Source organism: Microcoleus sp. w1-18aA5 (assembly GCF_036701705.1).
In the GTDB taxonomy this organism is placed as follows: Bacteria; Cyanobacteriota; Cyanobacteriia; order Cyanobacteriales; family Microcoleaceae; genus Microcoleus.
Genome location: NZ_JAUPTE010000026.1, coordinates 1 through 57,671, shown reverse-complemented (window position 1 = coordinate 57,671; position 57,671 = coordinate 1). Strand labels below are relative to the sequence as shown.

Genomic DNA, 57,671 nt, shown 5'->3' with positions numbered 1-57,671 from the left:
CAGAATCAAAGAACCAGTATTAATTCCCACCCCAATCTCAACTGGCACATAACCCAGAGAAGCACGATCTCGATTGTATTCAGCAAGAGTATGCAGCATTGCAATTCCCGCTTTCAAAGCATCATCCGCCCCCTCGCTAAACAACGCCATAATTGCATCACCAATATACTTATCAATAAACCCCTGATTTTCCACAATCAGCGGTTCCATTCGACTCAGATAAGAATTGATAAATTTGAAATTCTCTTCCGGTGTCATCTTTTCCGAGAGAGTAGTGAAATCGCGGATGTCAGAAAACAAAACTGACATTTCCAACTCCACCGCTTCTCCCAATTTAATATCAACAATACTATCACATCCCAAAAAAGCTAAAAACTCATTGGGTACAAAGCGACTTGTCGCCTCCGCAATTTCTAATTCTGCCTCCAGTGAAATTTCCAAATTGCAATTGACTTCAAAGAGATCCTCAATAAACTTTTTGCGTTCTGCCTCAGCTTCTTTACGTTCCGTAATATCTTGAAGAGTGTTGATAGCATAAACAATATTTCCTTGTTGATCGTAGATGGGAGTAGCGAATATCTCTAAGGGAATAATCTTGGCGTCTTGATGAACTTCTGCATCGTCAGCCGTAGCACTTTCCCCCTTCAACGCGCGCACGATGGGCAAATTCTCCGTAGGGTATTTTTGATTTGTACCTGCTTGATAGAGTTGATAAACCTCTGACAATTGCTTGGAACTGGTATCCGGCACAACTCCTTTACCAAATATCTCTTTTGCTTTCCGATTGATGTAGTAAGGTTGGCCGTCCGCATCCAATACACCCACACCAATCGGCATTGCTTCCAAAAACTGTGTCAACCGATTTTCGTTGTCGTGTAGTTTAGCAATGAGTACGGTTTGCTGGCTGTTTAACTCGGCAAACTCCTGATTTATTTGCTGGAGTTGGGCATTTTGTTGTGCCAGTTGTTTATCTTGAATATAACTATTTAGCGCTTCTCTAATGGTCAATTTCAAGTCTTCAGCTTGCCAAGGTTTGGTAATATAACGATATAAGTTTGCAGAGTTGATAGCATTGGCGATCGCCCCAATATCTGCTTGTCCTGTCAGCATAATTTTTATAGTTTTAGGCGAAATTATATGAGCCTGTTTCAACAGCTCATCTCCCTTCATATCAGGCATAATGTGGTCGGAAATAATTAAAGGAATTTCATCCCCATCCTCTAGCAATTCTTCAATTAACTCTAATGCCTCTTGCCCACCTTCAGCAATTTCGATTATATAATCATTGCCAACAGCCTCTTGCAGTTCTGCTTTGAGGCTCCTGAGTACAGTTTTCTCATCATCAACACAGATAATTACCTGTTGGCTCATAGTTTAGATAAACCAGATTTAATAGTTTCTAGCAAATCGGATTCCAACCAAGGTTTAGATAAGCAACAATGAAGGTTAGCCATTTTTTTTGCTCTTTCTATTGCTACTTCATCCGCTTGACCAGTCAGCAGAATCTTAATAACATGCGGGTATTCCTTGTGGATGCGAATTAGTAGCTCATCTCCCTTAATACCGGGCATTAACCAATCCGAAATAATCAGAATAACGTGGGTTTGTTCGTCAGAAAATTCGCTAATTACATCTAAAGCCTCCTCAGCATCTTCTGCTCCTTCGTAAGTGTAGGCATTGCCAAATTCTGCTGCTAGCTGCGTCCTGAGACTGTCTAATACCATTCTCTCATCGTCAACGCACAAAATAACTGGTTTAGACATCTATTTTTTCCCTTTTAAATTGTTATTAGTAGCAAAAGTAGCAAAAGTAGGAAACTGTATTAGTAGACCCCATCTTATCTTAAGATGTCACAAGTCAACGGCTCGCCAAATCCTCTTGCTCTCCCCAGTAGCCGCAACCAAGAAAATTATCTGCGTAGCAGCTTAGCTGAGCATAACGCATCGTACTGCTGTTTTACATCTGTTTCCTGTTGAATCGGAGTTAGGGGACTCAAAACACTTTAACTCTTAAAATCCTCCCAGTTGGGTAGATTGCAGGTTGGGTGTAACTGAGATCTTGCACCATTCTCAAGAACAGGCTTTCCGGCCTGTTCCACAAGAGATAAATTTTTGTGTGGAACAGGTCGGAAAGCCTGTTCATAAAAGGTTTATTGACAATGGTGCAAGATGTGAGGTGTAACCAAGTAAAACCCGACCTACTTACTGCTTTACATCGTTGGCGAGATCCTTCACCTGCTTATACACTGCTCATTGGCAGGAAAACATTAAATGTAGTTTTGCCCGGAATTGATTCCACTTCAATTTTTCCCTGATGTTTGTCAACAATCTTCTTGACAATATCTAGTCCTAATCCGCTGCCTTCTCCTGCGGGCTTAGTAGTAAAAAACGGGTCAAATATTTTCCCTTTTATCTCTTCTGGTATCCCTTTGCCGCTGTCACTAATGGTAATCTTAGCCTGGTCATCTTGAGCCGTTAACTCAATTGTTAACGTGCCTCGATAATCCATGGCTTGCAAAGCATTGTGAATTAAATTCGTCCAAACTTGATTTAGCTCGTCGGGATAGCACAGTATCGGCGGGATGTCGGCATAGTTTTTGATGACCTCAACTCCCTGTTTGAGTAGATTTTGATACAAGGTTAAGATTGTTTCAATACCTTCTATAATACTTGCTACTATTTTTTCGCCTGACTGTTCGTAGCGGGCATAAGTTTTTAATGCAAAAACTACTTTTGATGCTCTATCTGTAGCTGTGCTGATAGTAGCAATACCTCTTTTTAATTCAGAAATTTTGTAGGCGATTTCTAGGAGATGTAAACTATCCGATCTTTGGAACAAAGGGACAAAGGTATCAATTTCATTATAAACCCCCATGATCACTAGGCGATCGGCTACGGTATCAGCACTATAAATCTCTAATTCTTCGAGTTGGCTTCTCAAAGCTCTCTTCAATTTGCGTTCTTCTTTGGTTGATAAGCTTGCTTCTTGTTGGAGGGAACGCTGAAGTAAACTCAAGAAATTCTGTGCTTCTTCTGGGGATAGAGATTGAAAAAGTGCGGGCAACTGTTCTAAAGTTTGATTTAAGAACTTAGAAACATTTCCTGCCGACGAGCGAATTGCACCCAGGGGAGTGTTAACTTCGTGGGCAACTCCGGCCACAAGTTGTCCTAAAGCTGCCATTTTTTCTGATTGAATCAATCCTTCTTGGGTGGCTTCGAGATTGCTTAAAGCTTGTGATAATTCTTGAGTGCGTTCTTCTACTTTTGCTTCTAAGCTGGCATACAGTTGGGCATTTTCTATGGAGATGGCGGCTTGCGAGGATAAAAGTTTTAATACTGCCAATCTGTCGGGAGTAAATGCACCTGTCGCTAGGTTATTTTCTAGGTAGAAGATGCCGATCGCTTTTCCTTGATGTTGGATAGGGAGACACAATACTGATTTGGGTTGATGGTTAATGATGTAGGGATCGTTGAGATTTTGGATGGGAGATTTCGGGTTTTTGATTTCATTATGCAAGTCGTTAAAAATGACATACTCTTGAGTTCTGGCAACATAGTTAATGATGCTGTGAGGTAAGTCATTGCTGGTTTCCAGAGAAATTGATTGCAGCACAATTGTTTCTGAGATACCACTAATTGCAGTGGCTTCAATTATTAAACTGCCTGCTTTTTTCAAAATCAGAGCGCATTTTTCTGCTCCGAGATTTTCCATCACTACTTGCATTAAGGTTGAGAGCAATTTATCAAGCTGAATTTCTCCTGAAAGTGCTTGAGATGCTTTCATTACTGTTCCAAAGTCCAGTGCTTCTGAAATACTAGAACTGGTGGAAGTGATGGTAGCAGCGGTGATGCGAGCAATTGTCTGGCTTGTAGTAATGGTATTTTTCTGGTTGAGAATTGGGGTGAGCAATTGAGGGTAGCGTTTTTCTAAATCCGCAACTTTGGCTAATGCTCCCCAACGAGCGTAAGCGTAATAGGCATCTGTTAAATAGACTGTGGCAATTTTTTCTTTACCCCATTCAATATAAAACTTAGCTGCGAGTTCGTGGGCTAGTGCTTCTTCGTTTAGATATTCGTTTTCTTGGGTCAGGACAATCGCGCGATCGTACATTCCTATTGCTTCAATATGTTCGCCCGCAATCCGATGTCGCTCAGCCTCGACTAAATAGAATTTGTGCATAAAATTCATGGGTGCATGATGCGCCCATTGCTTTAGCTTTATTTGATTTGCAGCTACTTTTTTAAGAATTTGTTCTTGTTCCGATTTTGTAGCGTCGGGATATTTGGAAAGCAGAGTTAAAGAACCATAGAAATTTTGCAGGGGGAAAAATAGCGTTCCGGTTACTCCGTCTAGATTTTTTTCTGAGTTGGCCGTGCATTCAACAGCGCGATCGAATTCTTCAAACAAGTAACAGAGAACGAGTTTATGAAAATACAATACAAACAGAAAAGTTTTATTTCCCTGTTCTTGATACAGTATTAGTGTTTCTTCTTCATTATAGTTTTCGCCAACTAAACGATAGGGATTTTCGGCAGCACCACTCAAATTTATTACAACCTGATGGAGCAATTGATTTATGGGAAGGAATTTTTCTTGATTAATATGAACCAGTGCTTCATTATAAGAGTTAATTTCTCGTCTCAGCTCGCTCAATTCTCTACCCATTAAAAATGAATACAAGCTGTAATCCATCAAAGATAAAGCAGCATATTCTAAATCTCCCGTTTCTAGTCCGCTAGAGTAAGCTTCTAGCAAAGGTTTTAAAGTTTCTTTGGCGTGTTGATTCCAGTACGCAATATGAAAATAAACAATCGTATAAATCTTGGCTTTTAATTTTTTGGCATTAACACGTTCTAATAGACTTAAAGCTAGTTGTCCAAATCGATAGCCAGTGTCGATATCTTCTCCAATAACACACAGCAGTAAACCACAGTTAGCATAGGCAAACGCAGACAAAGCAGTATTCCCATATTCAAGCGATAAATCAACTTGTTTAAATACAATCAGCGGTAACAGTATGGGAACAGTATTGTAAGCAGCAGAAAAAATGCTGTTGGCAATTTGCATAGCTGCTAACTTATTTAAATCAGTCATTTCTGGCAGATCGATTAAATCTTCGATCGCTCTTTGTGCCAACTGCGATCGCAAGGTTTCCAGAGCAAGCTGGATATCCGAATGGCAAGGAGACTCTGGAAAAGTAATTCCTAATTGCTGCAACAGTTCCAAACCAATATTTATTGCTTCTAATAGTTTATTTTGAGCGATGTTGTTTTGAATTTTTACCAGATAGACTTTCACTTTGTCTAGCAGTGTTTTAGCCTGTTTCAATACAACCTCTATCGCATATTCCATCTCCTCAACATCCCCTTTGAGATGTGCTGCTTCTGCGGCTTTTGAGTACAATGCTAAGCTTAAAGCGTACTGCTGCTGCCAGCTATTTGTTGCTAGAAGTCTCCTCCCTGCACTTAAATATTTGACCGCAGCAGCATAAGCTGTGGAAGTTTTAGCTTTACCTCCAGCAATTAGATTTAACTCAGCAAGTTCATCCCGTTCTGTTTGACTCTGAATTAACTCAGCCCCCATATTCAATTGATTGACAATATCAAAAATATTCTCTTCCCTTTCCGCAGCCGTAGGGGCGGTGCCCCCCTGCCCGCCCTTGTGCAGCAGCAATCTGCCGATCTTCAGGTGGGTTGACTGTTTCTGGTTTTCTGGAATTAGGAAATACGCTGCTTGTTGTACGCGATCGTGTAAAAACCTGTAAGCAACTAATAACTCCTGAGAGTTTTCCACTTCCAGCGTTTCAGATTCCTGAAAAAATTTGTAAACTTCGCCGATCGGCATAATTAGCCCGTCTTGTAACGACTTCCACAAGTCAGTAGCTGTTTGGGCATGGGATTTTTCATTGACAATTGCCAGTGTTTTTAAATCAAATTCGTTGCCGATACAAGCAGCTAATTGCAATACATTTTGAGTATTTACTGGAAGTTTTTGCAACTGGGATGCCATAAACTCGATAACATCATCGCTGACAGAAATTTCTCGGATTTTAGCAATCTCGCACTGCCAATAACCGCTTTCTAAATCAAATGTGATTAATCTATCTTCCTGTAGGGATTTAAGAAATTGATTGCTAAAAAATGGGTTGCCTTTAGTTTTATGAAATATTATTTCTGTTAAAGGGAGTGCTCTTTCTGACGGGCAACTTAATGTATCGGCAATCAGTTTGTTTAAGTTAGATTGATCGAGAGGAGAGAGTGTGATTTGATTGACTGTTGCTTCGGCCTTCCGAATCTCCTCTAAAGTCAGCATCAGCGGATGTGCGGGAAAAACTTCATTATCCCGATATGCACCCAGCAGCAATAAATAGCGAGTCTCCCTATTGCCTAAGATCAATTGCATTAATTTTATAGAAGCCAAATCCGCCCACTGCAAGTCATCTAGGAAAATTACCAAGGGATGTTCGACGGTTGCGAACACTCGAATAAACTTTTCAAATACCCGATTGAATCTATTTTGCGCGCCACTTCCTTCTAAGTCTGGAACTGGTGATTGCTTGCCAATCAAGAGTTCTAATTCTGGAATTACATCAATAATTACTTGTCCATTTTCGCCTAAAGCTTCTAAGATTGTGGTGCGCCATTTTTTTATTTCTGCAACACTTTCTGTCAGCACTTGTCGCATTAAATTTTGGAAAGCTTGCACCCAAGCCCAGAAGGGAATGTCACGCTTGAATTGGTCGAATTTTCCTTTGATGAAGTAGCCGCGCTGGCGGACGATCGGCTTGTGAATTTCATTAATTACAACTGTTTTGCCAATCCCAGAAAAACCAGCTACTAACATCATTTCGCTGTTACCTTGACTTGCTCGATCGAATGCTGCTAGCAAAGTGGCTACTTCTGTTTCTCTGCCGTAGAGTTTTTCTGGAATAATGAAGCGATTTGAAATATCTCTTGCTGCTAATTCAAAGGGCGCAATAGTGCCATTAGCTGAATATTCTTCTAAACACTTTTCCAAGTCGTGTTTGATGCCGAAAACTGTCTGATAGCGGTCTTCGGCATTTTTTGCCATCAGCTTGATGGCGATATCACTTAACATCTTCGGGAGGGTCGGAGCGAGTTCTATCGGAGGCTTGGGCTTCCTCGCAATGTGGCCGTGAATTAATTCCATCGGATCGCTACTTGGAAATGGCAATTGTCCCGTTAGCAACTCGTATAAAGTTACTCCCAAAGAATAAAAGTCGGTGCGGTAGTCAATTCCCCGATTCATTCGTCCGGTTTGCTCGGGAGAGATGTAGGCTAAAGTGCCTTCTAAAATATTGAGGTTTTGAATTTCTTGGTTCTCTCTGACTAACAGGGAAGAAATACTGAAGTCAATGATTTTTATCTGTTTAGAAACCGGGTTGATTAGAATATTTTCTGGCTTAATATCTTTATGAATGATCTGGCGTGAATGCAGTTCGTGTAATATGTTGACAATTTCGATCGCGATTTTGAGAAACTCGCCGATGTTAAGAAATGTACTTTGGGCTTCCTTGCCAGCTAGTGTCTTGTTGGTTTCAGAATATGTTCTCAGAGAAACGCCACCGAAATCTTCCATTACCAGGACAAATCGATTGCGGTATGTTTCTAATTTGTAGGGTTTGACAATTCCTGGGAGATCAAGATTTTGAACTATATTATACTGATGTCGAAACTGAACCAATTCGGAGACGGTGGGGCATTCGCTGTTAAGAATTTTGAGGACAACGGGTGTGCCATCGGATTCTTGCAGACCTCGATATACTGAGGTTCGAGAGCCAGCGTAGATTTGCTGGGCGATTTGATAACCTGGAAGGGCGATTGGGGCATCAGTCATCTGTCTTTCCCGCCTAGTTGTACTTTTTTATATATTATCGTATAGTCAAAAATTAGCTGGCGAGTATATTTTTTATCCCGTTTGGAGGGTGCTGATGTCTGTTCGACTCGATAAGAATGGGATGAAGCTAGTAAATATTGGAGCCTGTGTCTTGGCTTCTGGGGGCGGAGGCTCTTATCTTGTCTCTAACAAAATCATTGATGATGGCGTTCTAGATGACACCGTTGTTGAAGTATTAGAGGTAAAAGAGATTCCAGGCGATCAATGGATTGCCGTGTCTGCAAACATGGGTTCGCCCGATGCGTTATTCAAAACAGCCAATCCTCATGCCCCCACAAATGCTTTTCTAGCTTTACAACAATGGTGCCAGCGTACAGGAAAATCTTTCTACCGTGGTTATGAGAATTTCGATCGCTTTAATTTTGTCCTGCCTATAGAAATCGGGGCAATTAATGCTGCTTCTCCTCTAACTGTAGCAGCTCAATTACAAATTCCGATTATTAATGCCGACGGTGCGGGTCGTTCTATCCCCACCCTACCGCTAACAACTTTCGCTGGCTCAATTCCGCTGTTTCCTAACTATGTAGCTAGCGAAGCTCCTCCCGACAGTAAATTTAATACAGGGCAAGTTAATGTTCCAGATGAAAATAGTTTAGAGCAAGCAATTATTGGTTTAGTTATGACTGAACCGTTTGGCGGAATTGCTGGACTCGCGATCTATGCAATGAACGGTCAAACTTTGAATGACAACCCGCCTGTTTCTGGCACCCTAATTGATGCTTTAAGAATTGGCTATATTTACCAGTCTACTGAGGGTAAAGAACGTGCGTATAGTATCGTTGAATATCTGAATGAAGGTGCTGCCCAACCGAGAAAGGCAAAGCCGATTTTTCACGGATATATTACGCAAATGGTTGAAGCAGAAGGAGGGACGGATATTGGTCAAATTGTGGTTAGCGCAGCGGATCAATCGGGAACAGACTTGTGGATATATAACCAAAATGAAAACATCTTTGCTAGTCTGAATACTCAAGGCGAACCATATATTATGGGACCAGACTCGATTTGCTATGTTCCGGCATCAGGCGATATGTTTGATAATTCCGATTTGTGGAATATGTATCAACAACCTGGTTACGAGCCTATCGAAGTTTATATTGTCGGGATAGATGCTCCTGATGTTGTCAAAGGTAATGCTAAACTTATGGCTAACTGGCAGGCAGTGCGGAGTCAATTTGGATACTCAGGGCCATACACCCAAAATTGGTTATAAATGATATCTTGCACCCTTCTCAATAAGCCTTTTAGGGGCGGGCAAGATGCCCAACCCCTACATCCCACAATAAATAAAATTAAATTTTTGTGAAACAGGCATATTGTCTGTTCTTGAGAATGGTGCAAGATGAAGTTTAACCGGAGTTGTATTATTCCATACAACTAACTATTTTTGACAAGGACTAAAAGATTGTCGGTGAAAGACAGATACACCGCAGCGTTCCAAAGCCAATTTATGTTTAGCAGTACCGTATCCCTTGTTATTTGTCAAGTCATATTCAGGATACTTAACAGCCAAACGTACTATTAATTCATCGCGCCAAACTTTCGCCACAATACTAGCAGCAGCAATCTGAATCGATCGCGCATCACCCTTGATCATCGTCTCTTGCTCGATCGCCAAATTGGGAATCCTTTGATTCCCATCAACCAAACACAAATCCGGCGTTACCTTCAACTTCAAAATCGCCCGCTTCATCGCCAACAAAGAAGCCTGCAAAATATTGAGGCGATCGATCTCCCGCACCGAAGCCGCACCAATTTGACAGTCAACCGCCACAGCCCGGATCTTCACAGCTAACCGACTCCGGGCTGCGGCACTCAACTGCTTGCTATCTCGCACCCCGCAACTTGCTAATTCATCGAGAACTTCGTCGGGCAAAATGCAGGCAGCAGCCACCACCGGCCCGAACAAAGCTCCTCGTCCGACTTCATCCACACCCGCAATTACCAGAGCGTTCGAGGGAGAGGGGGAAAGGGGAAGATGGAAAGATGGGAAGAGAGTAAAAATTTCTACTTCTTCCTTCTTCCCTCTTCCCTCTGACTCCTTCCTTCTTCCCTCTGACTTCATATCACTCATCCACAACGGCTGACGAGCGGCGGCGGCGGCGGCGGTTGATAGCAGGCTCCTCGGGTTCGCTGGGTTCGCTGGGTTGGCTGGGTTCGATCGGCTCATTAGATTCGATCAGCTCATTAGATTCGATCGGCTCATTAGATTCGATCGGTTCATAGGATTCGATCGGTTCATAGGATTCGATCGGTTCATAGGATTCGATCGGCTCATAGGATTCGCCCATCACATCGCTGGGTTCCTCAATCCGATCAAAATCATCAGTTTCGTCGATCGAACTCTCGCCGTAAAGTTGGGCCTCATCATCCTCAGAAAAAACAGGCTCAACTACCGACCTTTCTGGATAATAATCCCGTTCCTGTGCATTCTGTGCAGGCGCCGTCGGTTCAAATTCAAATTCGAGCTGCTCGAAAGGCGGCTTGTTCGGCGCCGCTCCGGGGAGAGTCACCGAAACGATCGCATTCTTAGGATTTTTCACGCTGCGATCAGTAAGCACCAAAGGAGAAACCCCCATCAGAGCATAAACATCCTGCTCCTCCGCCGTCATTTCCACCGAAATCACCTCTGGAGGCTCAACCATCGGCTTCATCAACTCAGACTTAGCCGGCCGCACGCGATCGAAATCCTCGCGCCTGCCAACAGTCGCCATATTCACCAGCCCGAAGCCCTCCGAAGCGGCCCGGATGCCGGGGGGGGCCAGATACTCAGAGCGCGTATCCGCGACGGGCGCGCTCGAAGTATTCGGCAGCCGCAACTTGCTACGTACCGGTTCCTCCTCCGCCGGGAGAGCAAAAGGCTCTTCGCCAATCCGGCGGCGGCGGCGGCGTCTAGTTCCGTTCCCCAAATCCTGATAGCTGGGATGGTTGAGCAAGTCCAAAGGCGATGCGTTGCTGCCGGTCTCAAAATCCAAACTTTCGCTTTGAGGTTCCCAAGCAGCCCTAGCAGGTTCGGGGGGGCGTTCTTCCCGCACCGGGGCAGGAGTTGCAGCCGCCACAGGCGTCAAGCTGCGACGTTCCAATCCTTCTGGCAAATTCAACAAAACGCGGTTCGATGTAGCAACAGTACGATCGCCCGATTCCCGCACCGCTGCGGCGAAGTCTTCTTCCCCAGGCAAGTGCACCAGATGACCCAACCCGCTGCAAGTAGGGCAACTGTGGCCGAACAACTCGTAAATATTTTGACCTTGGCGCTTGCGAGTCAGTTCTACCAGTCCCAATTCCGACAGTTGAGCGATTTGCGGTCGAGCTTTGTCAGCTTTGAGAGCTTTATTGAAATGTTCCAGCACCTGCAACTGATCGCGGCGGGATTCCATGTCAATAAAGTCAACAATAATCACCCCGGCAATATTGCGTAACCGCAGTTGTCTAGCAATTTCCGTGGCTGCTTCGCAATTTGTCCAGAGTACCGTTTCCCGAGCCGTCGCCGATCGAGTAAACGAGCCAGAGTTGACATCAATCACCGTCAGCGCCTCAGTCGGCTCAATAATCACATAACCACCCGAAGGCAAATCAACCCTTGGTCTGAGGGCTTCTCGAATCGCAGCATTAACCCGGAAAAATTCTAAAATCGAGGCGCGCTCTCGGTGGTGGTCGATCAAAACTCCCGCAGGAAGTTTACCACCGTTCCAGCTCATCAACTGCTGCTTCACCCGCTTAATTCCATTTTGCGAGTCCACCACAATCCGATTCACGTCACCGCTGAACATATCTCGCAGCACCCGCTGGATAAAATCGTCATCCCGGTTGAGCAGTGCCGGCGCTCGCGAAGTACCGCCTTCGAGTTGAACGGCTTCCCATTGTTTTTGGAGGACTTCCAAATCTTCCATGATGGCTTCTTCAGTCATCCCTTCAGCCTCAGTGCGTACCAGCAGCCCCATCCCGGCCGGTTTCACCAAAATAGCCAGGGCTCTGAGGCGGTTGCGTTCGGCTTCCGACTTGATCCGCCGCGAGAGATTGACTCCCCTGCCGTAGGGCATCAGTACCAAATAGCGGCCCGGCAGGGTAATGTTGCCTGTCAGCCGGGGGCCTTTGCTGCCCGTCGGTTCTTTCATTACCTGTACCACCACTTTCTGCTGGGGGGTCAGGAGTTCTGTAATTGCTCCTGCCGAGCGTTTAAGGCGCAGCGGGCCGAGGTCTGTGACGTGCATAAACCCGTTACGTTCTGGGTCGCCAATATTAACGAAGGCCGCATCTATCCCAGGGAGTACATTTTCAACAATTCCCAAGTAAATGTCACTGACTTGGTGGCTGCCTGTGGCTACCACAAGTTCTTGGATTTGATCTTCTGAAAAGACGGCAGCAATGCGATGCTGCTCTGCTATAACTATCTGCTTTGTCATTCAATTTCCTCAAAAAACTGGCAGCAAGTTAGAGACACTTACGCACTCATAGTGCCTCTGACTTAGACTGTAATTAGTAGTAGCTTGAAGAGTTATTAGCTGTGAGTTGGTGCAGGGTGGAAGGAAAGTTATCTGTGACAGTTAACTGTTAACTGTTACAGATAAAGTAGTTAAACCCGCCCGTACAGAGTTATGAGTTATGCTCAGCAGATAAATCTGAGAGATAGAAATAAGGAGGCTTTTATCGAGTTAGCAATATTGAGATTTGAGTTGACAATTGCGAAATCAATACTCAAAATTCAACACTTACAACTCTTCCTTTGAACGAGCGCGAATAAATTCATTGACACCGTACCAATTTCTTAACACACAACTTAACACTACGAACTGATAACTCCGCTTGCGTGGTGGTTGAGGGCTGGTTTTGAGGGAAAGTAGGTAGGAGTGAAAGCGCCTACACTTTTGTTGAATTCTTGTGCGATCGCACTCAACACACACCAGCTTGGCATTCGACTGCAACCTCTGCCCCTGCGAACCCTAAAACCTCGTCAGTCGATTTTAGATTTTAAATTTTAGATTTTAGATTTACTCCACAGATGAATCTAGGAGATTGAAATTTAGTCTAAAATCTAAAATTTTGGTTTTCCACGAATTAAGTCGGGGGCTTATTTCTGTTTTTTGACGGGTCAGTCGATTTTAGATTTTAAATTTTAGATTTTAGGTTTTAGATTTACTCCACAGATGAATCTGGGAGATTGAACTAAAGTATAAAATCTAAAATTTTTGGTTCTTCACGACTTAAGTCGGGGGCTTATCTCCGTTTTTTGACGGGTCAGTCGATTTTAGATTTTAGGTTTTAGATTTTAGATTTACTCCAAAGATGAATCTGGGAGCTGGAACTTTAATCTAAAATCTAAAATTTTTGGTTCTCCACGACTTAAGTCGGGGGCTTATCTCCGTTTTTTGACCCGCCAAAAACATCTATTGTTGAATACCCGTTCTGCGGTTTGAACCGTGAGATTTTTGAATAAGCCGACCACCGACAACCAGTCGATCGATCGAAATTAATCGCTAAATTTGGTTCAGACCCCGCTCCTGCAGGTTTGGCGCTAGATTTAGCCCGTGAATGTACAACAAAAAGGCTTGAAGTCTTGAACAGAAGCAATTTGCACCCAGCCCGCGTTGCTGGTTGACGAGGGCGGCGAGCGACTAAAGCGCTCGAGCCGCCGCGGCTTCCATAACAAGCGATTATAGCGTGAAACGACACATCCCGATCGAGAGCCAAAGGTGAAATATTCCACCACGGCTTCCCTATCTTAACCATAACCCAGGATTAGCTGACTACGCTGAACCTGTAGAAGCTGAATTTCCTGCTGGCTGACTTGTTCGAGCATGAACACAATATGTTCTGGCTTTAGCAAGTTGCCATCGCTGCGACAACTGCCGGTAAAGCGCAAGACGGCTCTACCTTCGGATGTAGCACTCTTAGCAGAGGTGCTGTCTGGTTTCTGCTCTACAAGTTCTAGTTTGTGGAGCCGATCGCGCAAATTGACATCCTTCGTCTTTCCCGACTTAGTAGTATGCACCCGCCAAAAAGCCTCGGTTTCGGCGATCGTCTTAACCCAAGCTTCCCAATTGGCATCAGGAGCCACGGAGACAGGAGCAGCATTTTCCAGGTCTAATTCGCCATTTTCTGTCAGCGAACCCCCTACAGCGACAGTAATTACGTACTCCGCTGCTTCTAACAACTGGTTAGCAGAAGGAGCCTTGAGATCGATCGACTCAACCTTGTAAATCGGAATATTTTCCGGCAGCTTAGCGGCCAACTTTTCCCGAAAACTCTCAATATCGATCGACTCAGTGAGCTCAAAGTCGGCAATTTCCCCAGTGCTGGTAACACCCAGAGGCAGAGCATTTGCCAGAGAAATCCGAGGATTCGGGTGAAACCCGCCGGTAAACGAAATCGGCAAATCGGCTCTGCGGACCACTCGATCGAACAATCGGATCAAATCCAAATGACCAACCAAAGCCATATCGCCCACCTTCCCGAACCAAACCCGAAAACGCTGTTTCCGCTCCGTATTCGGGACAAACTCCCCAGCAAACTCAGGAATTGGCAGCGCATCCACAACCACATTGTGTCCGAAATCAGTGCCACAAACCCCGCAGCGCGAACACCCCTCAAAGGAACAGTCGGGAACCGTCGCTGCTTCTAAAGCCTTTTGCAAGTCAATTTTAAGCCAGTTTTTGTCGATCCCCGTATCTAAATGATCCCAAGGCAGGGCCTGATCGAGAGAGAGGGGGAGAGAGGGGGAGGGGGAGAGGGGGAGATCCGAAGAATTGGGAAAATCTTCCTTGATTTCTCTTCCTTCTTCCTTCTTCCTTCTTCCGACGGACATCGAACTGACATCCGTTACATCCGTTACATCCGTTACATCCGTTACAGAATCCGTTGCCGAACTTCCTTCTTCCTTCTCCTCTTCCTTCTCAAAAAGATTCCACTCGCCGCTTTCGACTTGGCGGTATTTCCAGGTAAGGCCCGACTCATCGATCGCCTGAGTCCAAGCTTTATATGCCTTATCCAAGCTTTCCCACCACGCATCCATACCCGCGCCAAGTTCCCAAGCGCGGCGGACTACAGCAGCCAAACGTCGATCGCCCCGTCCGACAAAATCCTCCATTGCCGAAATCCGCACATCAGTGTAATTCACCTTGACGCCCCGCATTCCCCGAAACTCTTCCTTCAGGAGTTTTTGCTTGCGGGAAAACTCAGCAGTAGAAACCGAGTGCCACTGAAAAGGAGTGTGAGGCTTAGGCGTAAAATTAGAAATTGTCAAGTTAAAAGTGAGTCCTCGCCTGCCATCGATCCTGCATTCCCTGTGCAGCCAGCGGACTGTTTCGGCGATGCCGAGAACATCAAAATCTGTTTCTCCGGGCAAACCGATCATAAAATACAGCTTGATTTTATCCCAGCCGCGATCGACCGCAGTTTTGACACCCCGAAGCAATTCTTCGTTGGTCAAACCTTTGTTAACGATGTCGCGCATTCGCTGAGTACCAGCTTCTGGGGCAAAAGTCAAACCGCCTTGTCGCGTACCGCCGAGAATGTCGGCAATATTATCGTCAAATCTGTCAACCCGCTGGCTGGGTAGAGACAGAGAAATATTTTTATCTTTCAGGCGATTTTTGATTTCCATCCCAACTGCTGGGAGTGCCAGATAATCGGAACAACTCAGGGAAAGCAGGGAAAACTCGCTGTGCCCGGTGGCTTGCATCCCCTGTTCGATCGCCTCTACGACTTGCTGCGGTTCGACATCGCGCGCGGGGCGAGTCAGCATTCCCGGCTGACAGAAGCGACAGCCGCGGGTGCATCCCCGGCGGATTTCTACTGTCAATCTGTCGTGTACTGTCTGGACGTAGGGAACCAGGCCGATCGAATAAGCTGGTATCGGAGTCGCCACGCGGCGCAGAATTCGTTCTGGAACTTGCGGGCGGTTGGGATGAACAGAACCGTCGGCCGCCATATCGTAGAATTGCGGGACGTAGACGCCTGGAATTTGCGCTAAATCCAGCAGCAATGCTTCTCGGCTCAAATTATTTGTTTTGCCTTCTGCCAAAATCAAGCCAATTTCTGGCAGCAACTCTTCTCCATCACCCAAAGCGATGAAGTCAAAAAAGTCTGCGTAGGGTTCTGGGTTGGAAGTTGCCGTTTGCCCGCCAGCAAAAATCAGCGGTATTTGACCGTTTTGGGGATTTGTTGCTCTTTCTTGCCAAGTTAGGGGAATGCCGGCTAAATCGAGCATTTCCAGAATGTTTGTGGCTCCGAGTTCGTAGCTGAGGCTGAAGCCCAGAATATCAAATTCTGTGAGAGATCGCCTCGATTCTACGGCAAACAGCGGAGTTTTGGTCGATCGCAGTTTTGCTGCCAAATCTGGTGCGGGCAAATAAGCTCGATCGCACAACTGTCTCGGCCCTGCGTTCAAAATGTTGTAAAGGATGATGTGCCCCAGATTGGAAGCACCAACTTCATAAACTTCTGGGTAAGTGAGAACCCAGCGCACCAACGCCCCGTCCCAAGGCTTGTGCGTAGCCCCCAATTCATTTCCCAGATAACGAGCAGGCTGATTAATGTCTGCTGTAAGTAATTCTTCGACTTTTACTGCCACGGCTCGACTCGCTAAATATTTGCGACTCTTAAGCAGCCTACCTTAAAATCTGCCAACACGCCAACGACAGTAGTCTGTCTTTTCGGGCATTTAACCGAATTTGCTGTGTTTTTTTGCCTGTTCTCGTCGTTCAGGAGGCTTTATCAGTGTTGTTTTACGCAGGAGTTTTCGGCTTCAAAGCTATCGACATTTTCAAATATCTCAAAAACTCGATCGAGTTGGCTGAGTTCCAGAATCATCTTAATCCCGGGGGATACTGAGCAAAGACTAAACCTGCGCCCCATTTTTTTCGCCTGCTTCAGGCCCGAAACCAATGCCATCAAACCGGCACTGTCAATAAATTTTACTGCGCCCAAATCTACGAGTACCGCTACAACCCCGGGGGCTGCAATTGCTGTCATGAGTTGCCGTCCGAATTCTCCGCAGGTGGCTGCATTCAGGTGGTCTAGGGGTCGAATCACCGTAATTGGTTTATGGGCAAGAAGTGTCTGCATATGTCAAACCTATGGTTGCTACGTACTTTCAACTACTGTGCTGGACAGATGTAAGCCTAAACCTACTTGATTACTCTGAGCCTAACTTGCTCTGAGCGAAATCGACCAGTTGTTTTCAGTAATTTTACTGAATCTTTATTTATTGACTCTTTTTTATAAAATTTTGTGCAAGATTTGCGAAGGAAACGTAAGCTACTATACTATTTTTTATTTATGCGGGCAGGTTTAGTCTTGAGAATTCTAAAAAATGCGATCGACTGTCCCCTGGCTGTTAGATAAAAGTGAATAATGTAATTGAAATCACTTGTTAGTTCTGATTTAGATCACGCGCGCGATCGGCTGTTCAGATAATAATTAAATTGTACGGAGTTCTCTGAGCTACTATGCAAGCAACCTATGCTATTCGTAATCTTGTAGAAAAAGCCCTCTACATTAAGCAGTTAACGCCTGACATTGAAAACGAAATCAACTACGAGCTCACCCGTTTGGGCTACATCTCCGATATTGATTATGAGGCTTTAGAGTTATTAATGGATGAAATGGATGCCGGTCGGGTGCAACTGGTATCTAGTCGATAGTTGAAACCAGGGCCCAGAAAAATCCAAGAGCGACACAAAATCCTTGTAGGGCGCGAAATAGAGGAGTGCGAGAAGCATTGACCCCGACATGGCATTTTTCAATTGAAGCACGTATTTACTGAACTTGATATTTGAGGAGATACAGTTAAGGACGATCGTCCCTGCAACTCATACAGTTTTAGATTTTAGATTTTAGATTTTAGATTTTAGATTTTAGAAGTCGGACTACTGATGATGATCAGGGTTGGGAACTTTTCTACAGTTGCATTCGTTTTAGAAACTGCTATCAGTATCAAAAATTACCAACTTTGAGGCTAATTAAATTTATAACTGTTGGGGCTTGACAAGTTAGATAGAGTTCTGATTCCTACTAAGAAAAACGTTGTTCTGCCGAATTTTCCGATCGCTCGAATGCAAGAAAAATGATGTGTAGTTACGACATCCGTCATCGCGGAGTCAATCTAAAATCTAAAATCTAAAATCTTTGAGCGCGCCGCCAAACTTGCCACCACCGCCACCAACTCAGCAGGCTCGATCGGCTTGGGCACGTAAATTTGAAAACCTTGCTGCAGTGCCCGTATCCGTTCCTCTACCCTACCAACCGCCGTGAACGCCAACGCCGGAATTTCCCTGTCCACCATCCGCGATCGCACTTGCCGCAGCAGAGCCTCTCCGTCAAGGGCCTGTATCCCGATATCGATCGCCAACACATCCGGATTCAGCCTTTCAATCACCTCCATGGCAGCCATTCCAGAGTTAGCAGTCTCCACCTGGGCCCCGCAATCTTCGAGCACTGTACACGCAAAATCCAGGGAATCCGCGTCGATATCGACCACCAAGACTCGCACTCCAGAAAGATTGCTGCTGACAAAAGAGTCCTTTACAGGGGCTCGCGCCCTGCTTTGAGGAATCGCTAACTCCACAAGTCCAGCAACAGACAATCCAGCGTCGCAATGAAGCTGTTGAATTGGCAATCTCACTAAAAACCTCGACCCTTTTCCCTTCCCGGCCGATTCGGCTTGCACCGTCCCCCCGTGCATTTCCACAAAATGCCGCACTAGGGCCAAACCCAAACCCAATCCGTTGTACGAGCGCCTTGTAGAGCTGTCAGCTTGGCTGAACCGCTCGAAAACGTGCGGCAAAAACTCTTCTGAAATCCCTTGTCCCGTGTCACTAACCTCAATTTCGACACTAGCGGGCGACAAATTTTTACAGCAAGCGGATTCCTCACGGGCCAAAGTCCTCTCCATCTTTCGCACCGCCACCCTCACCTGCCCGCCATCTGGAGTAAACTTAATCGCATTCGACAGCAAATTCCACGCTACCTGCTGCAAGCGACCGGAATCGGCAAAAATCCGTCCTGCCGTTGGGTCGAAATCCGTCACAATTTCAATATTTTTGGCCGCAATCGCGGGCGCGAGAGTATCGATCGCAGCCTCAACAGTCGAAATCACATCCACCCAACGCAAATTCAGCGACAGTTTCCCGGTAATAATCTGTGACACATCCAGTAAATCCTCGATCAGAGTTGCCAGCGCTCGTGTATTGCGGTCGATCGTTTCCAGAGCCCGAACAGTCGTTTTTTCGTCAAACTTGCGGTTTCGCAGCAGTTGTGCCCATCCCAGCATCGCATTCAGCGGCGTCCGCAATTCGTGGGACAAAGTTCCTAGAAACTCGTCTTTAATCCGGTTCGCCCGCGCCAATTCCTCGGCTCGATCTTGCAGTTCTCTTTCCAACTGCTTGCCAACCGTTAAATCGAGAATAAAACCCACAGATTCTTGCCGCTTTTGCGCCAGCAAAACATATCCGATCAACACCGGAATCCGGCTACCGTCTCTCCTCCAGAATTCCTTTTCGTAGGGAGTGCAAGCCCCCGTTGCTTGTGCCTCTGCCATCCCCTTCTTGTCGAGAGACTGGTACTCCGGCGGCGTGATGTCAATCGAGTTTAATTCACCGCGCTGCAACTGTTCCCGCGTGTAACCAACTATCCGCAAAAATTCATCATTGGCCTCGATGATACCGCCGTCAACATCCCCGAAGATAATTCCTATCAAGTTAGCTTCGGCTAACATTCTCAGCTTTTCTTCGCTAGCCTGGAGTGCAGCTTCTGTTTGCTTGCGATCGGTAACGTCTTGGATGTAACCCGACAAACCAGAATCAGAAGGATAAAAACGCATCTTCAACCACTTATTCCATAACGGTACGAATTCTTCATACTCGATCGTTACCTTTTCTGCTAATGCTTTGGTCGCCATTTTATAAAACTGTAAATCCACAGCCCAGGGAAATATATCCCACATTTTTTTACCAATCAGTTCTGCTTGTGGTCTGCCTAACAGCTCAATAGCTTGGTGGTTGAGATAGGTATAGTTCCAATTTAAATCAACAGCGATAAAAGCATCAGTAATGCTTTCGAGAATGTTAGTAATTTTATCGTTTGCCGATTGCAGCGCTTTAGCTGTTTCTTCTGCTTGCAACCTCGCTGCTTGTTCGCGGGACAAAGCGGCAGCGCGTTCTTGTTCTGCCTGTTTTCGATCGCTAATATCGATGTAAGAACCGATGTAACCTGCAAAAGTGCGATCGGGTCTGTACCGGGGTACGCCTGTACCCAAAACCCAGCGGTATTCACCGTCATAGCGTCTCAGCCGGCATTCGAGCCGGTACTCGCTGCCAGCGTGGAAGGCTTTTTGGTAAATATCCAGACATTCTGGCAAGTCATCAGGGTGCAAGTTTTCCATCCAACCCGTGCCCATTTCTTGCGCTAAAGTTCTACCGGTAAACTCCAGCCAAACTTTGTTAAAGTAATCGCCAAGTTGGTCAGTGTCCGACATCCAAATCATTACCGGCGCGGTATCCGCCATGATCCGAAATCGAGCTTCGCTCTCCTGCTGCTGTGCTTCGGCTTGCTTGCGCTCGTTCCGTTCTTGAACTTCCCGCAGGGCCCGCTCAATCGACGGCACCAGCCGTATCAAACGGCGTTTGAGAACATAATCAGTAGCGCCGCTTTTCAAAGTTTCTATCGCTACTTCCTCACCCAAAGTAGCCGAAACAAAAATAAACGGCACTCCCGGACAAGTAGTGTGGGCAATTTCCAGCGCAGCTATACCGTTAAAACAAGGCAGCATATAATCTGCCAAAATAATGTCAAAGCGTTGTTTTTCCAGCGCCGTGGCAAAGTCTTCTCGATTTTCCACACACACCAGAGAAAATTGGAGCCCGCCATCCATTAGATATGCCTCAATCAGTTCGGCATCTAGGGGACTGTCTTCTACTAAGAGGATATTGAGCGTTTTCACAAAAATTCCTTTTACTTAAATATTAATTATCTGATACAAAATTTGATCTGGCTGCGGCTTTAAGTGAAGCCCACAAAAGTCTTGCGTTTTTAATGGCATAAAAAAATGTAAAAATCAATTGGTTTCATGAGTTGAGCATTCATATCTCAATCCTAGCTTCTAATCAAGTCTATTGCTGCTTGCAGCGGGGTAAATCCCCGCTCTGACTTGAGCGGCTAGTACGCTTGTTTTTCCTTAACTTCCGTCGGCTTCCAAGAAATCGGCATCGCTGGAGTCTTGCTTCTATGTAGCAGTTTAGCTATACCCTGTTAAACAAATAGTTTTGCGCTTCTGGCTAGAAACAACTAGCTATGTAGTAATTTATCTCGCTTGCTACTAACTACTGCTACCTCGTTTGGCAGATTATTTTTTTGTAGTGATGCCCAAGTTAATTCTATATTGCTTTGTCGCTCCTCTCAAGCTCGAATTCGGTTGAATTATGCCCTTATTTCCTGAATATCGATCAATCCTGTCAAAAAAGTCAAAGTTGCTGGTCTGTATGCTTTACTTTTTGCCGGATTTGCCTACCATGCAACAGTTGCATGGTAGGTAACTGTTGTTTTGTTTATCGCTGTCGCCCATCAAAAATCACCGCTTTCATACTAAGATATAGTTATACTGCATCTATCCAAAGATATATTTTGGCAGAGACTCTGTAGTCAACCTGCAGAGGTTCCCCTGAATTCGGTACAACGAAGTGCCACCCAGCCGAAAATCTGAGAAAGCTCGATCGACCAATTAATTTCCTATGCAAATCACAGAAAATTTGATCTGGACTCGCTACACTGCGACTCCCCGGCTGTCTCTGACCGATCGGCTTATTGATTGAACCGACCCAAAATGTCTTAAAATATACAATACGGTGAGCTGGTGCACAGCCCGCATATATTAAAACTAAGCGCCAACTTGCAATAATTCTTTAAAATAAAGGTACAGCACCGGCGATCCCTAACTCTTCCCCCTCAGAAAGGGTAGGGTTTAGCAGAATTGAAGACGATTGTCTATGGTGACATCCAGTAAAGCCCGTGCAGTTGCTTTAGTCTCAGGTTTATTCAGGTTATTGGCAACCAGTTACGAGGAGATTTGACCCGCCGTGCTCCAACGCATCAAACAAGACTTAAAAAACGACCTGATCGCAGGACTATTGGTAGTGATACCCTTAGCTACCACCATCTGGCTGACAATTACCGTCGCCAGTTGGGTGATCAATTTTCTCACCAAAATTCCCAAGCAGATCAACCCTTTTGACGGACTCCACCCGATTTTGGTGAATCTGCTAAATCTTTTAGTAGGGCTGGCTGTACCCCTGCTGAGCATTTTAGTCATCGGTTTAATGGCCCGCAACATTTTCGGCAAGTGGCTGCTAGACTTTGGCGAACGGGTGTTGCAGGCAATTCCCCTAGCGGGTTCGGTTTACAAAACCCTCAAACAACTGCTGGGAACCCTCCTCAACTCAAACGACAAATTTCGCCGCGTGGTGTTAGTGGAATATCCCCGGCGGGGAATCTGGACTTTAGCATTTGTGACGGGTACGATCGAGAGTAACGACATCCCGCCTCACCTTTCCGGTGAAACCCCGATCGGCATTTTCATCCCCACCACTCCCAACCCCACCACCGGATGGTACGCTATAGTCCCGGAGGCAGATTTAGTCAATTTGTCTATGTCGATCGAAGATGCCTTTAAAGTCATCATCTCCGGCGGCATCGTGAACCCCAACAACTCAATTGCAGTAACCCCCGAAAATATTAAGGGCAAAACACTCGAACCCTTGGTATCCGAATCAAGATACCAGGCTGTTCCAGTCGAAGAAGACTAAACGAAGACATCAATCTGTAGAGTCAGGTTTAGAGAGCATCTCAATGAGAGTAAAAAGCGTTTTTTAGGAGTGCGAGCGGGACGCCCGCTACATATATATATAGCGGGCGTCCCGCTCGCACTCCTGTAAAAGCAAAACTCAGATGCTCGCGGTTTAGCGGGTTTGAAACTCTAAACTTTACTTTCCCCATAACAGATAATATCTCTCCAAAACCTACCCAGAAACAATCGTGACTCAGGGCGGGTTTTTTGCGAGTTTTTCTGCTAAAGTCCAAGTCTATGCTCTGAACCAGCGCCTAGCAATCTCAAAAATTCCCAAATTCCTAAATTCTCAATTCCTATCTAAAAACTATGAAAAAAGCCCGCGAAACAGCACGCGAACTCGCCCTCCTCGGCATCAGCCAACTGCCGACGAATCCAGAAATCTTAGAAGCCAAGAAACTGCAAGATGTTCTCCTCGCCGCCATCCGTACCCTGACAGCAGAAGTTCAAGAATCCCTAGAAGCAGCAGCATCCGAAGTGCAGCGGAGTAGCGACAAACTGCTTGCCAGCGAAATCCGCGCCTCCGATATACAAAGTGCTAGAACAATGGTACGGGAAGCAGTCGAACTCACCCAAACCGCAATCAACCGTCTCGGTTCAGCAATGGAGTTTCCAGAACTAATCCAGCTAGCCAACCAGCAAGATGTCCGCACCTATGCTTTGCAAATTCTGACGAAAGTCAGCGCCAACCGTGTTCAAATTGATGAATTGCTCTCGGAATCCCTTGTAGACTGGCAAATAGAACGGTTGCCCCGGATCGATCGAGATATCATGAGAATCGCGATCGCCGAAATGCTATATCTCGGCTTACCCGAACAAGTCAGCGTCAACGAAGCCGTCCAACTGGCAAAACGCTACAGCGGCGACGAAGGACATCGCTTCATCAACGGAGTCCTTCGCCGAGTAGTCGATAAAATCAATGCAGAAGTTGTTAGTCCCTAGTCCTTAGTCATCAGTCCTCCGGGTGCTTGGTGGACACCTTACCCGGAGGGTGCGGCCGGGGCGCGAACCGTACCCAGAGTCATTAGCAATCCGCAATCCGCAATCCGCAATCCGCTCTAAACTAAGGACTAATAACTATATTCCCAATTTCCTATGGTATTTAATTGGTTTCGTCGCCAGTACAGCGAAAACAAATCTTCTGAAACAGAGGCAACACCCGAACAGCCGCAAGATGAGTCGGCAAAATCCGCACCGGTTGAGCCTCAAACAGATACAACAGAGCAAGCTTCTCCTGCTGTAGCCGAAGATTATCTTAATTGGGCAAAAGCTGCTTACAAAAATATTCAAAAACAGCAAAAACCCGAAACAGAAGTTTCCGAGACAGCAGCGCCCGATGTTCCAGCAGCCGAAGCAGAAATCGCGACAGTTGCAGAAGTTGCAGAACCGGCGATTATTGAAGCAACAGAGACGATCGAACTTGAACCAGCACCCACAGCACCAACTGTTGCAGAAGTTCCAGAAGTTGCAGCACCAGCAACAGTTGAAGCAACCGAGGTTTCGGAACTCGATGCAGCAACGCCTGCAGAAATTGCAGAAACCCTGCAACCCACAGCCGGGGCGATCGACATTGCACCGATAGCTCAACAATTAGAAGTTACAGCAGAAAATATAGAAATTGCCGAACCTGCAACCGAGGTTGTAGAAACCGAATCACTCGCATCCGACGGCGAAGCAGCCGAAGCCTTGCCCTTTTGGGCCAGAGCTCAGGCCGATCGCATGGAGCGCATCGAACGCCTCAAAGAAACTGCCATTGAAGAACCAGACGTAATTGCAGCCGCCGCCGAGAGAGCCGCAATTATCGAAGAAATTCCCGGTTTCGCCTTTGACGAAGGCTTCCTGTGGTCTTCAGAAATCTTAGCCAGTCAAGGCCGCCGACCAGACCAAGTATCTGTCGAAGAAATCACTTGGCTGCAAAAACTGCGGAAAGGCTTAGAAAGAACTCGTCGCAGCTTAATTAATCGACTAAAAGCGATCGTCGGTCAAGGGCCGCTCAATCAAGACGCAGTAGCCGAAATTGAGACTTTGCTCCTGCAAGCCGATGTCGGAGTCGCAGCCACCGACATCATTATCAGTCGCCTCCAAGAAAGACTCACACAAGAAGTGCTGCCCCCAGAACAGGCTCTCGCCTACCTGAAAACCATCCTGCGCGACATTCTGGACGCTCCCTGTGCCGAAACCGCCGCCGGTAATCCCGCCTACAGCCTGACATTTGCCCCGGAAAAAGACACTTTTAACATCTGGTTAATCGTAGGAGTCAACGGTGCGGGCAAAACTACGACGATCGGCAAACTTGCCCACATTGCCCAAAAATCCGGCTACAAAACCCTAATTGCCGCCGCCGACACTTTCCGCGCCGCCGCCGTCGAACAGGTGAAAGTTTGGGGTTCCCGCAGTGGCGTTGAAATTATCGCCAACCCAGGAAAAAATACCGATCCGGCTGCTGTCGTATTTGATGCGATCGCCGCCGCCAGCGCCCGCGGCACAGAACTGCTGATCGTAGACACCGCAGGCCGCCTGCAAAACAAAAAAAATCTGATGGACGAATTAAGTAAAATCCGTCGCATTGTAGACAAGAAAGCCCCAGGCGCTACCGTAGAATCTCTACTGGTCTTGGATGCCACACTGGGTCAAAATGGTTTGCGACAGGCAGAAGTGTTCGCAGAATCGGCCAAATTAAGTGGAGTAGTATTGACAAAACTCGACGGTTCTGCTAAAGGTGGTGTTGCCCTAGCAGTAGTGCAGCAGCTTGGTCTGCCCATCCGCTTTATTGGAGTCGGGGAAAGCATCGAAGACTTGCGCCCGTTTTCTAGTTACGAATTTGTGGAAGCCCTACTCGATTTTAGATTTTAGATTTTAGATTTTAGATTGATCAGGTATCTGTGGTCGTCCCGATTTTTGGAGGCGGGTACAGAGGTTCAAAATCTCAAATCCTTAACCTCAAACTACCATCGCAGGACTTGCGCCACCACGGGCGGCGAGTGAAAACTAAATACCTAGAAACAATACTTTCCCCTGTTCTTGCTGGTTTGGATTCAAAGTGCCAGTAGCGTGTCAAATTAAGCTCAAATTTAGTATCAGTCTGCTGTCTGATTGCACAATCTTCCCGATACCCCTGGCCCTCCAGGGCTGTTTCATTCTCTCGTAGTGGCTGCCCCCCGTGGCTGCCCCGATATCTGAAACCCCGACTCGTTTATGGGCTGGGCGGGCACAGGGGCACCGCCCTACAAAACCTTGGTTTTCCGTAGGGGCAATCCCCCCGTAGTTGCCCCGAAACAGCCCTGCCTGGCCCTCCCCTTAAGAAGGGCGACAGCAAATGGTTAAAGTCCCCCTGCTTAAGGGAAGCCGCTGCGGTCTTAGGGCCCCCCAAATAAAGCAAGCGGCGTGGATTTAGGGGTATTTAGACTCAGCTATAAACCAGATTTCTTAAGAATTTTAGACTTAAGTTTATACTCATGTCCTAGTGCCCAACTTACTCGATCAAACCAAACTACTTGCTCGAAAAAAAAACGGGTTTCTGTTCAAGTGGCCCGTAAGTCCTCAATCATTACTCCGTCTAAGATCGAAAATCACACATTTACAATGACTGCTGTGCCTTTGCCTCGCCCCTCACCTCAACCTGCTGACCGCCCTTCGGGTCGCAATTCCACCGATGCGACGCCAGTATTTGCCCTCAAAGAACTGGTGGCGCGTTTGCACCGATATCAGCACAACGTTCAAGATATGTTGGGCTCGCTGGGATTTGCCCTGCGAAGTTTTAACAATCTCAACCAATTTTTGGAGTTGGTGCCTTTGGTGGCGACTCGCGTTACGGACGCCGACGGGGGAGCTTTAGTGCTTTTCAAACCCAACGGTCAAGTCAGGTTCCAGCAGTTGCATTGTCAGGAAGGACGGCAGTGCCAAGATATGCGAAAAGCGCTGGAAATAGCCACCAGGCAAGCTACAGCAGGTGCGGGCGCTACTGCTGGAACGTTTTCGGAAACCTCTGGGCAAACTTCTAGTCTCGACCTGCAAGTCGGTCGTTATTTGGGCCCGGATGTTCATTTGTTTGGGGCGCCAATTTTGGTCAACAATTTGGAACGCGGACGGCTTTATGTTTTTAGCAGTGACCCGGAATATCTCTGGACTCCCAGCAGACAGAAATTAGTTCGGTTGGTGGCGGATCAAACCGCTGTGGCTATTTGCAAAGACGAACTTACTGTTAAGTTGGCGGAAAAAGACCGCTTAGACAGAGAGTTAGAAATCGGGGCGGAAATTCAATTGCGGCTGCAACCCCGTAGTTGTCCGAAAATTCCGGGCCTTGACGTGGCCGCCCGCTGCCAAACTGCGAGCAGAGTCGGCGGAGATTATTATGATTTTATTCCCGCTGACTATGACCCGATCGGCAAGGAAGATGAGGGGGAACACCCCCCATCCCTAATTAAAAATCTCAAGTCCAAAATCGACAAGGGCCGCTGGAGCATTGTGATCGGCGACGTGATGGGCAAAGGGGTACCGGCTGGCCTGTTGATGACGATGACACGGGGTATGCTGCGGGCGGAGGTTTTGAACCGCCACTCGCCGTCGAGAATTTTGCAACATTTAAACCGGGTTATGCACGCGGATTTGGAAAATTCCCACCGTTTTGTGACTCTGTTTTATTCGGAGTATGACCCTAAAACTCGCGTTTTGTCTTACAGCAATGCTGCTCACCACCCGCCTTTGCTGTGGCAAGCTGCAACTAATTCGATTCTTCAGCTTGATACTTTGGAGGGAATGTTAATTGGGCTGGATGCTGATTCGCATTACCAAGAAGCCCACATTCAATTGCAGCCAGGAGATACTATTATTTATTACACAGACGGATTTACCGATGCTTCTAATCAAAGGGGCGATCGGTTTGATGAGGATAACTTGACCTCGGCTTTTCAGTGGGCCTGTCAAAATTATCAGCAGTCTGAAGAAATTTTGGATTATTTGTTCGATCGCGTTCACCAGTTTATCGGCATCGGCAATCGTAACGAAGATGATATGACACTGGTTGTACTCAGGGTAACACCTTTAGCAGGAGAAAATCACCATGATAGTTAATTTAATGCCGGAAATTACTGCTGGATTAATCAACTCGATTAATTGGCACGATGCTGCTCACATGGTAGTTTTGAAATCTCATTTGAGTTCGACGGTGCTTTTGGGTCAAAGTTACGAAATTTTTACGAATTTCCAGAAAGCTTGGAACAATTTTGTTTCGACTGGTCAAATAGGAGCTTTTTTTATAGGTATTTTTGTGGGCTGGTTCTTTAAAGGGATTTTTCGTTAAACTTCTTGTCGAAGAATGTATCGGTAACAGATTTAAAAGGTTTGTCGCCCCAACTTCACTTCTTTCGGATGCAGCAAAAGTTTCACAATTTTGTAGTCCAGACTTCAGTTTTTTCTGGTAAAAAGATGTATAAAAAGTTGTTAGTCAGGACGTGAGTTTTTTCTTGGTGAATTGGGAAGGGAGGACTAAAGTCCTGACTACAAACCGGAGGAAGGACTAAAGTCTTTGCTACAAATCGGTTTTTATAGACTTCTGCAACAGAGATATAATCTAGTTTTAGCTTCAGCAATGACAACACAACAAAAAACTTGGAGTCAAAGATTTGAATCGGCGCTGCACCCGGCGATCGCCCGATTCAATGCTAGTATTGGCTTCGATATTGAATTGATTGAGTATGACTTGACTGGTTCTGTCGCTCACGCTAAAATGCTGGCCAAAACGGGGATTATTTCCGCAGCAGAAGGCGAACAGTTAGTCAATGGTTTGGAACAGATCCGCCGCGAATATCGCCAAGGACTTTTTGTTCCGGGAGTTGATGCAGAAGACGTTCACTTCGCTGTAGAGAAGCGGCTGACGGATATCGTGGGAGATGCTGGGAAAAAGTTGCACACTGCCCGATCGCGCAACGATCAAGCCGGCACTGATACTCGCTTGTATTTGCGCGATCGCATTGCAGAAATTCGCGAGCAATTGCGGGAATTTCAAGGGGTTTTGCTAGATATTGCCGATCGTAACGTGGAAACTTTAATTCCCGGTTACACTCATTTGCAGCGCGCTCAGCCGATCAGTTTGGCTCATTACTTGTTAGCTTATTTTGAAATGACCGATCGCGATTGGGAACGTCTCGGCGATATCTGCAAGCGGGTGAATGTTTCGCCTTTGGGTTGTGGCGCGCTGGCGGGGACGACTTTCCCGATCGACCGACATTATACTGCAGAACTCTTGCAATTTGACAAGGTTTATGCTAATAGCTTAGATGGAGTGAGCGATCGAGATTTTGCGATCGAATTTCTCGCTGCAGCCAGCTTGATTATGGTACACCTGAGCCGCTTGTCAGAAGAAATGATTTTGTGGTCTTCTCACGAATTTGGATTTATTACGCTCAAAGATAGCTGCGCTACTGGTTCTAGCATCATGCCCCAGAAAAAAAATCCCGACGTGCCGGAGTTGGTGCGAGGCAAAGCGGGGCGGGTGTTCGGTAACTTGCAAGCCTTGTTGGTAGTAGTGAAGGGACTTCCTTTGGCCTACAACAAAGATTTGCAAGAAGATAAAGAGGCTTTGTTTGATACCGTCAAAACGGTACAAGGTTGCTTGGAAGCAATGACCATTTTGCTGCGGGAAGGCATCGCCTTTAATGGCGATCGCCTCGCCGCTGCCGTTACAGAAGACTTTTCTAATGCTACAGACGTAGCCGACTACTTGGCCGCCAAAGGCGTTCCCTTCCGGGAAGCTTACAACCTTGTCGGCAAAGTCGTCAAAACTTGCCTTTCGGGGGGCAAACTCCTCAAAGATTTGACACTTGAGGAGTGGAAAGACTTGCACCCAGCTTTTGAGACAGACATTTACAGCGCGATCGCACCTCAGCAAGTGGTGGCGGCTCGCAATAGTTACGGGGGTACCGGGTTTGAACAAGTGAGAAAATCACTTATCGCTGCGCGCGATCGGATCGCCTAAACATCGTTGAATTATTCGACAAATTCCGGCTGGCTATCTCTCCTTAGAACGATCGTGCTTTCCACTCTGGTTCTAAGTTCGGCAGATAGCCTGACTCAATTAATCTTCAGCAGCAGCCATGTCTTTGTCTCTGCCGCCACCGCTCATGGCGCCCATGCCACCGCCGTTACCGCCGTCAAATCGTCTTCTCTTGTTGGAGAACATATCTTGATTTCTCCGCTTGCGAAACTTGCGAGCGTATGCTTGATTTCGTTGTGCCTTCTCTTTCTTGAGATTGCGGCGCTTAGCCATTCTGACCTCACTAATAAACATTGACAGTCCCCGGGCTTTCACGCCCAGGGATTCTTAAGTTTGACACTCTGTGCACTCTTGGTGACTGAGATTCTTGGTTCAGCGAAGTCACTTACTGGCGACAGGATTTCTCCAGCCAAAATATAGGTGTCTTCTCCCCAAGCGTTAATTCCGGTATGCCCTACCGTACTCGATCAGTTCTCTTTATGTAGTTAGGTTTTCTTCAAATTTAGCTTTCCTAAACCGCAACACCGTTAGGTGTGACTACGCACTCAACTAATCCAGTTAAGTTTTTACGTTGGCTAGTTATACTCAATTTTAGACCGATGACGATCATAGCACACCCGGTACAAGACCCAGAAAAAAGAACACGGGGATTCAAGTCGCTGGGAATCTGGGTTTGATCGGGACGCAATGTTGTCAATCTTCCAGAAGATTTCTATAAACTCTTGACAAATACGACCAATGACTATACAACCCGGTGACGTAGCTCCTGTCTTCAGCCTGCCCGACGCGCAAGGCAATATCGTCAGCCTTGCAGATTTTCGAGGGCGGCGAGTTGTACTTTATTTTTACCCTAGGGACAATACCCCTGGCTGTACCAAAGAAGCTTGCGGCTTTCGCGACATTTACTCAGACTACCAGTCGCGCAATATAGCAGTCCTCGGCGTCAGTACAGACGGGGCGGGGGCCCACGCCAAGTTTGCAGCTAAATATCAACTGCCTTTTCCCTTGCTGTGCGACTCAAACGCCGAAGTTGCTACCGCCTACGGCTGTTACGGACTCAAAAAATTTATGGGAAAAGAATTTATGGGAATTACTCGATCGACCTTCGCGATCGACCCTGATGGTAGGATTGAAAAGGTTTATCGGAAAGTCAAACCAGAAACTCACGCAGCCGAGATATTAGCAGACTTGCCAGACCTCTCGCCTGAATGAAAAATTAAAAATTAAGACTTTTGAGCTGCCAGCTAAGAAACCTGAAATTACTTTCCCCTAAACAAGCTTTTGAGTTTATGCGTCGATTGTGGCAAATTGTACAAACTGTGCTGGGACTGATTTTTCGACATCCCGTCACTGGTACTGCGGTGATTCCCGTATTGCCTGACGGGCGAATTGTGTTAATTCGCCGCCGCGACAACGGTCGCTGGGCACTGCCGGGAGGTATGGTGGATTGGGGAGAGGATATTCCCACAACTGTGCGCCGGGAATTAGCGGAGGAAACAGGACTCGATTTAGTTAAAATCCGTCGCTTGGTGGGTGTTTATTCGGCAGCCGATAGAGACCCTCGCTTGCACTCGATTTGTATCGTGGTGGCAGCAGAGGTAGAGGGAAAAATGCAAGTTCAGGATACGCTTGAAGTCAGCGAGGTTGAGGCTTTTTTGCCCGCATCGCTGCCGGAGGGCGCGCTCAGCCACGATAACAACCAACACTTACAGGACTATTTTCAAGGCCTGACAACTTTGGCGTAAATCGGCGAGGCATCCAAATTTGATCAAAGTCGGAAATTACCTCGCCGTCAAAAATTTTCTGTATATAAATGTGGAATTAATTTTCACTGTTTTCCTACTTTTATTCACAAACTCTGAACATTAAATTAATCATCTTTTTATTACTAAATATTTAACCGGATGTACTCACCGCTACGCAATTCTCGGGTCAAACTCTCTGTAGGGCAAATCTTCTGGCACGAAGTCGGTCAAGGCCCGAATTTAGTATTTTTGCACGGTTCTTGGCACGACAGCAGTCAGTGGCTGAGGACGATCGAACATTTGAGCCCCTACTACCACTGCTTCGCACCGGATTTGCTGGGGTTTGGTGACTCAGAACGCCCAAATCTTCATTATTCGATCGACTTGGAAGTAGAATGTCTCGCCCAATACCTCGATACTTTGAAGTTGCGACAGGTTTATTTAATCGCTCACTCTGTGGGCGGCTGGGTGGCCACCAGCTACGCTATCAAATATCCCGATCGAGTTCAGGGTTTGGTGTTGTTGGCCCCAGAAGGCGTCAAGGTTGGCAACCGGCGGGGGCGGTGGCAGACGGCTAGCTGGCTAATGGGCCAACCACCGCTGGCTTTGTGGTTGCTACGATCAATCTATCCAATTGCTAAGTTGCTGGGTAGCAAAAAAAAGATTGACGGATTGCTAAAGTTCAGACAGCAGTTGATGGAGTCCCCTGTTGCCGTGCAGTTGCTGTTCGGGCGCCGGCGGGCGGAAATTACAGCGGAATTAGTTGATGAGAATTTGTCTTTGCTAAAAGTGCCTGTTTTGCTGTTGCAAGGTTCTGAAGATACTCCCGCAGCTTCGTCTCTGTGTCAATCCTATGCTGCTCTGGCTCCTAATGCCGAACTGCAATTGGTCAGTCCGGGGGAAAGCAATTTGCCGCAGGAAGTCCCGGATGTTGTGGCCAACTATATTCGCGAGTTTGCTAGGTGAATTGGGAATTGGTAATTATTGGGAATTGGGAATTGGGAATTGCGAATGGATAAAATGACAACAGTCAACTGACAACAGTCAACAGTCAACAGTTAACAGGCTAATTCCCCAAAAAATAGCCTCTGGTGCGTCAATTAAGCCTGCGGCTGTATCAGGAAAGGCTGCGGTGAGGTATTTTAAAAGCATAGTGCGATCGCCCCCCGTGACCGCAATTTTGCTATCAGGAAACAAACACCGCCAATCTTCAATAAAATCCCTAACTCCTGCCACCGTCGCATACACAACTCCGCTTTGAATTGCCCCAGCAGTGTCTTTCGCCCAGCGGTATGGCAGATTTTGTGGTAAAGTGATTAAAGGTAATGCAGAAGTTTTTTTAGATAGCGACGATAACTGCAAACCCAAACCTGGTAAGATTGCGCCCCCAACTAAATACCTATTGACATCAGCCCCAGTAAATGTTAAAGCTGTACCAGCATCTATAAGTAAAACTGGCCAATCCAATTGGTGGCCAGCGCCCAGTACAGCCAAAGCTCTGTCAATTCCCAGGGTAGGATAGAGTCCCCTGATCGGCAACTGGTCTAAAGTAATAATTCGGACATCAGGATAACTCTGCCAAATTGCTGTTTGCTGGGTAACTACTGAAGCCAAAATTAGAGGCAGCGGCACTAAAGAAAGTGTGCGAGGATTAGAAAAAGCGGTAGTAGCAGGAAGACAAAGGAGATTTTGAGAAGATATTTCCTCGATCGACCTCATTACTATTTGCACCAAATATTCGGCTTTTTCCTCCTCCGAGAGCCGGGAAACCGCATCAGTATTTAGATGCTGTGTATCCCATGTTTTCTCCAGGGTTTTGCCCACAAATAATCCCCAGTGCAGCCGGGAATTGCCGATCGCCAAAGCTATTTTAATCTGGGCTTTACCTGTCAATCCAGAAGTAATGTTGTCGGTGCTTGCTGGCGAACGGAAATTGTCGGGAATTGAATTTTCCATATTGATCGTTCCGGCGCAAACATTGAACTAAAGATAGATTTTAGATTAATTTTATTCGCTTAAACGGGCGGTTAACTCTATTTGACATCTGACCAAGTTCCATGCCACGCGCCAATTAGTATTGTCGGCTGCAGAGGGCATACTTGCTAAATATAAATATTTGTAAAGCAAATCATTGCTTTGCTCAGGCGGCATCCTTTATAATGTCTTAAGATATTCCAAAGTCCTGGTAGCTGCGATGGGGCTGTTGGCGGGGTAAGCATAGGTTTAAAAAACCAGACTCAATCAAAATACTGTACAACTCCTGAGTAAATATGTCTTTAAAAATACAAGAGCACGAAAACCCCTGGCAAAGAGTAACTTCGCGGTTGCCTGAATCTGAAAACTGGAGGCAGGAAGAAAGTCTTTCGCTGCCGGAAGTAGACCAACAAAAAGCCCTAATAGTGCAGATGCAGCAGCAAGTTCAGTTATCAAACTTGCTGAACCAAATTAATAACGAAATTCGCAGTACACTTGACATAGAAGAAATTTTGACATCGGCCTGCAGATTGCTGGGGCAAGCATTACAGTGCAGTCGCGTGAGCATTTTAGTCAAAGAATCAAATACAGAAAAAATTTTAGTTACGCGCGGAGAGTACAACGCGGGGGACTATCCGATCCAACTGGGAATGAAAGTACCGATGACTGACAACCCGCATTTAGCTGCAGTCGTGTCTCAACAAGATTCCCTAGCAGTGACGAAGTTTCTCGATTTTCCGGGATTGAACCCACAAACCCGAAAAATTGCCGAAGCTTTGGAGATTAAGTCAATGCTGGCAGTAGCTACTCGCTATCAAGGTGAAGTGAATGGCATAATTGGCTTGCATCAGTGCGATCGCGAACGGGAATGGACTGATTGGGAAAGGCAGCTTTTAGAAGGGGTTGGATCGCAATTGGCGATCGCGATCAATCAAGCCAAACTCTATAGCAAAACCCGGCGCCAAGCCGAACGAGAATCGCTGCTACGGCTGATCGGCAACCAAATTCGCAGTACCCTCGATCTGGAAACTATTTTACAAACAGCGGTGAGAGAAGTCCGCCAAATGTTGCAGTGCGATCGAGTAATCATCTATCAGTTTCAAGACAACTGGCAAGGAAAAGTTGTGGTTGAAGATATGGTGATTCCTTGGCCTTCAATTTTAGGAGATATGGGGGCTGATAAGTGTTTCCGGGGAGATTACGCCGATCTTTACCAGCAAGGGCGAGTCAAAGCAATTAATGATATTTTTAATGCTGGTTTAGAGCCTTGTCATGTCGATTTCTTAAATAGTTTGCAGGTTAAAGCTAATCTGATTGTGCCGATTGTTACATCCAGAACTGAAGAAAATACCCCGGACACAGCCGGAAGCTATAATCCTAAGTTTCCCGGTAGGCTGTGGGGTTTGCTGATTGCTCACGAGTGCCGGGATACCCGCAATTGGCAGCGGCAAGAAATGGAGTTGCTCTCCCAGATAGCCAACCAAATGGCGATCGCCATTCAGCAAGCAGAACTTTACAGCCAAGTCCAAGATGCGGCGGTAAAATCTCAAGCTCAAACCCAGCAGTTGCAGGCTGCACTAGAAGAATTGCGATCGGCGCAGCAGCAATTGATTCAAAGCGAAAAAATGTCAGGTTTGGGGCAAATGGTGGCGGGCATTGCTCATGAAATTAACAACGCCAACAATTTCATCCACGCTAACTTGTTTCACGCTCAAGAATATTTTAAAGCCTTGAACGAAGCTCTAGAACAAGCCGGAAATGCCTGCCCGGAAGCAGCGGAAGCAATTGTCAGAATCAATGAAGAACTAGAACTCGATTACATTCGAGAAGACTTTGGTAAACTGCTCAATTCAATGCGGGAAGGCAGCGGGAGGATTCGCTCAATCGTGATGACGCTGCGAAATTTTTCTCGTTTAGACCACGCTGAATTAAAACCAGTAGATTTGAATGAAGGTTTAGAAAGCAGTTTCTTGATGCTGCAAAATAAGCTAAAAACTCATATCAAAATAGACAAGCAATACGGCAGTTTGCCGCCCGTCCAATGTCATGCGAGTCAAATTAACCAAGTATTTTATAATTTGATTGACAATGCTTTAGATGCGCTTCAGTCAACGAGCAAACCGGGGGAATTAACTATTCGTAGTTGGCAAAGCGAGCCGGACTGGGTAACAATCTCTGTCCGCGACACGGGAACTGGCATTCCTGCAGAAATTCAAGACAAGATTTTTGACCCATTTTTTACTACTAAACCCGTGGGTAAAGGTACGGGTTTAGGACTTTCAGTGTGCTATCAGGTAATTGTTCAAGCTCACGGTGGCAAGCTGAGTTGCGTCAGTCAGGCTGGCGAAGGAACTGAGTTTATTGTAGAGTTGCCCCTGACAAATCAGAGGAGGGTAAGTGCATAATTCTTGCTTTAGTCAGATTAACCCTGTTTTGTCACTCTGGCAGTAGTAGAGAACCCATTTGACATCTTGAGGGCGATCGTAAATCACATTACGGATCACTAATACACTTGGTTTTTTACCATCGCACTTTTAACATTACTCCGGACAGTTTTGGGAACGAGACTACACGCTTACGCGGGGCAAGGATCATAAATAAAGTCGAATTAAATGTAAGTCAGGGGTGGAGCTGACATTGATTTAATTATCCACAGGGGCTGCGAAGTCTTAGAGAATAAGCCATTGGGCCATATAAAAACTGTCCGGACTATTGTTTTAATAGAATCAGATTTAACTTACGCCCGAACCTCAATTTTTAGGAATTCCCAACAGGGTTATGCGTAGACATATAAAATCCTGAGTGTTTTTACTCATAAAAGTTTCTGCTGATTCACTTCCACAATAAACTTGGTTTTTTACCATCGCATTTTTAATAGAATCAGATTTAACTTACGCCCGAACCTCAATTTTTAGAAATTCCCAACAGGGTTATGCGTAGATATATAAAATCCTGAGTATTTTTACTCATAATAGTCTTTGCTGATTCACTTTTGTCCGCTGAAGCAGTAAACGCGGCCTCTTGGGCGGCTCGGAATTTGGGATTTAAGCTCTCCTCTACAGATGTGTAAAACCCGCTTTTTATAGGGCTGAAAAAAATATCGCAATTTTTCCGGATAAAACCTATTGATGATGAAAGTTAAACATCCCTATGTAAATAGGTCTAAATAGGTGTAATTATTTACACTCAATATTTAATCGGGGGCAATAATACCTTCAGATGCTGATTGGGCAAGCATTTTTACTTGATTTACCTGCACGTATGAGGCAATTTTTCTTGCAGTGACAAATCGCTACAAGAAAGCCCAACCTCTGGTTTTCAGTCACTTCTAATCCTTAATTACTCATCATCAAAGGAGAATCTATGGCTACTTCATTCACTGGTTCTTTGGGTACAACCACTAATTACAGCAGCATCAGTGACCTAATTAAACAATGGCCGACTGCCGCCCAGGATCAAGGCATCCAACTGTCTGGGATAGCTTTTGATGGCTTTGAAACGAACTACACTAACCCTATTCCCATCAGCAACCTCACGTTAGCAACGAACGAAACCCCTAAAAGCGGGTTGAGCTACGGCGGTATCGGTGGTATTGGTGTCCTAGGCTCTTATAGTGGTTGGTTTACCGATGTCAATAAATTGCGGGCGGAAATCAACTATGACCCCAACACCAATCAATCTCAAGCGCTGAAGGTGAAATGGGGAGATAACAAAGACATCACTAGCGCCACGATCGGCCTCAGTGGATTATTTCCCAAATCAAGTTCTACTACAGTGGACGATCAAGGCAATGAAGTTGGTTTGCTGCAACTCTTTAATAATGGGGCGCCGGTATCGGCTAGCAATTTTACGATCACTCGCGTCAACGCTCCTGCCACTCCAAAACCGATCGCTCAGTCTTCAGATGGAGTGACTTTCATTGGCGATAGTGCCGATGGCAATTTCACATTCCAGATACAAGCAAGTTCCACTAGCGTTGCTTTTGACGAATTACGGTTCTCCGCCAAAGCCTACGATAGCCCCACCGCTGCCTACCTCGGCACCTCCCCCAAAAGCGATAGTTCCGACTACCTAGTGCGGAGTATTCAATATCAAGGCATTGATGTGACGCCGACGCCGACGCCGACGCCAACTCCGACGCCGACGCCGACGCCGACATCTCCAAGTCTCTTCCAGTTCGCCCAGCCAAATTACACTGTGGCTGAAGGCGGCGTGGCGACGATTAACGTTACTCGCACCGGTGGCACGGCGGCTGCATCGATTAACTACTCTACTCTTGACGGTTCGGCAAGTTCAACAGGCAGTGCACCGGATTACACTGGAACGTCGGCGGGGGTGTTGAATTTTGCTGCGGGGCAAACTACCGCTAGTTTCACCGTGACGGCTTTGAGTGATTTGACATTGGAATCGCCGGAAACGGTGAATTTGGTGCTCTTCGGTGGCAATGTCGCCAGTAATCCGTCAATTTTGACGATTAATGATGTGCCGCCGACTCCGGGGACAACTCCGACGCCGACGCCGACATCTCCAAGTCTCTTCCAGTTCGCCCAGCCAAATTACACTGTGGCTGAAGGCGGCGTGGCGACGATTAACGTTACTCGCACCGGTGGCACGGCGGCTGCATCGATTAACTACTCTACTCTTGACGGTTCGGCAAGTTCAACAGGCAGTGCACCGGATTACACTGGAACGTCGGCGGGGGTGTTGAATTTTGCTGCGGGGCAAACTACCGCTAGTTTCACCGTGACGGCTTTGAGTGATTTGACATTGGAATCGCCGGAAACGGTGAATTTGGTGCTCTTCGGTGGCAATGTCGCCAGTAATCCGTCAATTTTGACGATTAATGATGTGGCGACAACTGGGACGACGCCGACGCCGACCCCAACTCCGACCCCAACTCCGGCGACAACTCCGGCGCCAATCACGTATTTCTTCAGTGCGGCTAATTACAGCGTCAACGAGGGCAGCACTGCGCCGATTACCATCAATCGCAGTGGCAACGTTACGGCAGCGAGTGCGATTTTGTTCAGCACGGGTGACGGTAGTGCTAGTTCTCCAGCGGATTACAACAGTGTGACTCAAGGGGTCTTTTTTGCAGCCGGACAAACTAGCGCACAAGTTCCGATTCAAACTTTATTTGACAATATCACGGGGGAGCCTACTGAAACGGTGAATTTGTTCTTGGCTGGTGGCAGTTTGGCTAGTCCGTCAGTAGCAGTTTTGAGCATTATCGATCCTACTTTTGTGGCTCCGACTGTGTTCTCTTACGGTTCGTCTCCTGGTTCTGTTGCTGATGGTCAGTCTGGAACTTTTACAATTAATCGGACTGGCAATACTTCGGTTTCGGCTTCGGTGGACTATTTGATTGCTCCTCCTACTGGTCCTGGTCAACCTTTTAACTTCATAGACTACACCATTAATCCATTCAGGGATTTTACTGGAGGCACGGTTAACTTTAATCCCGGTCAAACTAGCGTTAGTCTGACGATTACCAATACTCCAGGTTTGACTGGTGGTAATGTGGGTTTAAGCTTTGGCCCAGGTGCGAATGTCGGCATTCCGGGATCCACTACAATTACTTTGCTTTAAGGCTGTTAGTAGGGCGAGAAATCCTTGCTCTACTAATATGTCTCGCAAGTAGTTAAATGCTTTTTATCAGTCTGATTCCTCACTACAGCTTTTTTCAAGAAAGCGAGGTACGCAGGTAAAATTTTCGCTGTGTGACAGTCGCTGGCACCGACAGCTAATGGGATTCACCTACAGGGCTGATTGTGGGCTGCCTCGACCCGAATCCCATTGCTGGTGCTAGTTTCGTCACTTTCAACCCATTTGCTAGTCCGGTCTGATAGCACCCTTTCAAGGTCGTACTCTTAGATGCTACGCCCGTTATTCGAGTACGATCTTGGACTCTTGTGTATGGAAATAATTAGATGGCAATTGGCTATCAACTTGGGGTTTTTTAGATTCTTTTTTTGTGGTAATTATTGTTAGTAAAAGCGATGCTAAAATTATCGGCTGGATATTTTTTTTGCGCTTACCTACTTAATCATTAATTTGTTGATAAGCTTGCTGACACTGTTCAAAGGTTGAGGGGTCAGCTCTCCTATTCCTAAAATATAGTTGTTGATGTATTCTTATCAAAGTTTCGTAAGGCACTGGCTGGGGTAATTGCTGGATTAATTGCAAATATTCGCCATCAGTGCGGCTGGGTTGGTAAACTACGGTTCCCGCATCATTTAACCGCTGTAACAAAGCCATGTAAAGACAGTGGCAAGCTTGGCGGTATTTGCCTTGTTGCTGCAATTTTTGCGATCGCAACAACCACTATGCTACCGACAAATCGTTAATTGTTTGTTTCGCACTGCCATCAGTTGTTGGATTCCTATTTTTGAAATTATGAATATAAAAACGTAACAGTTGCCAAATGTGCCAACTTGCCCAGACTGCGAGCAATGCTAAGATTAACCGAAAGCTGGGTTTAGCGATCGTCCCCAAGATGGGGGAATCACACCAAGATGGCAATTTGACATTCGGTATATTTTGGGTAGCTTTTAGTTCCTACCACTCCTGCAATCGCTGTTGCGACTTTCCTATTTGCCAACTCAAGTTAGTTTTATCAAAGGGACTTTCAGACATAGCTTTACTTCACTTAATCGATTTTGCCCTGTGGATTTGGGATTTTTTTATTCGATCGTCTTACTGCACATTTTTTACAGCTTTTAAGTTGCTACTAACTAATTGACTCCTCGATCGCAATTTCCATGCAAAACTCAGTACCTCGATCGCCAAACCGATAAAACTTGGTTTCATTACCACACATATTAGCTTTTTGTCAATAGATAGATATCACTTTTGGGATGCTTAACTGAGTGATAGGAAATTTGATAAAGATTTACAAAAGAAACGTGTCAGAATGGAAACAATAAGGTAATGGGTAAAAGACAAGGAGGCACTGATGGTAGCGCTGACTGAACGAGTCCAACGCAGATTGACGGTGGAAAAAGTCGAAATTGCCCCTGATACAACGGCAATTCGATGCCTGGACTGGGAGAGAGACCGCTTTGACATCGAATTCGGACTCAAAAACGGTACAACTTACAACTCATTCATTATTCGCGGTGAAAAAACAGCCCTCGTCGATACGTCGCACGAGAAGTTTCGCCAGCAATACATGGAAACTCTGACGGGCGAAATTGACCCCAAAGAGATTGACTATTTAATTATCAGCCACACCGAGCCAGACCACAGCGGTTTAGTCAAAGACGTGCTGGCGCTGGCACCCCAAGCAATTGTTGTGGGGGCGAAAGTAGCAATTCAATTTTTAGAAAACCTTGTACACCAACCATTTGAGCGATTGGTAGTCAAAAACGGGGACAAACTAGATTTAGGAAACGGCCACATTATCGAATTCGTATCGGCGCCGAACTTGCACTGGCCCGATACTATTTTCAGCTACGACAGCAAAACTCAAGTGCTGTTTACCTGCGACGCTTTCGGGATGCACTACTGTTCCGACAGCACCTTCGATGACGATTTAGCAGCAGTTGAGGAAGATTACCATTTTTATTATGAGTGTTTGATGGCTCCCAATGCTCGATCGGTACTCAGTGCCATGAAGCGGATGGCAGAGTTGGGAGAAATCAGTACAGTTGCGACCGGTCACGGCCCCTTGCTGCGACACAACGTAGTTGAACTCACCGGGCGCTACAAAAAGTGGAGCCAAGCGCAAGCTAAGGCAGAAACCACTGTAGCGGTATTTTACACTTCCGATTACGGATTTAGCGATCGACTCAGCCAGGCGATCGCCCACGGTATCACCAAAACCGGTGTCGCTGTGGAAATGATGGATTTGAGAATCGCCGACTTGCAAGAAGTCCGCGAACTTGTTGGTACCGCCGCCGGTATCGTGATTTGTTCGCCGCCGAGTAGTGGTACGGCTGCTGCGAATGCCGAAGCTGCTATCAACACAATTTTAGTTGCGGCTAACAACAAACAATCTTTCGGTTTGTGCGAATCCGGCGGTGGCGATGACGCATCGATTTACCCGCTGCGAAACAAGTTCAAAGAGTTGGGTTTAAAAGAAGCATTTCCCAACATTTTAATTAAAGAATCACCGACAGAAGCTAGTTATCAACTTTGCGACGAAGCAGGCACCGACTTGGGACAGTGGCTGACGCGGGACAAGGCTGTCAAACAGATGAAATCCCTCGACAGCGACCTTGATAAAGCTTTGGGACGAATCAGCGGCGGACTGTACATCATCACCGCCCAAAAAGGCGATGTTAGCGGTGCGATGCTGGCTTCTTGGGTAACTCAAGCTAGCTTTAAACCGCTAGGTTTAACAATAGCAGTTGCGAAGGATCGGGCGATCGAATCGATGATGCACGCGGGAGATAAATTTGTTCTCAACGTGCTGGAAGAAGGCAATTATCAAACCTTGATGAGGCACTTTTTAAAGCGTTTTGCTCCGGGTGCAGATCGATTTGCCGGAGTTAAAACTCAACCAGCAACCAACGGTTCTCCGATTTTGACAGATGCTTTGGCGTACATGGAATGCGAAGTAGTCAGCCGGATGGAACTTTCGGATCATCATATCGTATATGCGATCGTCGATAACGGTCGCGTCTCCAATCCCGATGCACTGCCGGCAGTTCACCACCGCAAAGTGGGAAATCACTATTAGGAAGGAAATTCGGGTGCTTATGTGGCACCTTACCTACGCAAAAACTCTCAACGTAGGGTGCTTATGGCGAACCTTACCTGCAGCTAAACTTACGGTGCGCCATAAGCCTTTTCTTACCTTTTGTATTTCCATTTTCACTTTTAGGAATTGCCAATGCCTGCCAATCTTTTAGAAGACCGAGATTACACAATTATTATTGCCAGAAGCGATGCCAGCAGAGACCCTCACCATCCTTGGTACGAGGATTGGGTAGAAGCACAGGCATCTCTGATCGACTTAGCAAAAAAATGTCAGGAATTTGACAGCGACGGCATCACCCTTTACGAAGCTTCTACTCCTATGTGGAAGTATAAAAATTCAAATGTTGCCCGGTTAGCTCAAATTTTGCAGCGACAAAATACGGAACCGGATTCAGAAAACCCGACTGCAATTAATTTGGAAGAAGCTCTGAAAGCAACTTTTAGTGATTATTTCGCAAGCAAACCAAATGCCAAAGGGAAGAACGGAGCAATAATTGTTGCAGTCCTAGATCAAAAACCAGAAAATACTGCTGCTGTTGCCGAAATTCTTGTAAGTGCGGCCAATACGATAGATAAAGATGAAGAAATTGGAGTGAGCTTTATCCAAATTGGGGATGATTTAACAACCAGGGAATTTCTGATTGACCTGGATACCAATTTACAGGGTCGAGGTGCAAGGTTTGACATTGTAGATACCAAGTTTTGGCACGAAATCAAAAGAAGTTCTGTAGTTCAGTTTCTCATAGGTGCAATTAATGACTAACACTTTGACTCCTAGACTCGCATCTGATGCCAAACCCCGCGACGTGCAGTTTATCCCGATCGCACTCGATACTTTTATTGTGCGATCGCGCACTTGGGACAGACTCAAATTTGAAGTCGAGTATTCGCTGCAAAAGGGTACGACAGCAAATAGCTATATTATTCAAGCTGACAAAACTGCTTTGTTCGACCCGCCGGGGGAATCTTTTACTGAAAATTACCTGGAATTTTTGCAGCAACGGGTGGACTTGACAAAGCTGGATTACATAATTTTGGGGCATTTCAATGCTAACAGAGCAACTACGATTAAAGCTCTGTTAGAATTAGCTCCTGAAGTAGCTTTGGTTTGCACGAATCCAGCGGCAATTAGTTTGCGAGCCGCTTTCCCCGACCAAGAATTAAACATTATGATCGTTCGGGGAGAAGAAACTCTCAATTTAGGAAAAGGTCACGCCTTAAAATTCATCGCGACTCCGACTCCTCGCTGGCCTGATGAACTTTGCACCTACGATCCGCACACTCGAATCGTGTTCACTGACAAACTATTTGGAGCTCACGTTTGCGGCGACCAAGTATTCGATGAAGGCTGGAGCGTTTACAGCGAAGATCGGCGCTATTATTACGATTCTCTGCACGCATCTCAGGCCAAACAAGTGCTGACGGCAATGGATAAATTCGCCGATTTACCAGCAGCATTTTATGCTCCCGGTCACGGCCCGATCGTCCGTTACGGCCTGAATGAACTGAGCAATTTGTATCGGGAATGGAGCCAGCAACAAAATTCAAAAGACTTGACAGTTGCTTTGATTTATGCTTCGGCTTACGGAAATACGGCTACTTTAGCGCAGGCGATCGCCAAAGGAATTACTAAAGCCGGCGTTGCGGTGGAAAGTATCAACTGCGAATTTGCGGAACCGGGAGAAATTAAAGAGGCGATCGAAAAATGCGCGGGGTTTATCATCGGAACTCCCACGCTAGCAGGACACGCTCCGACGCAAATTCAAACTGCTTTGGGAATAGTTTTATCTACAGCAACTAAGAGCAAATTAGCGGGGGTTTTCGGTTCTTTTGGCTGGAGTGGAGAGGCGATCGACTTAGTGGAAAACAAGCTGAAAGATGCTGGCTATCGAATTGGATTTGAGCCGATTCGAGCCAAATTTAAGCCGACGGCGGCGACGATTCACGAGTGCAAAGAAGCGGGAACGGATTTTGCTCAAGCTTTGATTCGATCGCAAAAATTGCGGGCACCGAAACCGCAGTTAGCAGCGGGGAGCGATCGCACTGAACAAGCAGTAGGGAGATTGGTTGGTTCGCTGTGCGTACTCTCGGCGAAGCGGGGAGAAGTCGCCAGTGCGATGCTGGCTTCGTGGGTGTCGCAAGCAACCTTTAATCCGCCCGGTGTGACGATTGCGGTGGCGAAAGATCGATCGATCGAAGCTTTGATGTACGCCGGAGATAAATTTGTGCTGAATATCTTAGCCGAAGGGCGACAGTTGCGGAAGTATTTCATGAAAAACTTTGCTCCCGGAGAAGACAGATTTGCCGGAGTCGAAACAATGGAAGCTAGCAACGGCTGTCCGGTTTTGACTGATGCTCTAGCTTATCTGGAATGCCAAGTGATAAGTCGGATGGAATGCGGCGATCACTGGGTAGTTTACGCGGCGATTGAAAACGGTCATTTGCTCAATAATGACGGCGTGACAGCGGTGCATTACCGGAAATCAGGGAGTCATTATTAAGCTACGGCTAGGACACGGCAATGCCGTGTCCCTACAAATTCATCGAAGTTTTTATCTGCGTTAATCCGCGTTAATCTGCCCTCATCTGCGGTTTAAAAACCGACTTACTTCTCCTCAGCAGTCTTTTCCGGCCACAGATAAATAGCACCCGAAATCAAAGTTAGAGCCACAGAAACCCAAAAAGCAATTAAGGCGGGAAAGTTCCACGCATCGGAAAGAGGAGCAATTAAAAGTGCGATCGCCACAATCTGACTCACCGTCTTCAACTTCCCCCAAATATTAGCTCCCGAAATCGTAGTTTTATTAACACGCCACCCCGCAATTGTCAACTCCCGACCAAAAATCAAAAACACTCCCCAAGCCGGGATTTTCCCCAACTCAATCAACACTAAAAGCGGCGCGAGAACCAACAATTTATCCACCAAAGGATCGAGAAACTTACCCAAATCGGTAATTTGATTCAGTTTCCTAGCCAAATAGCCGTCCAGCCAATCAGTAGCCGCAGCTACCACAAAAATTGCGGTGCAAATCCAGCGGCTTTGCGCGCTTGGGTCGTACAAACCGTAGAGCAGAAAAGGCACTCCCAGTAAGCGAGAAAACGTAATCAAATTAGGCAAATTCATAATAGCAAGAAGTTCGGCAACGCGCAGTGTATCGGGATTTAACGGATGTAAAAGATATCAGGAAGAAATCAGAAGTCGATCGCACAATTCATTAACTCTCGATCCAGTTCTATGATATAGTCTCGGCCGTAAGATTGATTTTCTAATCCTTGTACCAGATTTTCTGGCAGGTCTTGGGCAATTTCACTGCTACAGGAACCAGCAGCTAAAGCAATAGTGGCTACGGTATCGACATCTCCCGAAAAGGCAATGCAATCTAGGAGCAGTTTGCTCATACTATCATTTCGCATGACAGCAGTAATAGCTGCTCTAACACAGACCAAACCTTTAACGCTGACTTGTCCTTGCCAAGGTATCGACCACTCACCAGGGACGTGCTGTTCTAAAAAATTTCCCAAATTCTTCTTTAAACCTAGCTGATAAATAAAATAATGAGACATCAAAGCGGCAGCTATAGCTGCTTTAATGCCATCAGGACTGTTGTGAGTAATTGCAGCTTGAATGGTAGCATTTTCGATGACTTTTTCAATAGTAGGAAAAATGCCAATGGGGCCTGCTCGCATCGCAGATCCGCTTTTATCGCTAGCAGAGTGAATTTTTTCTAAGAATTCTTTTCCGTCTTGAACTTGTAGTAAAAAATTGTAAAATTTGCCAGCATAACCAAATCGCCGATCGCGGTGAAAAGCTGCAACAAATTTGCTGGCTAAAAGTTCCGGCGTCCAAGGTTCTCGGCTGACGATAGCTTCTGCGACGGCTAAACTCATCTGCGTATCGTCCGTGTAACATCCAGGCCGGATATCGTGACGGGGATGCTGGATGTAGCCGTTGAGATTGTTGTACATTGCGATCGTCTGCTGGTCAACAAATTCAAAACCAGCACCGTAAGCGTCACCAATCGCTAATTCTATTAACATATATTTAATTTATTTACTACTATTTCATCCCCTATTTTTTCCTAAAACTTAAAATCCAAAAACAACCCAAAACAGCAAGTCTATTAACACGCACCGTTTTTACTGAACACCACCCCAATTGTTTTGCAAATCAGAGTGATGTCGTAGACAACAGACCACTTGCCCTGATAGGCGAGATCCATCTGCACAATATCGTTAAAGTCTTTAACTCCAGACCGTCCGTGGACTTGCCACTCCCCAGTCAGCCCGGGTTTTACATTTAAACGTTGCCAGTGAAAATCGTCATAGGCAGCAACTTCATCAGGAGTGGGCGGTCGAGTTCCCACCAAACTCATGTCACCGACTAACACGTTCCAGAATTGAGGCAACTCATCCAAACTCGTGCACCGCAAGAAGCGGCCGACGCGGGTAATTCGCGGGTCATTTTCATTCTTAAAAATGTGACCCTTGGCTTGGTTGCTAACTAAATGTTTGAGCTTTTCTGCATCGACAACCATCGATCGAAATTTCCACATTCTGAAATGTCGCCCTTGGAAGCTGCAGCGGACTTGACTGTACAGCAGCGGGCCCCGATCGTCCAACAGCATCGCCACTGCCACCGGCACCGCCACCACTGCAGCAATTGCCAGTCCCAGCAGCGAGCCCAAAATATCGATCGACCGTTTTACCTTGCTCGTTACGGATCGATGATGCTGTTGTTTTGATACACAGACTTTGTAAGTAAATACTTGAAAAAATAAGGACAGCATTTCTGATAATGATGATTTCGACGAGGCACCCATCGGAAATTTCATATGATTTCTCTCAACTTTAACGATCTCTTACTTCCATCTTATTAGCCATCCCAAATCTGCAGAACCTGAAATGCTGAGCTTTGCACAATCTTTAAAAAACAATAACCCTTTTATAAAGTTTCTATGTACTTTTTATAAAAACGTATAAATTTTCTGTAAATTCACGTAAATTTACAGAAAAAAGTTAGTCCTGGACGCAAAAAAACCTGGTTTCGACTAGGACTCTTCCCGGAAGACAGGGAGGATTCTACTGAGAAACCGGGTTTTTTGCCGTTTAGCGATAAATATCGGTGCGAACATCCCAAGCAAGTGTTAGCGGCTCTAACAATTTTTGCTGGCTGCTAGAGGCGAGTTTGCCTAAATATTCGCGAACAACAGAGGCGTGTTCGATATTCAAACGATAACCCCGTGAGACATCTTCAAAGAAAAGTGGCTCGGCCAAAATTACTTCCCAATCGGGATTTTGCCTTGACTCCTCGGCCAACAGCATGAAATCTTCCTCCGCAGGCACAAGTCCCGCCGGCAAATTTCCTTCCAAAATCCGCAAAATCCGGGGTTCGCAGGTGCGGGTATTCACGCCCTGCCGTTCCAACAACTGCAAAATTTCTTGAAAGCTCAGAGTTTCCTGGCCCAAAACCTGCATTAATTCCCACAGCAGAAAAAAGTCGCTGTACTGCTGCTGCGACACATCCAAAATGTGAGGATAGAGAGCCAAACTCGCTAACCCGCAGGCGACTCGACCAAATTTTTGGGGAAAATTTGTACTTTGAGATACAGAATTTAATGCAGAATTGTCAATCTCAAAAATATCTCGATCGCCCTGCAATTCCTGGTCTTGAACCACGATCGCATTCGGCAGCTTCTGGCGCAACCAGCGGGCGATCGCAGGCCAAGCACCCATACCCCCGGCACAAATCGCCTGATTGATCCCCGCCGGCGACATTCCCGCGCGACTGAGCAAAGCATTCAATTCGCGGTTCAACTGCTGCACAAAAGGTACTAAAACCAGACTTTCCAAATCTTTGCGCTTCACATCCCAATGCTGCTGACCAATATCCAAAGCAAAACTTTTTTGATGTTGCAAAGTAACTTTTATTTGCCTTGCCGCCTCTAACAATTGCAAACCAAAAGCAGAACCTTGTAACCGCTGCTGCAATTGATAGCGACTCGGCAAATCTGGATGGCCTGGACGTGGCAAATCGATCGACATTCCCCAAGTTTCATTTTTAGCCAACAACTGACAGATAATATCCTGATCAAAAGCATCGCCAGCAAAACCAAAACTCTGGCAAGTAAAATCAGCACGAGTTAAATCTTGAAGATTGGACGGCAACTCAACTAAAGCTAATTCCACCGTCGCCGCCCCCGCATTCAAAATCAAAGTTCCCCCGCTAAAAGACGAAGCATTCACAGTCAGCGGTGCAGCTTCTTCACCGCTCTTAGCAGAATCCACGGCTGACGACTCGACTTCCATGCCATTTTTCACAGGAGTTACAGCAGCAAGCAAAGTGGCGATCGCATCTTCCACCACAAAAATTTGCGAACCAGAAGCTACCAGAGACGCGCCCAAAACCGCCTCGCGCAGATTAAACATATAAACATCCGACCAGCCGGCCGGAGTCCCCAAAATTACACCCTGCAAGTCTAAAAGCGCCGCATCGAGAGTTTCTGGCGTCAGTCCCGAAGCCCTACAAATTAAATTAGAAACTGGCAATCCTGCAAAATTCGTCCTTGGCGCAGAATCCAAAATTTCCCCTGATTCGGCAAATTTTTGTCCCCGCAAACTCGGATTCAAAGTAGCCAGCAGTGCCCGCACACTTTGCAGCGGCAAGGCGATCGAAAAAGCCTGCAAGGGCGACCACTGCAACAGCGGTTCGTACATCCCAGCAGCCTCCCGCTGAGAAGGAATGCCCACCTTTAAAGGCAATTTAAAATTTTCCAGTAAAAATTCTCCTGCCGCCAAAGCCTGGGGTCGGAATCCCACCGACTTGACTGTCACCTCTGACCCTGGGCTTCCTGGGGCTGTGTTCGCCAGCACCGCAGCCGAGGGAATCCGACAACTGGCCTCTGCTGCCAAAACCTCAGCCTGCGATGCTTCCCAGTAAATTGGGTGCAACTGCCCGCTGGTGCGATCGAGCAAAGCCGCAGACAGGCCGCTGGAACCGAAATCAATCCCCAAATACCAGCTAGAATTCCGGCGTTCTGGGGATGGGGCGATCGCACCTGCTGCAGAATGCCCAGCCGAGTCTTGCTGCTGTGTTCCGGCAAACTCGCTAAAATCAGTTTTCCCCTCAACAACTGCTGCTTTACTCTCTGTCGAAATTAGGTTTTTTTTTTGACTTTCTGGAGGACTCGATCGCAGTTCGTTGATTTCGGCAGTTTCTGGAGGGGGAGAATCACTCGAAGGTCGATCGGTCTCGGTCAAACTAGCCAAAATCTCGTCTAGCGTCAAATTCGATTCGTCTTCCTCAGCAAACAAATCATCCTCAAGTTCGTCTTCCAAAACAAAGGGTTCATCATCAGAGGAGAGTTCCAACACATCGGAGAACAACTCCTCCAGCGTGCCGAGTTCTTCCTCTGCCGCCTCCGCAAAGGGATTGTTTGCAATGCCTTCGGGGGAACTCGCCGATAAATCCAAGCTGTTAGCGACTAAAAAATTCGATCGCCCGAAGCTAGTATTTTCCAATCCCTCCAGATTGTAGAGGTCTGCCTCCAAAAGTTCCAGAGTATTGTTGTCCAAATTGAGAGCTCGATCGAGGTCATCTTCTAATGCCTCGACCGGCAGCAAATCCTCATCCGGCGAAGCTTGGATGTACCCATCATCGAGCCGCTGCGAGGATGAGTCGAACTCGCCAGTTTGAACGTCACCGGCACTTGGCACAGCGGGGGTAGCGCTGGGTCGGTGAGGGCTAATTTCTCCAGGCGTTCTCAACGGCAAAGCTGGTGATTGAGGGACTGTAGCGCCGAACTGCTCGCCTTGGTTTTGACCCGTTTCTAGATTTTCTCGATCGTCCCCGTCAAGTTGCACCTCAGCGGTTGAGGGTGGTGCTTCTGAAACTTGAGGTACTGTTGCCACTTGCGGTTCAAATAAATCTGCACTATCTAAAGTTAGAGACTCTACAGAATTCCCCATTACAAAGTCTGAATCTTCATCTACTAAACTCTCTTCCAGAGATTCGCCTTCATCCAGCAGATTTATAAACAAATCTTCCGTCATTTTTAGCGATCCGGCACTTTCCTGATCCGTCGCAGCTTGATATTCTACACCTTCACTTTTGGTCTCAATTACATTATTTTCTATCGGGAAACTTTCGATTTCTAATTCTACTTCAGGAACCGCTTCTCCCGCAAACAAACTTGCATACAAATCCTCAATCTCTTCTTCGGTTTCTGTTAACCTATTCTCCGATTCACCGCCAGTAAACCGAGTTGCATTTCGAGATTTTTCTGCGGTAGAACCCAACAAATTATCTTCCAACTCCGGGAGCAAACCTGGGGATTGAATGCGGTCGCGATCGCGCCTCAACTGTCTGAATTGCGGAGAAATTTCTGTACCGGCGTAGGGAAATCTGTCTTGTTCTCCGAATTCGCCGGTGCGAATTTCCTGCACCGAGTCTCCTGGCTGACTCTCTGCAGCTGAGTGTTCGATCGCAGTATTTGAAGGGGCTGGAGCGACAGGAGATTGATCGGCTGCTGTTGGGGTGACGGTTTCGAGATTATTTGCTAAATCGATCGGCTGTTGAACGTAAGATGAAGCTTCTCGCCCCAACTGTGCAGCTAAGTGGTTGACCAAAGCCGCGAACATCGCCTCGCTCTGCTGGCTCAAACCGTACATATTTTCGAGTTCTTGTCTCAAGGAAGCTTGATAGCTTTGCAGATTTGCTTGCAAAGCCTCGAACACGATAGCCATCCTAGAATCGAGACTCATCAGCAGACTGTCAGCATGAGATTGGAAAAGTTGCATTTGCTCCAACCTCTGACCCGGCGTCAGCAGCGGGTGTTCTTCTGAGGTTTGTCGGTTAAGTGTTACGTCAATAGCCGATTGTTCATCAGGCGCACTGCCCAAAGAGTATGGTGCTGAGATGCTTTGCAATAACTGATTTTCTAGGGAACTGAGAATTTGGGAGAAATCGCTAGCCAAGGTTTCTTCTAAGCGACCAGTCAGTACCTGCAAGAATTCAGCAATAATTTGCTGTTGGTTGGCTTGTTGCTGAGCTAGGGATTGTTGCTGCTGCCGTTTTGCTTCTAGCTGTTTGATTTCTTGAATTAGAGCTTGCTGCTCTTGCCGCAAAGCTTCTATGTCTTCTTGGAGCGGCCCTGTCAGGTTGGAACGCAGGTTGCTGATTTCTCCGGTTACGGCAAGCATGATTTGCTCTGCTGCTGAGGGGCCAGGGGCGGGCAGAGGCACTTTGGGTACTGGAACTGGTTGCGGGCGGACATTTGGGCGGGTGGGGGCCTTTGGGGCCGTTAGCTTTGAGTCTGAGGAAACCAGATAAGCGCGAACTCGCTCTAAAAGTTGGCGCTGGTGGACAGTATCAAGAGAACCCGTCCAAGGCAATCGGGGTGCGGGCTTGCTGAGTACCTCGTCTATCTCAGCAATCAGTGCTTGAATTTTATACTTCTGAGAATTCAAGGGCGGAACCTCTGGGAATGCGGCTTGGGAGAAACTTTACCGACAAAAGACTGAAGTCAGGCGGCAGCGATGCCAATAGATAGAATAATCTGAATGCGAGTCCGTCAATCGATTTTAGATTTTAGATTTTAGATTTTAGATTTAAGCATTGACCGCACGGATAAATTCGGGGGTTCCTTTATCGGATACAGGTTTTTTATTTCTGGACGGATGAATCCGGGGGCTTCTATCCTGGATGCTTTCGGTCAATTATTCACTAATATTTTCTGACAACTGTTAATTAACCTTTTGCCTTCGGAGCGCTTCTATTGCCTATGATAGGTTAGTCGGTACTCCCCCACCAAATGCCCGCTTCTATCAATTCCAAGTGCTTTCAAATTCTGCGACTCAGGGGCGAGTTTCCCTGCCCGGAGGCTGATTCTGCTCGTAAGAGCTGCGATCCAGACGAACTGTTGCCTTCACCTGCTTGAACGGCGGGCCACACAATGTCACCGCGAGTTTCATTAGCATGGTGGTGCGTCAGTGTCTGTTCATTTTTCACCGACTTGGAAAAAACCTCAAACAATTTGCGATTTGGGATACCGATATTCGGAATTGTCCCCGTATGCTGGATTTGAGTAACCTTTAATTATAGCCTATTATCTGTATTCATGGCTAGATACTAATGGTACAATAATCTTGGGGTAGCAGAAAAGTTGGCTGGGAAGTGGGTGGATTTCGCTCGCCAAGAGCGCCTGTCTTTAGGCTCGCAATGGCTGTGGATTTTGCCCCTCGTGCTGACATTGGCCAGGTTCTAGGCAGTTTGGATTTGGGATCTGTCTACCGTGCTTGCAGGCTTGTACTCGTGGATTCTGCCTTCTCGACAGCAGGGCAAGAGTGACAACAAATCTCTCAGCAGTGTTAAGCTTGTCTTCGCGAAGTGCTTTCAAAGGTAATTCGATCGGCTCAGTCGTTTGCCACATTGCTAAAATTTTGTTAATAAAATTTGCTCAGTGGTATATATCTAAAAAATTATGGTATATTCTTTAGTTTCTAGCTCCCAATCAGAGCTTGAGGCTATTAATTCCCATATTGAGCCTTTGACCGCAAAACTTTAGAGGTAAAATTGCCGATTTTAGATCCTTGATTTTAGATCATTGTTTCTCAAATCTTGAATCTCAAATCGAATGACTCGGCTGCAAGCTATTTCTAACTGCCCAGCGCAGCTCAAGCGCATAAATTAAAATGATGGCCTCATGGAAGACCGCTTTAACACCCGAGATCCGAATTCTAATATAAATCAATTGATAGTTTCTACTCCTTTTTTTGCAGGATTACCCGATCCTGTAATCGAGAGAGCAACTGTCCACATCGTTACCCGCAGTCATCCGTCAAATCAAGTGATTTTACTCGAAAATGACTGGGGAACATCAGTGTATTTTATATTGGATGGTTGGGTGAAAATTCGCACCTACAACCTAGACGGAAAAGAAGTAACACTGAATATTTTAGGCAAAGGAGAATTATTCGGGGAAATGGCCGCGATCGAAGAAGCACCGCGATCGACAGATGTGATCACCCTAGCCCCGACACTGATCGGCAATATGCCATCTCAGGATTTTGTGCAGCTTATTCATACCGAGCCGTTAGCAGGCATTCGGCTAGCTCAACTGATGGCCCGTCGCCTGCGACAAGTCAACCGCCGCCTGCGTTTGCGAGAGTCCGACAGTACCTCGCGAGTAGCAGATATTCTCTTATTTTTGGCAGAGGGGCAAGGCAAAAAAATCCTGGAAACAGGAGGTACAGAAATACCGAACCTGCCACACAGAGAATTAAGCAGCCTCAGCGGGCTGGCCCGCGAAACAGTAACGCGAGTGCTGAGCAAGCTGGAAAAAAAAGGAACTATTCAGCGCGAACGTGACGTTTTGTGCATTCCCGACCTGCACGCCTTAGAGCGTCTGTTAGTCTAGAAGTATCAGAGATTGCTAATTTGAATTAGATTCAAAAGCAATCTCTGTTAACTAACGGATATGAATGATTTCCCGCAGGAGGTAAAGCTGTGAGTTTTAAGAAAATTTTCGCCGCCTTAGATGATTCTGAACTAGGCCACCGGGTCTTCACTCAAGCTTTAGAATTAGCTCTGAACGATCGCGCCCAGGTAATGCTATTTAACTGCGTTACTGTCAGCACCATGGGGGAGACGGCAGTGCCAATTCCGGTAGATTTGGGCATGAATGTCGAGTTAATGGATCAAGCTTATCAAGCTCAACGTTTGCGACTCGAAAGGGAGGAAAAACAGGCTTCGGGTTTGCTGAAAAATTACTGCGACGCCGCAGCAAAACAAGGATTGCAGGTGGAATTTGACTGCAAAATGGACGGCGATCCGGGGCATTGTATCTGTAAATCCGCCGAAACTTGGGGCGCAGATTTAATAGTGTTGGGGAGGCGTGGCCGCACGGGGTTTACAGAAGCTTTCCTCGGCAGCGTCAGCAATTATGTTGTTCACCACGCATCTTGTTCGGTTTTGGTAATCCAGGAAGCCAAAATTGAAAAATAATGCTGCTGAAAATTTAGGCTGAGAAAACCCATCTAAAATAAGACTTGCGTTCCTACCTAAACCCGGTTTCTGGGAGCAATATTAAATTTGGCGGCGAGGCATCCAAACAGTGCAACCGGGAATCAGCCGTATGGGGCGCAAGCCCCGTAAAATCTAAAATCTAAAATCTAAAATCTAAAATCGGAAAATCGGGAATCAGCCGCATGGGGCGCAAGTCCCGTAAAATCTAAAATCTAAAATCTAAAATCTAAAATCGGATGAGTGATTTTTTGTCAGCAGATGCTGCGTCTAATTCGGGTAGTTCACCCAGTACAAATAACGAGTCGCAAACCGCTGATATTGCAGCCATGGCGGGCGATCGTACAAATCCCGATCTGGGGAAGCGCGTCTCTGGGGAAGCACCTTTAAGGCTGGTAGAAACGGCTTTTTTGGCAAGTACCGCTAGCTTAATTTGGCTGGTAAATTATTACTTTCCGCTGGGGCCTTTGCTGCGGGTTTTTTTTCCGATACCCATCGCCCTGGTTTACTTGCGCTGGGGCAACCGAGCAGCTTGGATGGCAGCTTTGGTATCGGGTTTGCTGCTGTCGGTACTGATGGGCCCGACGCGGAGCATTTTATACGTGATGCCTTTTGGAATTATGGGAGTTGCGCTGGGAGGACTTTGGAGGCGCAAAGCGAGTTGGTCACTCTCTGTTAGTGTGGGTGCAGTAATTGGTACTGTAGGCTTCTTTTTTCGGTTTTGGCTGCTGTCAGCGTTGGTGGGTCAAGATTTATGGGTTTACGTAACCGCCCAGGTAACAGAGATGGTGGAATGGGTGTTTGTGAAGCTGGGCTGGCTTAATGTACCGAGTTTGAACACAATTGGGGCGATCGCCGCCGGGATGATTTTGGTTAACAATATTGTTTATTTATTTGTAGTGCATTTAGTAGCTTTGCTGCTATTAGATCGTTTGGGAAATCCAATTCCGCGGCCACCAAGCTGGGTGCAAGTTTTGATCGATTATGAAGAGTAGTTATTGGGAATTGTTGACTGTTGACTGTTGACTGTTGACGGATAACTGATGACTAATAACTAATGACTAACTATGATTGGTATTTATACAGAAATTGAACAGGGGCAGCGATGGCTCGATCGCTATCGGGGACGAAAACCGATATTTGCCTGCGTGTTAGGATTTACCGCTACGGGCTTAATTCCGGGGATTTCAGCAGCAGGAGCAACTCCGCACGATCGACAATTTACTTGTTTGGCTGATGCAGAATTTTTGTATAACGGCCCCCAACCGTCGCCCCAATATCCTTTGCCGCCCCTAGAAGCGGGTGCCTCGCCGGTACTGATATCTCGCGCTGTAGTCGAAGCTTTAGAACTTCCGCTTTACCTATTTAATCCTGGTTTGCCCCTCCCACCTCCCGTACCTGCAATTGACTTAGGCGGCACTCCGGCAAAGTGTCTGATTTCGGGGAATGCTTTAGAACTAGAAACAGTCAAACATTTGCTCGAACAAGGATTAATTTGGGGAGCAAAATTGGCTGCTCAAACTAATGGCAGCTATTTAATTTTAGGGGAGTGCGTAGTTGGGGGAACGACTACTGCTTTGGGCGTGTTAATGGGTTTGGGTATTGCAGCGGCGGGCAAAGTTAATAGTTCTCATCCTCGCTGCAATCACGCTCAAAAATTGGCTGCGGTGACAGCGGGACTCAATAATGCTGAGTGGGAAATTGGCGGACAAAACAGCACTCCCCTGGAATTGGTAGCGGCAGTGGGCGATCCGATGCAAATAGCTGTGGCGGCAATGGCGATCGCCGCGAGTCAGACTTGCGGGGTGCTTCTGGCTGGGGGTACACAAATGCTGGCAGTGTACGCTTTGATGCAAGCCTTAGCCCGTGAATATGCTCTAGTATGGCGTCCCAAACAAGTTGCGGTGGGGACTACGCGCTGGGTGGCCGAAGACCCTACAGGAGACACTGTAGGACTCGCTAATGAGATCGGCGGTGTACCTCTGTTGGCGGCGCAGCTAAGTTTTGCTGGATCTCGCTACGCGCAACTGCAAGCTTACGATCGCGGCTATGTTAAGGAAGGTGTCGGTGCGGGAGCGTGTGCGATCGCCAGTGGGTTGACTGCAAATTGGACTCCAACTCAACTCCTCCACGCTGTTGAAGCTTTAGCCTCGCGCTGTGAGATTAAACATTAAGTAGTTGACACTCCCTGTGCTGAAGCAACAGGGATTCTAAAGAAACTACCAAAAGGTAATTCTTGAAGGCGCTGTCAAAACACCCCTACAAACTCCGTCAAGGTCAAGCCCCAACATCGTCTCTACTTTTCTCAAAATATTCGCTGAGGCGTTGCAGTCAGCATTGATGTACCAATTTTTCGCACTCGTCCGGTACAAACCGCGCTTTACTCGTCTACCAGTTTCCTTCCACCCATCGGGTTTTTCACCAATTTTAGGTAGAAAATCACGGTCTACAAATGATACTTTAGACGTGTAACTTTCCTCAGTTTCGACAAATTTAATGCCGTATTGTTCGCCGAGTTGAGCAATACGGTTTTTTAGTCGTGCCGTAGGAATTTGAACAAACTGCTGATTGGTTTTTTTGCCCATACTGGCAGAATCTTTCTGCCTTTTGTTCCACCCAAAAACGATAACACCGATTCCGTTTTTGATACAGTGATTGACAACTAAACGAGCTGATTTATTTACGGCGTCGCGCATTCGACGGTTCCGCTTTTCAGTCAATCGCGCTAATTGATGCGACCAAAAACCATTATGCTTGCCCTCCATCAAAGTTGCTACCCGCTTGTTATACCACTGATTGACCGACTTCAAATGCTTGCCGTCAATGATAAAGCTTGTCCCTGAGTTGCTGACACAAGTAAGCCAATTACCAATACCGTGAGCGATACCTAAAGCTTTTTGACTGTCTGTAACAGTTTGAACGCTGACCGTTTTGTAAACAAACTCGGCGTAAAAACAGCCATTTCTGGGGAGAATTCTAATTTCTCTAATATCGGCATAGTCTAAGTTAGTAGGCATGGGGATTTGAAAGTTTTTCAGTCCAAACCAAGTTGTTACTTTTTGACCCAAAGGAATTGAAACTTGACCGTCAACCAACTTTTTTCCAAGCGCTTGTTTCGGATAAGCGATTAGATGAAATCCACCGGGAATGCGGTAGCCAGGAAACTTTGGCTTGTTTTCGAGTTTGCCCTCCCAAAACAATTTAATTAGTTCTTTGAAAGATTTTACTGATTCACCAACAGCACCGCAGGTCTGCTGAGCAGCTTGAGCGCATAAAGCCCCGTAATGAGGATGGCGCTTTAATGCGTTGATTACATCAAATGGACGGACACAGATGCGAGCTTTAAAATATATTTGGCGAGCGTAGTAAACCGCACAATTATGCAGCTTGTTCGATTCTTGGCAAATATATTCTAGAACTGCCCGGAGTTCTTTATCAGGCTTGAGCAGGATTTGTTGACACCCAAACATTGATATCTTTTTTTTT

At 46.4% G+C, this 57,671-nt stretch carries 37 protein-coding genes (1 of these 37 running past the window's edge); 20 read left to right on the top strand and 17 right to left on the bottom strand.

Going from position 1 to position 57,671, the window contains the following annotated elements; genetic code table 11:
* The 3 genes from Q5691_RS12090 to Q5691_RS12080 all read right to left on the bottom strand — a co-directional run.
* Positions 1-1,371, bottom strand: the 5' portion of a protein-coding gene (locus tag Q5691_RS12090; protein ID WP_333309753.1) for an adenylate/guanylate cyclase domain-containing protein. Its footprint begins 399 nt before the window's first position; the window shows 1,371 of its 1,770 coding nt (coding positions 1-1,371); its start codon is at positions 1,369-1,371; the stop codon falls past the left edge of the window.
* Entirely contained in the window at positions 1,368-1,763 is a 396-nt protein-coding gene (locus Q5691_RS12085; protein ID WP_333209186.1) for a response regulator, read from the bottom strand. The genes Q5691_RS12090 and Q5691_RS12085 overlap by 4 nt, the downstream gene beginning before the upstream one ends.
* A 475-nt stretch (positions 1,764-2,238) precedes the next feature.
* Positions 2,239-7,857, bottom strand: a complete 5,619-nt coding sequence (locus Q5691_RS12080) for an AAA family ATPase (protein WP_333344971.1) — start codon at positions 7,855-7,857, stop codon at positions 2,239-2,241.
* Positions 7,858-7,951: 94 nt separating this feature from the next.
* On the opposite strand from Q5691_RS12080, the gene Q5691_RS12075 reads away from it, so the two are divergent.
* The gene (locus Q5691_RS12075) at positions 7,952-9,130 is read left to right on the top strand and encodes an S-methyl thiohydantoin desulfurase domain-containing protein (RefSeq protein ID WP_333344969.1); all 1,179 of its coding nucleotides are present in this window, start codon (positions 7,952-7,954) and stop codon (positions 9,128-9,130) included.
* A gap of 168 nt (positions 9,131-9,298) precedes the next feature.
* Here the strand turns inward: Q5691_RS12075 and Q5691_RS12070 are convergent, their stop codons facing one another.
* The 5 genes from Q5691_RS12070 to Q5691_RS12050 form a co-directional block, all read right to left on the bottom strand.
* Complete coding sequence (locus Q5691_RS12070) at positions 9,299-9,982, bottom strand: ribonuclease HII (RefSeq protein WP_333209180.1); 684 nt, start codon at positions 9,980-9,982, stop codon at positions 9,299-9,301.
* Position 9,983: 1 nt separating this feature from the next.
* A complete protein-coding gene (locus Q5691_RS12065) occupies positions 9,984-12,320 on the bottom strand; it encodes an Rne/Rng family ribonuclease (protein WP_333344967.1) in 2,337 nt (778 codons plus the stop codon).
* Between the two features lie 380 nt (positions 12,321-12,700).
* A complete protein-coding gene (locus Q5691_RS12060) occupies positions 12,701-12,829 on the bottom strand; it encodes a hypothetical protein (protein WP_333209176.1) in 129 nt (42 codons plus the stop codon).
* Between the two features lie 807 nt (positions 12,830-13,636).
* Positions 13,637-16,486, bottom strand: a complete 2,850-nt coding sequence (locus tag Q5691_RS12055) for a TIGR03960 family B12-binding radical SAM protein (RefSeq protein ID WP_333311365.1) — start codon at positions 16,484-16,486, stop codon at positions 13,637-13,639.
* A gap of 143 nt (positions 16,487-16,629) precedes the next feature.
* Entirely contained in the window at positions 16,630-16,980 is a 351-nt protein-coding gene (locus Q5691_RS12050; RefSeq protein WP_333209172.1) for an STAS domain-containing protein, read from the bottom strand.
* Between the two features lie 383 nt (positions 16,981-17,363).
* Between Q5691_RS12050 and Q5691_RS12045 the strand changes: the two genes are divergently transcribed.
* Positions 17,364-17,558 (top strand): hypothetical protein, encoded by a 195-nt coding sequence (locus Q5691_RS12045; RefSeq protein WP_333209171.1) that lies wholly within the window; start codon positions 17,364-17,366, stop codon positions 17,556-17,558.
* Between the two features lie 461 nt (positions 17,559-18,019).
* Here the strand turns inward: Q5691_RS12045 and Q5691_RS12040 are convergent, their stop codons facing one another.
* Positions 18,020-20,854, bottom strand: coding sequence for a PAS domain S-box protein (locus Q5691_RS12040; RefSeq protein ID WP_333344965.1), 2,835 nt, complete (start codon positions 20,852-20,854; stop codon positions 18,020-18,022).
* A gap of 1,132 nt (positions 20,855-21,986) precedes the next feature.
* Here Q5691_RS12040 and Q5691_RS12035 point away from each other — a divergent pair.
* The 6 genes from Q5691_RS12035 to argH all read left to right on the top strand — a co-directional run bounded on the left by Q5691_RS12035 (position 21,987) and on the right by argH (position 29,726).
* The gene (locus Q5691_RS12035) at positions 21,987-22,712 is read left to right on the top strand and encodes a DUF502 domain-containing protein (protein WP_333209167.1); all 726 of its coding nucleotides are present in this window, start codon (positions 21,987-21,989) and stop codon (positions 22,710-22,712) included.
* 350 nt (positions 22,713-23,062) lie between these two features.
* Positions 23,063-23,695: a transcription antitermination factor NusB gene (gene nusB, locus Q5691_RS12030; protein ID WP_333209166.1), complete on the top strand. Its 633-nt coding sequence runs from the start codon at positions 23,063-23,065 to the stop codon at positions 23,693-23,695.
* Between the two features lie 153 nt (positions 23,696-23,848).
* A complete protein-coding gene (gene ftsY / locus Q5691_RS12025) occupies positions 23,849-25,606 on the top strand; it encodes a signal recognition particle-docking protein FtsY (RefSeq protein WP_333227537.1) in 1,758 nt (585 codons plus the stop codon).
* Between the two features lie 729 nt (positions 25,607-26,335).
* On the top strand, positions 26,336-27,823 hold the full coding sequence (locus Q5691_RS12020) for a PP2C family protein-serine/threonine phosphatase (protein WP_333311368.1): 1,488 nt from the start codon (positions 26,336-26,338) through the stop codon (positions 27,821-27,823).
* Positions 27,813-28,052: a hypothetical protein gene (locus Q5691_RS12015; RefSeq protein ID WP_333311369.1), complete on the top strand. Its 240-nt coding sequence runs from the start codon at positions 27,813-27,815 to the stop codon at positions 28,050-28,052. The genes Q5691_RS12020 and Q5691_RS12015 overlap by 11 nt, the downstream gene beginning before the upstream one ends.
* Positions 28,053-28,340: 288 nt before the next feature.
* Positions 28,341-29,726, top strand: coding sequence for an argininosuccinate lyase (gene argH / locus Q5691_RS12010; protein ID WP_333311370.1), 1,386 nt, complete (start codon positions 28,341-28,343; stop codon positions 29,724-29,726).
* A 99-nt stretch (positions 29,727-29,825) separates the two neighbouring features.
* Here the strand turns inward: argH and Q5691_RS12005 are convergent, their stop codons facing one another.
* On the bottom strand, positions 29,826-30,017 hold the full coding sequence (locus tag Q5691_RS12005) for a hypothetical protein (RefSeq protein WP_190738786.1): 192 nt from the start codon (positions 30,015-30,017) through the stop codon (positions 29,826-29,828).
* A 465-nt stretch (positions 30,018-30,482) separates the two neighbouring features.
* Here Q5691_RS12005 and bcp point away from each other — a divergent pair, with 465 nt between their 5' ends.
* From bcp to Q5691_RS11990, 3 genes are all read left to right on the top strand, one after another.
* Positions 30,483-30,956 (top strand): thioredoxin-dependent thiol peroxidase, encoded by a 474-nt coding sequence (gene bcp / locus Q5691_RS12000; RefSeq protein WP_333344963.1) that lies wholly within the window; start codon positions 30,483-30,485, stop codon positions 30,954-30,956.
* Between the two features lie 77 nt (positions 30,957-31,033).
* A complete protein-coding gene (locus tag Q5691_RS11995) occupies positions 31,034-31,489 on the top strand; it encodes an NUDIX hydrolase (RefSeq protein ID WP_333215212.1) in 456 nt (151 codons plus the stop codon).
* A 159-nt stretch (positions 31,490-31,648) separates the two neighbouring features.
* On the top strand, positions 31,649-32,455 hold the full coding sequence (locus Q5691_RS11990) for an alpha/beta hydrolase (RefSeq protein ID WP_333215214.1): 807 nt from the start codon (positions 31,649-31,651) through the stop codon (positions 32,453-32,455).
* Between the two features lie 78 nt (positions 32,456-32,533).
* Here the strand turns inward: Q5691_RS11990 and Q5691_RS11985 are convergent, their stop codons facing one another.
* Complete coding sequence (locus Q5691_RS11985) at positions 32,534-33,445, bottom strand: pantothenate kinase (RefSeq protein WP_333215216.1); 912 nt, start codon at positions 33,443-33,445, stop codon at positions 32,534-32,536.
* Between the two features lie 314 nt (positions 33,446-33,759).
* On the opposite strand from Q5691_RS11985, the gene Q5691_RS11980 reads away from it, so the two are divergent.
* Together Q5691_RS11980 and Q5691_RS11975 are read left to right on the top strand one after the other, a co-directional pair.
* Positions 33,760-35,868, top strand: coding sequence for a GAF domain-containing protein (locus Q5691_RS11980; RefSeq protein WP_333215220.1), 2,109 nt, complete (start codon positions 33,760-33,762; stop codon positions 35,866-35,868).
* A gap of 958 nt (positions 35,869-36,826) precedes the next feature.
* The gene (locus tag Q5691_RS11975) at positions 36,827-39,052 is read left to right on the top strand and encodes a Calx-beta domain-containing protein (protein WP_333344960.1); all 2,226 of its coding nucleotides are present in this window, start codon (positions 36,827-36,829) and stop codon (positions 39,050-39,052) included.
* Positions 39,053-39,505: 453 nt separating this feature from the next.
* Here the strand turns inward: Q5691_RS11975 and Q5691_RS11970 are convergent, their stop codons facing one another.
* Positions 39,506-39,784 carry a DUF4129 domain-containing protein gene (locus Q5691_RS11970; RefSeq protein WP_333215224.1) on the bottom strand — a complete coding sequence of 93 codons (279 nt, stop codon included), beginning with the start codon at positions 39,782-39,784 and terminating at the stop codon, positions 39,506-39,508.
* A 634-nt stretch (positions 39,785-40,418) separates the two neighbouring features.
* Between Q5691_RS11970 and Q5691_RS11965 the strand changes: the two genes are divergently transcribed.
* From Q5691_RS11965 to Q5691_RS11955, 3 genes are all read left to right on the top strand, one after another.
* Positions 40,419-42,146, top strand: coding sequence for a diflavin flavoprotein (locus Q5691_RS11965; protein WP_333215226.1), 1,728 nt, complete (start codon positions 40,419-40,421; stop codon positions 42,144-42,146).
* 153 nt (positions 42,147-42,299) lie between these two features.
* Positions 42,300-42,929: a hypothetical protein gene (locus Q5691_RS11960; RefSeq protein WP_333082706.1), complete on the top strand. Its 630-nt coding sequence runs from the start codon at positions 42,300-42,302 to the stop codon at positions 42,927-42,929.
* Positions 42,922-44,667 (top strand): diflavin flavoprotein, encoded by a 1,746-nt coding sequence (locus Q5691_RS11955; RefSeq protein WP_333344958.1) that lies wholly within the window; start codon positions 42,922-42,924, stop codon positions 44,665-44,667. Before Q5691_RS11960 ends, Q5691_RS11955 begins: the two co-directional genes overlap by 8 nt.
* 104 nt (positions 44,668-44,771) lie before the next feature.
* Here the strand turns inward: Q5691_RS11955 and pgsA are convergent, their stop codons facing one another.
* The 4 genes from pgsA to Q5691_RS11935 form a co-directional block, all read right to left on the bottom strand.
* Entirely contained in the window at positions 44,772-45,290 is a 519-nt protein-coding gene (gene pgsA / locus Q5691_RS11950; protein WP_333215232.1) for a CDP-diacylglycerol--glycerol-3-phosphate 3-phosphatidyltransferase, read from the bottom strand.
* Positions 45,291-45,358: 68 nt separating this feature from the next.
* The gene (locus tag Q5691_RS11945; RefSeq protein WP_333215234.1) at positions 45,359-46,204 is read right to left on the bottom strand and encodes an ADP-ribosylglycohydrolase family protein; all 846 of its coding nucleotides are present in this window, start codon (positions 46,202-46,204) and stop codon (positions 45,359-45,361) included.
* 83 nt (positions 46,205-46,287) lie between these two features.
* Positions 46,288-46,953: a sugar transferase gene (locus tag Q5691_RS11940; protein WP_333311377.1), complete on the bottom strand. Its 666-nt coding sequence runs from the start codon at positions 46,951-46,953 to the stop codon at positions 46,288-46,290.
* A 319-nt stretch (positions 46,954-47,272) separates the two neighbouring features.
* Entirely contained in the window at positions 47,273-51,631 is a 4,359-nt protein-coding gene (locus tag Q5691_RS11935) for a hypothetical protein (RefSeq protein WP_333215238.1), read from the bottom strand.
* Positions 51,632-52,866: 1,235 nt separating this feature from the next.
* Here Q5691_RS11935 and Q5691_RS11930 point away from each other — a divergent pair.
* The 4 genes from Q5691_RS11930 to cobT all read left to right on the top strand — a co-directional run bounded on the left by Q5691_RS11930 (position 52,867) and on the right by cobT (position 56,359).
* Positions 52,867-53,580 carry a Crp/Fnr family transcriptional regulator gene (locus Q5691_RS11930; protein ID WP_190663937.1) on the top strand — a complete coding sequence of 238 codons (714 nt, stop codon included), beginning with the start codon at positions 52,867-52,869 and terminating at the stop codon, positions 53,578-53,580.
* A gap of 89 nt (positions 53,581-53,669) precedes the next feature.
* Positions 53,670-54,167 carry a universal stress protein gene (locus Q5691_RS11925; protein ID WP_333215242.1) on the top strand — a complete coding sequence of 166 codons (498 nt, stop codon included), beginning with the start codon at positions 53,670-53,672 and terminating at the stop codon, positions 54,165-54,167.
* 257 nt (positions 54,168-54,424) lie between these two features.
* Positions 54,425-55,180, top strand: coding sequence for a DUF2232 domain-containing protein (locus Q5691_RS11920; protein WP_333215244.1), 756 nt, complete (start codon positions 54,425-54,427; stop codon positions 55,178-55,180).
* Positions 55,181-55,252: 72 nt separating this feature from the next.
* Entirely contained in the window at positions 55,253-56,359 is a 1,107-nt protein-coding gene (gene cobT / locus Q5691_RS11915) for a nicotinate mononucleotide-dependent phosphoribosyltransferase CobT (protein WP_333215246.1), read from the top strand.
* A gap of 45 nt (positions 56,360-56,404) precedes the next feature.
* Here the strand turns inward: cobT and Q5691_RS11910 are convergent.
* A partial coding sequence (locus tag Q5691_RS11910) for a transposase (protein ID WP_333344955.1) occupies positions 56,405-57,671 on the bottom strand: 1,267 nt, incomplete at its 5' end.

What these genes read in the sequence shown, in the direction of transcription:
- Q5691_RS12015 (WP_333311369.1), top strand. Translation starts at nt 27,813, where the DNA reads ATGATAGTTAATTTAATGCCGGAAATTACTGCTGGATTAATCAACTCG.
- Q5691_RS12005 (WP_190738786.1), bottom strand. Translation starts at nt 30,017, where the DNA reads ATGGCTAAGCGCCGCAATCTCAAGAAAGAGAAGGCACAACGAAATCAA.
- Q5691_RS12070 (WP_333209180.1), bottom strand. Translation starts at nt 9,982, where the DNA reads ATGAAGTCAGAGGGAAGAAGGAAGGAGTCAGAGGGAAGAGGGAAGAAG.
- Q5691_RS11965 (WP_333215226.1), top strand. Translation starts at nt 40,419, where the DNA reads ATGGTAGCGCTGACTGAACGAGTCCAACGCAGATTGACGGTGGAAAAA.
- Q5691_RS11995 (WP_333215212.1), top strand. Translation starts at nt 31,034, where the DNA reads ATGCGTCGATTGTGGCAAATTGTACAAACTGTGCTGGGACTGATTTTT.
- Q5691_RS12045 (WP_333209171.1), top strand. Translation starts at nt 17,364, where the DNA reads ATGCAAGCAACCTATGCTATTCGTAATCTTGTAGAAAAAGCCCTCTAC.
- Q5691_RS11940 (WP_333311377.1), bottom strand. Translation starts at nt 46,953, where the DNA reads ATGCTGTCCTTATTTTTTCAAGTATTTACTTACAAAGTCTGTGTATCA.
- Q5691_RS12075 (WP_333344969.1), top strand. Translation starts at nt 7,952, where the DNA reads ATGTCTGTTCGACTCGATAAGAATGGGATGAAGCTAGTAAATATTGGA.
- Q5691_RS11945 (WP_333215234.1), bottom strand. Translation starts at nt 46,204, where the DNA reads ATGTTAATAGAATTAGCGATTGGTGACGCTTACGGTGCTGGTTTTGAA.
- Q5691_RS11980 (WP_333215220.1), top strand. Translation starts at nt 33,760, where the DNA reads ATGTCTTTAAAAATACAAGAGCACGAAAACCCCTGGCAAAGAGTAACT.
- Q5691_RS12050 (WP_333209172.1), bottom strand. Translation starts at nt 16,980, where the DNA reads ATGCAGACACTTCTTGCCCATAAACCAATTACGGTGATTCGACCCCTA.
- Q5691_RS11955 (WP_333344958.1), top strand. Translation starts at nt 42,922, where the DNA reads ATGACTAACACTTTGACTCCTAGACTCGCATCTGATGCCAAACCCCGC.
- bcp (WP_333344963.1), top strand. Translation starts at nt 30,483, where the DNA reads ATGACTATACAACCCGGTGACGTAGCTCCTGTCTTCAGCCTGCCCGAC.
- Q5691_RS11930 (WP_190663937.1), top strand. Translation starts at nt 52,867, where the DNA reads ATGGAAGACCGCTTTAACACCCGAGATCCGAATTCTAATATAAATCAA.
- ftsY (WP_333227537.1), top strand. Translation starts at nt 23,849, where the DNA reads ATGGTATTTAATTGGTTTCGTCGCCAGTACAGCGAAAACAAATCTTCT.
- Q5691_RS12080 (WP_333344971.1), bottom strand. Translation starts at nt 7,857, where the DNA reads ATGACTGATGCCCCAATCGCCCTTCCAGGTTATCAAATCGCCCAGCAA.
- Q5691_RS11985 (WP_333215216.1), bottom strand. Translation starts at nt 33,445, where the DNA reads ATGGAAAATTCAATTCCCGACAATTTCCGTTCGCCAGCAAGCACCGAC.
- Q5691_RS11920 (WP_333215244.1), top strand. Translation starts at nt 54,425, where the DNA reads ATGAGTGATTTTTTGTCAGCAGATGCTGCGTCTAATTCGGGTAGTTCA.
- Q5691_RS12085 (WP_333209186.1), bottom strand. Translation starts at nt 1,763, where the DNA reads ATGTCTAAACCAGTTATTTTGTGCGTTGACGATGAGAGAATGGTATTA.
- pgsA (WP_333215232.1), bottom strand. Translation starts at nt 45,290, where the DNA reads ATGAATTTGCCTAATTTGATTACGTTTTCTCGCTTACTGGGAGTGCCT.
- Q5691_RS12060 (WP_333209176.1), bottom strand. Translation starts at nt 12,829, where the DNA reads ATGCCAAGCTGGTGTGTGTTGAGTGCGATCGCACAAGAATTCAACAAA.
- Q5691_RS12065 (WP_333344967.1), bottom strand. Translation starts at nt 12,320, where the DNA reads ATGACAAAGCAGATAGTTATAGCAGAGCAGCATCGCATTGCTGCCGTC.
- Q5691_RS11975 (WP_333344960.1), top strand. Translation starts at nt 36,827, where the DNA reads ATGGCTACTTCATTCACTGGTTCTTTGGGTACAACCACTAATTACAGC.
- cobT (WP_333215246.1), top strand. Translation starts at nt 55,253, where the DNA reads ATGATTGGTATTTATACAGAAATTGAACAGGGGCAGCGATGGCTCGAT.
- Q5691_RS11990 (WP_333215214.1), top strand. Translation starts at nt 31,649, where the DNA reads ATGTACTCACCGCTACGCAATTCTCGGGTCAAACTCTCTGTAGGGCAA.
- argH (WP_333311370.1), top strand. Translation starts at nt 28,341, where the DNA reads ATGACAACACAACAAAAAACTTGGAGTCAAAGATTTGAATCGGCGCTG.
- nusB (WP_333209166.1), top strand. Translation starts at nt 23,063, where the DNA reads ATGAAAAAAGCCCGCGAAACAGCACGCGAACTCGCCCTCCTCGGCATC.
- Q5691_RS11960 (WP_333082706.1), top strand. Translation starts at nt 42,300, where the DNA reads ATGCCTGCCAATCTTTTAGAAGACCGAGATTACACAATTATTATTGCC.
- Q5691_RS12020 (WP_333311368.1), top strand. Translation starts at nt 26,336, where the DNA reads ATGACTGCTGTGCCTTTGCCTCGCCCCTCACCTCAACCTGCTGACCGC.